The 57671-nt window shown below is 61.6% G+C and carries 29 protein-coding genes (2 of these 29 running past the window's edge); 12 read left to right on the plus strand and 17 right to left on the minus strand.

Annotation, left to right across the window (positions count from 1 at the left end):
* The 6 genes from D882_RS0123395 to D882_RS0123420 all read right to left on the minus strand — a co-directional run.
* Positions 1-1316 carry the 5' end (the start) of a transporter substrate-binding domain-containing protein gene (locus D882_RS0123395; RefSeq protein ID WP_050590232.1) on the minus strand. Its footprint begins 1882 nt before the window's first position, so the window shows 1316 of its 3198 coding nt (coding positions 1-1316); it begins with the start codon at positions 1314-1316; its stop codon lies off the left edge, out of view.
* A 36-nt stretch (positions 1317-1352) separates the two neighbouring features.
* Entirely contained in the window at positions 1353-1973 is a 621-nt protein-coding gene (locus tag D882_RS0123400) for a response regulator transcription factor (protein ID WP_027925485.1), read from the minus strand.
* Between the two features lie 153 nt (positions 1974-2126).
* On the minus strand, positions 2127-2546 hold the full coding sequence (locus D882_RS0123405; RefSeq protein WP_027925486.1) for a chemotaxis protein CheY: 420 nt from the start codon (positions 2544-2546) through the stop codon (positions 2127-2129).
* Between the two features lie 165 nt (positions 2547-2711).
* Complete coding sequence (mgtA, locus tag D882_RS0123410; protein WP_027925487.1) at positions 2712-5414, minus strand: magnesium-translocating P-type ATPase; 2703 nt, start codon at positions 5412-5414, stop codon at positions 2712-2714.
* Between the two features lie 419 nt (positions 5415-5833).
* A complete protein-coding gene (locus tag D882_RS0123415) occupies positions 5834-7171 on the minus strand; it encodes a lysine N(6)-hydroxylase/L-ornithine N(5)-oxygenase family protein (protein WP_027925488.1) in 1338 nt (445 codons plus the stop codon).
* Positions 7172-7304: 133 nt separating this feature from the next.
* Entirely contained in the window at positions 7305-7787 is a 483-nt protein-coding gene (locus D882_RS0123420) for a sigma-70 family RNA polymerase sigma factor (RefSeq protein ID WP_027925489.1), read from the minus strand.
* 301 nt (positions 7788-8088) lie between these two features.
* Between D882_RS0123420 and D882_RS0123425 the strand changes: the two genes are divergently transcribed.
* The 3 genes from D882_RS0123425 to D882_RS0123435 are packed head-to-tail and all read left to right on the plus strand — an operon-like array spanning position 8089 to position 12637.
* Positions 8089-9261, plus strand: a complete 1173-nt coding sequence (locus tag D882_RS0123425) for an efflux RND transporter periplasmic adaptor subunit (RefSeq protein WP_027925490.1) — start codon at positions 8089-8091, stop codon at positions 9259-9261.
* Positions 9262-11235, plus strand: a complete 1974-nt coding sequence (locus tag D882_RS0123430) for a MacB family efflux pump subunit (protein ID WP_027925491.1) — start codon at positions 9262-9264, stop codon at positions 11233-11235.
* A gap of 7 nt (positions 11236-11242) precedes the next feature.
* Complete coding sequence (locus D882_RS0123435; protein ID WP_027925492.1) at positions 11243-12637, plus strand: efflux transporter outer membrane subunit; 1395 nt, start codon at positions 11243-11245, stop codon at positions 12635-12637.
* Positions 12638-12774: 137 nt separating this feature from the next.
* Here the strand turns inward: D882_RS0123435 and D882_RS0123440 are convergent, their stop codons facing one another.
* Complete coding sequence (locus D882_RS0123440; protein ID WP_027925493.1) at positions 12775-14403, minus strand: hypothetical protein; 1629 nt, start codon at positions 14401-14403, stop codon at positions 12775-12777.
* A gap of 246 nt (positions 14404-14649) precedes the next feature.
* Here D882_RS0123440 and pvdM point away from each other — a divergent pair, with 246 nt between their 5' ends.
* The 5 genes from pvdM to D882_RS0123465 all read left to right on the plus strand — a co-directional run bounded on the left by pvdM (position 14650) and on the right by D882_RS0123465 (position 22666).
* Positions 14650-15999 carry a pyoverdine-tailoring dipeptidase-like protein PvdM gene (gene pvdM / locus D882_RS0123445; protein WP_027925494.1) on the plus strand — a complete coding sequence of 450 codons (1350 nt, stop codon included), beginning with the start codon at positions 14650-14652 and terminating at the stop codon, positions 15997-15999.
* A 30-nt stretch (positions 16000-16029) separates the two neighbouring features.
* Positions 16030-17310, plus strand: coding sequence for an aminotransferase class V-fold PLP-dependent enzyme (locus D882_RS0123450; RefSeq protein WP_027925495.1), 1281 nt, complete (start codon positions 16030-16032; stop codon positions 17308-17310).
* Between the two features lie 58 nt (positions 17311-17368).
* Positions 17369-18235: a formylglycine-generating enzyme family protein gene (locus tag D882_RS0123455; RefSeq protein ID WP_027925496.1), complete on the plus strand. Its 867-nt coding sequence runs from the start codon at positions 17369-17371 to the stop codon at positions 18233-18235.
* Between the two features lie 116 nt (positions 18236-18351).
* Positions 18352-20001, plus strand: coding sequence for a cyclic peptide export ABC transporter (locus tag D882_RS0123460; protein WP_027925497.1), 1650 nt, complete (start codon positions 18352-18354; stop codon positions 19999-20001).
* A 187-nt stretch (positions 20002-20188) separates the two neighbouring features.
* Positions 20189-22666 carry a TonB-dependent siderophore receptor gene (locus D882_RS0123465; protein ID WP_027925498.1) on the plus strand — a complete coding sequence of 826 codons (2478 nt, stop codon included), beginning with the start codon at positions 20189-20191 and terminating at the stop codon, positions 22664-22666.
* Between the two features lie 220 nt (positions 22667-22886).
* On the opposite strand, the gene D882_RS0123470 is transcribed toward D882_RS0123465, so the two are convergent.
* From D882_RS0123470 to D882_RS0123490, 5 genes are all read right to left on the minus strand, one after another.
* Complete coding sequence (locus D882_RS0123470) at positions 22887-23843, minus strand: alpha/beta hydrolase (RefSeq protein ID WP_027925499.1); 957 nt, start codon at positions 23841-23843, stop codon at positions 22887-22889.
* A gap of 119 nt (positions 23844-23962) precedes the next feature.
* Positions 23963-35740 (minus strand): non-ribosomal peptide synthase/polyketide synthase, encoded by an 11778-nt coding sequence (locus D882_RS0123475; protein WP_027925500.1) that lies wholly within the window; start codon positions 35738-35740, stop codon positions 23963-23965.
* Positions 35740-46707, minus strand: coding sequence for a non-ribosomal peptide synthetase (locus tag D882_RS0123480; RefSeq protein WP_027925501.1), 10968 nt, complete (start codon positions 46705-46707; stop codon positions 35740-35742). Before D882_RS0123480 ends, D882_RS0123475 begins: the two co-directional genes overlap by 1 nt.
* 246 nt (positions 46708-46953) lie before the next feature.
* Positions 46954-47688: a thioesterase II family protein gene (locus D882_RS0123485; RefSeq protein ID WP_027925502.1), complete on the minus strand. Its 735-nt coding sequence runs from the start codon at positions 47686-47688 to the stop codon at positions 46954-46956.
* Positions 47689-47859: 171 nt separating this feature from the next.
* Positions 47860-49032 carry an MFS transporter gene (locus tag D882_RS0123490; protein WP_027925503.1) on the minus strand — a complete coding sequence of 391 codons (1173 nt, stop codon included), beginning with the start codon at positions 49030-49032 and terminating at the stop codon, positions 47860-47862.
* Positions 49033-49290: 258 nt separating this feature from the next.
* Here D882_RS0123490 and D882_RS0123495 point away from each other — a divergent pair, with 258 nt between their 5' ends.
* Positions 49291-51129: a glycoside hydrolase family 15 protein gene (locus D882_RS0123495; protein ID WP_027925504.1), complete on the plus strand. Its 1839-nt coding sequence runs from the start codon at positions 49291-49293 to the stop codon at positions 51127-51129.
* A gap of 329 nt (positions 51130-51458) precedes the next feature.
* Entirely contained in the window at positions 51459-51848 is a 390-nt protein-coding gene (locus D882_RS0123500) for a hypothetical protein (RefSeq protein WP_027925505.1), read from the plus strand.
* Here the strand turns inward: D882_RS0123500 and D882_RS0123505 are convergent.
* Positions 51824-52819 carry a GlxA family transcriptional regulator gene (locus D882_RS0123505; RefSeq protein WP_027925506.1) on the minus strand — a complete coding sequence of 332 codons (996 nt, stop codon included), beginning with the start codon at positions 52817-52819 and terminating at the stop codon, positions 51824-51826. The genes D882_RS0123500 and D882_RS0123505 overlap by 25 nt on opposite strands.
* Positions 52820-52908: 89 nt before the next feature.
* Here D882_RS0123505 and inhA point away from each other — a divergent pair, with 89 nt between their 5' ends.
* Positions 52909-53586 carry an isonitrile hydratase gene (inhA, locus tag D882_RS0123510; protein WP_027925507.1) on the plus strand — a complete coding sequence of 226 codons (678 nt, stop codon included), beginning with the start codon at positions 52909-52911 and terminating at the stop codon, positions 53584-53586.
* A gap of 290 nt (positions 53587-53876) precedes the next feature.
* Here inhA and D882_RS0123515 read toward each other — a convergent pair whose 3' ends face one another.
* Positions 53877-54365 carry an SRPBCC family protein gene (locus D882_RS0123515; RefSeq protein ID WP_027925508.1) on the minus strand — a complete coding sequence of 163 codons (489 nt, stop codon included), beginning with the start codon at positions 54363-54365 and terminating at the stop codon, positions 53877-53879.
* A gap of 234 nt (positions 54366-54599) precedes the next feature.
* On the opposite strand from D882_RS0123515, the gene D882_RS0123520 reads away from it, so the two are divergent.
* Entirely contained in the window at positions 54600-55001 is a 402-nt protein-coding gene (locus tag D882_RS0123520; RefSeq protein ID WP_027925509.1) for a lysozyme inhibitor LprI family protein, read from the plus strand.
* 120 nt (positions 55002-55121) lie between these two features.
* Here D882_RS0123520 and peaD read toward each other — a convergent pair whose 3' ends face one another.
* The 3 genes in view from peaD to peaB are tightly spaced (at most 24 nt apart) and all read right to left on the minus strand, a layout consistent with a single transcriptional unit that may run on beyond the window.
* Complete coding sequence (peaD, locus tag D882_RS0123525) at positions 55122-56240, minus strand: quinohemoprotein amine dehydrogenase subunit beta (protein ID WP_027925510.1); 1119 nt, start codon at positions 56238-56240, stop codon at positions 55122-55124.
* Between the two features lie 24 nt (positions 56241-56264).
* Positions 56265-56588, minus strand: a complete 324-nt coding sequence (gene qhpC / locus D882_RS0123530; RefSeq protein ID WP_008145336.1) for a quinohemoprotein amine dehydrogenase subunit gamma — start codon at positions 56586-56588, stop codon at positions 56265-56267.
* A 1-nt stretch (position 56589) separates the two neighbouring features.
* Positions 56590-57671, minus strand: partial view of a quinohemoprotein amine dehydrogenase maturation protein gene (gene peaB, locus D882_RS0123535; protein WP_027925511.1) — the 3' portion only. The gene runs 349 nt beyond the window's last position; the window shows 1082 of its 1431 coding nt (coding positions 350-1431); its start codon lies off the right edge, out of view — the gene reads right to left on this strand; it ends in the stop codon at positions 56590-56592.

Genomic DNA, 57671 nt, shown 5'->3' on the forward strand with positions numbered 1-57671 from the left:
TCGGCTTGTCCGTTCATCACTGACTCCAGCCCCTGCGCCGGGTTTTCAACATCCACCATGCGCACCCCAGGCACCCGCGCCTGAATGAAGGCACGCACCGGGTGGCTGTGGTAAATCGCCAGGCGCTTACCGGCCAGTTCGTCCAGTGTCTTGGGGCTATCGGGTGTGATTGCGCTGACGAGCGTGTACGGATTGGTCACATAGGGGCTGGTGAAGTGCAGATCGGCGACACCTTCGGTGGTCGGGATGATGGCGGGTATGACGTCGATCTCGCCCGCCTTGAGTTGCTGGATCTGTTGATCAAGGGATCGCTCCCGTAACACCTTGAAGTTCAAACCGCTGCGCTGGCTGATCAGCGACAGCAATTGCGCGGTCAACCCGCTGAATTGTCCCTCGGCATTGAAAAACGTCAAAGGCGCGAAGTTCTCGACTACCCCGACAGTGACGTGTGGATGACGCTCTAGCCACTGCTGCTCACTGGCGCTCAGATTGACTCGTGACTGTCCCTGCGTGTTGACCCTGCCGGCGCTCCAACGCTGTTCGATGAGCGCACGCTGGTTCATCGGGATCGCCGCCAGGGTCTTGTCGATGATGGCCTTGAGCGGCAGGTTGTCCCGCGACAGGGCAAAGCCGAACGGATTGGCGTCGAGACCGGACGGTCCCATCAACTGAACGTTATTGGGGTAATTATTGTTGATCAGGTAATTGGCGCTGATGAGGTCCCCGAGGTACACGTCATCTTTCCGATACGCCACCGCCCCCAGCGCATCGAGCGCAGACGGGTAGCGATACAGCCTGGCCTCGGGATAAAACATTTCGACCGTCTGCGCCGGCAGATAGTCATCGACCATCGCAATGCGTTTGCCCGCCAGATCCTCGGGCATGCGTTCGTCCAGCCGGGTGGCCAGCATTGGCTGATCTTCAGCATAGGGGCTGGACAGGATCAACCCGGGATCGGCCGCTTCGAAGTTGTTCGAGGTTCCCAGCAGATCAAGCCGGTCGTATTTCAGGGCTTCCATGGCCGCTTCCCGCGTGCCATACCGCTGCACTTCAATCGGGATGTCCAGCAGTTGCGCAATCAGTCGGGCGTAATCGGCGGTGATGCCTTCCAGCTCATCATGATTGCGCGTGATTTCGAAGGGCGGGTAATCCGGCCCACTCACTCCGAGGCGCAGGACCCGTTTGCTGTGCAGCCATTGCCGATCCTTTTCATTCAGATGGACCGCGTAACCCTCCACCGTGGAACGCCCCAGCAGTTGCAAGTACTTCGTCTGCGCAGGCACGGCCGACAGGGCCGCTGGCGCCAGACACAGCATCAATACGCACAACAGGACACGCACGTTCAGGCGCCCTCAGATCAAGTGATTGCGGATGGCAAAGTCGCGCAGGTGCACAGCTGCCTGCACACCAAGCTTTTCGATCAAACGGGTCTTGTAGGTGCTGACTGTCTTGTGGCTCAAGTGCATCGCCTCGGCGATGGCCTTGTTTGCGGTACCCCGAGCCAGGTATTGGAGAATGGTCAGTTCGCGGTTGGAGAGTTTGTCGACCATTTGCTTTTCGCTTTGCTGCAGCGCGTCCATGGAGGCGCTGGGCAGTTGTGCGAAGTAGGTGTACCCGGCCATCAGCGCGTGTATGGCCTTGTGCAACTGACTCAGGTCGTTGGTCTTGGAGACGTACGCCAAAGCACCGGAGCGCATGCAACGCTCTTGAAAAAACAATGGGTCAAGGGACGTGAACACCAACACCACACACGACAAATCGCTGTTTTTGATTCGCTCAAGTACATCCAGCCCGTTACCACCGGGCATCACCAGATCCAGAATCACCAGATCAACAGTGTGCTCACGAAGAATCGCCGACGCGTCACCCACGCTGGCCGCTTCATGAATCCGTTGAAATCCTTCCCGTTCAAGCACCAGTTTGACTGCGGCACGAACCACCGGATGATCGTCCACAATCAGCACTGACTTCATGGAAACTCCCTGTGCAAAAAATCGACGATGACGCCACGGATGCGCGCCGGAAAAGGCCAGAGTGCACGCAGCAACTGCGCGAAAACTCTTACATGGCGGAAGGATGAAAACTACCTGTCAGAAATGACAGTTCCGACGAACGGGCACCTCTATTCAGCCCGTTTTTTGCTGATAGTGCCCGACCAGATCATGACGGGTACTCACCAACGGATCGACACGGGACATCAAGTGCCGGATACACATCAAGTCGGGAAGCAGTACGGTGCTCGTCTGAATTGGCTGTTGCGTGCAAATCGAATTCTGCGCGCGTTCGTCGTTGAAAATCATGGCATGACGAACCTGGGGGTTATCGAGGAAAAACCCCCGCAGGTCCAACGAGCCCTTCGCCAGAGAAGCATTGATGACCACCAGGTCAAACGGCTCGCAACCGTATTCGACCAGCGTCAACAGCTCTTCAAGGTGTTGAACCGGTGCCACCCGGTAGTAACCCAGCTGGTTAAACACGCGCTCAACCTTCATACGGTGGAAGTGTTGCTCGTCGGCAATCAGGATTCGTAATGCTTTATTCATCATTCCGGGGCCTGCAGGGTGACCAAAGTGTGGCGCAAGGCTACGGAAGCTTGGTACCGGTTTATGTAGGACTTTTCCTAAATGCTCGCTCACACTTTCTGATTTTTACGAGGGTTCACGGCTGGATCCGCCCCCCTCGCCTCCGGGATAGCGTCACAACCAGACGATTTACTGCCAGCCAAACCGCCGAATGTAGAACCCTTTCACCGCCTGCGTCAGCGCCATGTACGCCAGCAGAATCACCGGCAGAAACACGAAGTACATCGATGGCAGTGCCTGGAGTTTGAAGTAGTGCGCCAGCGGCCCCATCGGCAGGAAAATGCCGACCGCCATGATGATCCCGGTCATCACCATCAACGGCATCGCGGCGCGGCTTTGCAGGAACGGGATTTTCGGGGTGCGGATCATGTGCACGATCAGCGTCTGGGTCAGCAGTCCGACCACGAACCATCCGGACTGGAACAACGTCTGGTGGTCCGGGGTATTGGCGTCGAACACGTACCACATCAAGGCAAACGTGGTGATGTCGAAGATCGAGCTGATCGGCCCGAAGAACAGCATGAAGCGCCCGACATCCGCCGGTTGCCAGCGCTGTGGTTGCTTGAGCATTTCTGCATCGACGTGATCGAACGGGATGGCGATCTGCGAAATGTCGTAGAGCAGGTTCTGCACCAGCAGGTGCATGGGCAGCATCGGCAGGAACGGGATGAACGCACTGGCCACCAGCACCGAGAACACGTTGCCGAAGTTCGAACTGGCGGTCATTTTGATGTACTTGAGCATGTTGGCGAAGGTGCGGCGCCCTTCCAGTACGCCCTCCTCCAGCACCATCAGGCTTTTTTCCAGCAAGATGATGTCGGCCGCTTCCTTGGCGATGTCGACGGCGCTGTCCACCGAAATACCGATGTCGGCGGTGCGCAGGGCCGGGGCGTCGTTGATGCCGTCCCCCATGAACCCGACCACGTGCCCGTTGCCCTTGAGCAGGCGCACGATGCGCTCCTTGTGCGACGGCGTGAGTTTGGCGAAGACGTTGGTGGTCTCCACCGCCACGGCCAGTTGGGCGTCACTCATGCGCTCAATGTCGTTGCCCATCAGCAGCCCCTGCTGTTCCAGACCGACTTCGCGGCAGATTTTCGCGGTCACCAGCTCGTTGTCACCGGTCAGCACTTTTACCGCCACACCGTGAGCCGCCAGCGCTTTGAGGGCCGGTGCGGTGCTTTCCTTGGGTGGGTCGAGAAACGCCACGTAACCGATCAGCGTCAGCTCCTGTTCATCGGCCAGGCTGTAAGTGTCGCGGCCTTCGATCATTGGCCGCGCAGCCACCGCGACGACTCGCAGGCCTTCGGCGTTGAACGTCGCCGTCACCTGGCGAATCCGCGCCAGCAATTCATCGCTGAGCGCCTCATCAACGACGCCGTGGCGTACCCGCGTGCACACCGCCAGCACTTCCTCCACTGCGCCTTTACAGATCAGCAGATGAGCATGCTCGCGCTCGGCGACCACCACCGACATGCGCCGGCGGGTGAAGTCGAACGGGATCTCGTCGATCTTGCGAAACGCTGTGCCGACCTTGAGCTCACGGTGGATTTCCACGTGTTCGAGCACCGCAACGTCCAGCAGGTTTTTCAGGCCGGTCTGGTAGTAGCTGTTGAGGTACGCCATTTCCAGCACGTCATCGGAGTCATTGCCCCAGACGTCGACGTTGCGCGCGAGGAAGATTTTGTCCTGGGTCAGGGTGCCGGTCTTGTCGGTGCACAGCACGTCCATGGCGCCGAAGTTCTGGATCGCATCCAGACGCTTGACGATGACTTTTTTGCGCGACAGAAATACCGCGCCTTTGGCCAACGTCGAGGTGACGATCATGGGCAGCATTTCCGGGGTCAGGCCCACGGCAATCGACAACGCGAACAGCAGCGCCTGGGTCCAGTCGCCCTTGGTGAAACCGTTGATGAACAACACCAGCGGCGCCATCACGAACATGAAGCGGATCAGCAGCCAGCTGACTTTGTTGACCCCGGTCTGAAACGACGTCGGCGCACGATCAGTGGCACCCACTCGCTGCGCCAGCGCACCGAAATACGTGTCGTTGCCGGTGGTGAGAATCACCGCCATCGCCGTGCCGGACACCACGTTGGTGCCCATGAACAGAATGTTGTCGAGGTCCAGCGGGTTACGGGTGTCGTTATCTTGCTGGCGCGGAAATTTTTCCACCGGCATCGATTCGCCGGTCATCGCCGCCTGACTGACGAACAGGTCCTTGGCGCTGAGCACCCGGCAATCGGCGGGAATCATGTCGCCGGCCGAAAGCACGATCAGGTCGCCCGGCACCAACTGTTTGATCGGCAACTCGATGCGCTGTGCGTCGCGACGCAGGACTGTCGCGGTGTTGCTCACCATCGCCTTCAGCGCGTCGGCGGCCTGGTTGGATTTGGTTTCCTGCCAGAACCGCAGCAATGTCGAGAGCACCACCATGGAGAAAATCACGATGGCGGCTTTCATGTCCTCGGTCAGCCACGAGATGACCGCGAGCAACGTCAGCAGCAGGTTGAACGGGTTTTTGTAGCAGTGCCACAGGTGCGTCCACCACGGCAGCGGTTGTTCATGCTCGACCTCGTTGAGGCCGAAACGCTCGCGCAGGGCGTCGGTTTCCTCCTCGCTCAGGCCATCGGTGTGCGTGCCGAGTCTTTCCAGCAATTGGCCGGTGTCGCTGTTGGCGGCGCCCACCAGGGTTTGCGCCAGCGTCGGCGGTACTTCACGGCTGACCGTGGTGTCGGTGAAGGTTTCCAGCAGCGCAAGACGACGGAAGTGCCGGGCGATGTGGCGGGTGCGCAGGAATCCGGCGAAGAATTCCTTGAGCAGGGTCAGGTTCATGGCGTTGCCCCCAGGGTCAGCCGGGAAACCTTCGAGCAGGCGTGTCGAGTCGCTGCGATGACGACCAGGCAGGCGCCATCACACGAGAGTGTGTCGATGAGAGGACATCGGGTCGTGCCAGGACTGGCTCGACCGGGAGGCCGCTGCTCGCTGTACGGCGAGACAACGGCACAAAAAAGCTGCGCGTTATCTTGCCGAGAAGGTGCCGGTTACTGAAACCGGCCGACTACTGTCACTCGAACAAGTACCCACTGTGGGTCTCCGCTATTGATGAAAACGCGCGAAGCTTACGCCGCGATTTATGCAGAGTAAACGAAGGAACAGTGTGCGGTGGGGGAATCGCGGGGTTCTTCAGGAAGGGTTCAGGATTGCTGCGCAGATCATTCCCACGCTCCGCGTGGGAACGATCGCAGTGAGAGTCAGCTGGCAGTCGCCAGTAGCAAATCCACCACCGACCGGCTGTGCCCGCGGTTTTTGCCATGCTCATACAACGAACCGGCAATCTCGTCCGCCCGAATTGGCAGGATCGACAACAGCGTGTCGCTCAACCCATGGCTCGCCTGGCAGAAGCCCTGCATATAGATGCCGGCCTTGCAGCGCTCGTCAGTGATCAGCTTATAGTTGCGATCCACTTCAAAATCACCCAGGTACTGCTCCAGCGGCGCCAGCAATTTGCGGTGCATCTGCCGCTCGTAACCGGTGGCCAAGACCACGGCGTCGTAGAGACGAACCGTGACTTCACCCGTGGCGTTGTTGCGCACGGCCAACTCGATACCGTGTTCAGTGGCCGTGGCTTTTTCAATCGTGGTCAATGTGCGGAACGCGTGACGGGCAATGCCCGATACTTTCTGGCGATAGAAGATGCCGTAGATGCGTTCGATCAGATCGATGTCCACCACCGAATAATTGGTGTTGTGGTACTCGTTGACCAGACGTTCACGCTCGCTGTGGGCTTGCTGGAACACCAGGTCGGTGAACTCCGGCGAGAACACTTCGTTGACGAACGGGCTGTCATCCGCCGGTTTCAGTGCCGAGCCGCGCAGGATCATGTCGACCTGCACCGAGGGGAAGCTGTCGTTCAGATCGATGAACGCTTCCGCCGCGCTCTGCCCGCCGCCGATGATGGCGATGCTCATAGGCTGGTTGTTCACGCACGGTTGCGTGGCCATTTGCGCCAGGTACTGCGAGTGGTGGAACACGCGTCCGTCATCCTTCAGCGCCTTGAACGCTTGCGGAATGCGCGGCGTACCGCCGGCGCTGACCACCACCGAACGGGTGGTGCGCACGTGCTGCTGACCTTGGGCGTCGCGCGAGATCACCCGCAGCGCTTCGACCTGCTGGCTGTGCACCACCGGTTCGATGGTCAGCACTTCTTCGCCGTAACGGCTCTGCGATTCAAATTGCGCAGCGACCCAGCGCAGGTAGTCGTTGTACTCCATGCGGCACGGATAAAACGTGCCCAGGTTGATGAAGTCCACCAGGCGACCGTGATGCTTGAGGTAGTTGACGAAGGAATACGGGCTGGTCGGATTGCGCAGCGTCACCAGGTCCTTGAGGAACGAGATCTGCAGTTCGCTCTGGGTCACCAGGGTGTTGCCGTGCCAGCGGTAGTCCGCCTGCTTGTCGAGAAACAGAACATCCAGCTCGCCCTGGCGTGGCCCTCGCTCTTGCAAAGCGATGGCCAGCGCGAGGTTCGAAGGGCCGAAACCGACGCCGATCAGGTCGTGAACGATGGGCGATGCAATTGCCTGTGTCATTTCCAGTGTCCTCTGGATGAACCCCTCAACCGATGGGGAGTAAGCCTAAGTGACCTGACCGGCCTTGGGCAGGACAGCAGGTCGTCTGTTGAGTAGGAACGAGGACAGTGAAATAAAATTTAATCAGCGGGGATCAATGGGCGTCCCACTGACGCATCCGCACCCGGCAATGCTTCATCGCATTGACGATATGCTTTTCCACCAAGGCCCGCGAAATGCCCAGCTGTTCGGCGATCTCCGGGTGCGACAGGCCCTCGATCTTGCGCAACAGAAAACTCTCGCGACACAGCCGTGGCAGCTCCGCCAGGGCACGCTGGAGCATTTGCAGGCGCTGGCCGTGATCGAGGCAGTTGTGCGGAGATGGCGTGAAGTAGCGTTCTTCGGTGTCGAGCACGTCCAGCGACTCGACCTGACGCAGGGCATTGCGCCGATGGTCGTCGATCACCAGATTGAGCGCGGTGCGGTACAGAAACGCCCGGGGCTGTTCGATGGGCGTGTCGCTGGAGCGCTCCAGAACCCGCACATACGCGTCATGCACCACATCTTCGGCCACCTGACGGTTGCCTAGCTTGGCGTTCAGGAAACACACCAGCTCGCGATAGTAGTTTTCCAACATGACTCCCGGCCGCACGGGTGCGGTTTCTGTCCTTGAGCCCCCTCGTCGACCGCCGACATAGGCAGTGGCACGATAGTGGCAGTTCGAGATGCGTAATTTATAGTAATTCTCATATAGATTTAAAGTACTGCTTGTCCTTGCCGCACAAATAGTCCTGAGCTACAGGTGTAACCCTATGTGTCCGCACCTAAATTCCCCGCACCATTCCTCGTTTACAGGACAGCTCCCCGTCTCTGTCGGCTGTCGCTGTTAGCTGCGCGCAGGTTGAACGACGGGCCGATACCCATGGCCGGAACCCTGCATGAAACGTCCCCGACACACCCGACGCGCCCTGCTTGCGGCACTTAGTCTGATCCCCGTTATCGCCGTCGCCGCGTGGCAAATCATTCCGCCCGGCCGCGACAGGTTCGCCACCGTGTCCGTCAGCCGCGGCGACATCGAAAGCAGCGTCACCGCGTTGGGCACCCTGCAACCCCGGCGATATGTCGACGTCGGTGCCCAGGCCTCCGGGCAGATCCACAAGATTCATGTGGAGGTCGGCGACGTGGTCAAGGAAGGCCAGTTGCTGGTGGAAATCGATCCGTCCACGCAACAGGCCAAACTCGACGCAGGGCGTTTCTCCATCGAAAACCTCAAGGCTCAGCTCCAGGAGCAACGGGCCCTGCACGAACTCGCGCGGCAGAAATACCAGCGTCAGCAGAACCTCAAGGTCGGTGGCGCCACCCGCGAAGAGGACGTGCAAACCGCGCAAGCTGAACGGCGATCCACACAGGCGCGTATCGACATGTTCCAGGCGCAGATCCGTCAGGCCGAAGCCAGCCTGCGCAGCGATCAGGCCGAACTCGGTTACACGCGAATCTATGCGCCCATGTCCGGAACGATCGTCGCCCTCGACGCCCGGGTCGGCCAGACGCTGAACGCACAGCAACAAACGCCGCTGATTCTGCGCATCGCCAAACTGTCGCCGATGACCGTGTGGGCCGAAGTCTCGGAAGCCGATATCGGCCACGTCAAACCCGGCATGAATGCCTGGTTCACCACCTTAAGCGGTGGCAATCGTCGCTGGAGCAGCACGGTGCGGCAGATTCTGCCCGTACCGCCCAAGCCACTCGACCAGACCAGCCAGGGTGGCGGCAGCCCAGCCAGTTCGAGCAAAAGCGGCAGTGCCCGCGTGGTGTTGTACACCGTGTTGCTCGACGTCGATAACGCCGACAACGCGCTGATGGCCGAGATGACGACGCAGGTGTTTTTCGTGGCCGACCAGGCCAAAAACGTCCTCACCGCGCCCATTGCCGCGTTGCAAAGTGGCGCGGAACCGGACACCCAGACCGCACACGTCGTGGCCAAAAACGGCAGCATCGAGTCGCGTCAAGTGCGCACCGGCATCAGTGATCGCCTGCGCGTGCAAATCCTCGATGGCCTGCGCGAAGGCGATCACCTGCTGATCGGCCCGGCTGACGGGAGTGGCGGCTGAATGCAGACGCCCCTGATCGATCTGCACGAGATTCGCAAAGCCTACGGCGGCGGCGATTCTCCGGAAGTGCATGTGTTGCGCGGCATCGACCTGTCGATTCATGCCGGCGAGTTCGTGGCGATTGTCGGCGCCTCCGGGTCCGGCAAGTCGACACTGATGAACATCCTCGGCTGCCTCGACCGCCCGACGTCGGGCGAATACCGCTTCGCCGGGGAAAACGTCGCCGGGCTCGACAGTGACGAACTGGCCTGGTTGCGCCGTGAAGCCTTCGGTTTTGTGTTTCAGGGGTATCACCTGATCCCCTCCGGCTCGGCCCAGGAAAACGTCGAGATGCCGGCCATCTACGCCGGCTTGCCGGCCGCCGAGCGCCACGTCCGCGCCGCTGCCCTGCTCGACCGTCTCGGTCTGGCCTCGCGCACCGGCAATCGTCCGCATCAACTCTCCGGTGGCCAGCAACAACGGGTGTCTATCGCCCGCGCCTTGATGAACGGCGGTCATATCATCCTTGCCGACGAACCCACCGGCGCCCTCGACAGCCACAGCGGCGCCGAGGTCATGACCCTGCTCGATGAACTGGCGAGCCAGGGTCATGTGGTGATCCTGATCACCCACGACCGCGAAGTCGCGGCTCGGGCCAAGCGCATCATCGAAATCCGCGACGGCCTGATCATCAGCGACAGCGCCCGCGATAACCCTCAAGCCCAGACCTCAGCCAACCCCGGTGCGTTGCAAGCCGTGGACTTGCGCAAGCGTCTGAGCGAAGGTGCCGAAGCCACCGGCGCGTGGAAAGGCGAACTGATTGACGCGGTGCAAGCGGCGTGGCGGGTGATGTGGATCAACCGCTTCCGCACCGCGCTGACGCTGCTCGGGATCATCATCGGCGTGGCCTCGGTGGTGGTGATGCTCGCCGTCGGCGAAGGCAGCAAGCGCCAGGTCATGGCGCAGATGGGCGCCTTCGGTTCGAACATCATTTACCTCAGCGGCTCGGCGCCGAACCCGCGCACCGCGCCGGGCATCGTCACCCTCGATGACGTCGCGGCGGTGGCCAGCCTGCCGCAAGTGATGCGGATCATGCCGGTCAACGGCCAGGAAGCCGGGGTGCGCTTCGGCAACCTCGACCACTTGAGTTACGTCGGCGGCAACGACACCCACTTCCCGGCGATCTTCAACTGGCCGGTGGTCGAAGGCAGCTACTTCACCGAGGCCGATGAGCGAAACGCCGCGGCAGTCGCGGTAATCGGCCACAAGGTACGGAGCAAATTGCTCAAGGACGTGGCCAACCCGATTGGCCAATACATCCTGATCGAAAACGTGCCATTTCAGGTGGTCGGCGTGCTCGCGGAAAAAGGCGCCAGCTCCGGCGACTCCGACAGCGACGACCGCATCGCCATCCCCTACTCCGCCGCCAGCGTGCGGCTGTTCGGCACGCATAATCCGGAATACGTGGCCATCGCCGCCGCAGACGCGCGCAAGGTCAAAGATACCGAGAGAGCCATCGAGCAGTTGATGCTGCGCCTGCACAACGGCAAGAAGGATTTCGAACTGACCAACAACGCGGCGATGATCCAGGCCGAGGCGCACACGCAAAACACCCTGTCGCTGATGCTCGGCTCGATTGCTGCGATTTCCTTGCTGGTGGGCGGCATCGGCGTGATGAACATCATGCTGATGACCGTGCGCGAACGCACACGGGAGATTGGTATCCGCATGGCCACCGGCGCCCGGCAGCGCGACATTCTGCGCCAGTTTCTGACCGAGGCGGTGATGCTCTCGGTGGTCGGCGGGCTGGCCGGGATTGCCCTGGCGCTGATCGTCGGCGGTGTGCTGATTCTCAGTGAAGTCGCTGTCGCGTTTTCCTTGATAGCGGTGCTCGGCGCCTTCGGCTGCGCCCTGGTCACCGGTGTTGTCTTCGGCTTCATGCCGGCCCGCAAAGCTGCCCGACTCGACCCGGTCACGGCCCTTACCAGTGAATGATTTCTCCATGAAGCCGCCATTAAGTCTGTTGACGCTCTGCCTGTTGCTCGGCGCGTGCGGCACACCCGCCCAACGCCCCGACGCCGGTATCGAGCCACCCGTTTCCTGGCAATCGCCGCACACCCAAGACGCCGCGCGCAGCAACCCGCAATGGTGGACGCAGTTCGGCAGCCCGCAGCTGGATCAACTGGTCGAACAGGCGCGGGTCGGCAGTTTCGATCTGGCCGCGGCCATCGCCCGCGTGCGTCAGGCCCAGGCCGAAACGGTGGTGGCCGGCGGTTCGCAACTGCCGGAGGTCAAGGCGGGTTTGAATGCCAACCGCCAGAAACTGCTGCGCGGCAGCGGCTACAGCCAACTGGATGCCGACAGCGACAACAGCGCCGTGGACTACTTCAACGCCAACCTCAGCGCCAGCTACGAAATCGATTTCTGGGGCGGCCAACGTGCGTCCCGCGACAGCGCGCAATTTGCTTTGCAGGCCAGCCAGTTCGATCAGGCAACGGTGGAACTGACGCTGCTCAGCAGTGTTGCCAGCGGCTACGCGCAAACCCTGTCGCTGCGTGAACAGAGCCGCATCGCCGAGTTGAACCTAGCGAATGCGCAAAACGTGTTGAAGCTGGTGCAGACGCGGTTTGACTCAGGCTCGGCGACCGCGCTGGAACTGGCTCAGCAGAAAAGCCTGGTCGCCGCGCAACAACGGCAATTGCCGCTGGTGCAGCAACAGGCGCAGGACGCGTCGATCAGTCTTGCCGCCCTGCTCGGCCGACCGGTTCAGGCGCTGGCATTGGGTCAGGAACACTTTGATCAACTGTCATGGCCGACCATCGGCGCCGGCCTGCCCAGCGAACTGATCAGCCGTCGCCCAGACATTGCCCGTGCCGAGGCGCAACTGGCGGCGGCGCAGGCGGACGTCACCGTGGCCCGCGCCGCGATGTTGCCCACCGTGACGTTGAGCGCCGAAATCGGCTCGGGCGCGGATCGCGCGTCGGACATTCTGCGCAGTCCGTTCTATAACCTCACCGCCGGGTTGCTGGCGCCCGTGTTCAACAACGGACGCTTGGGCGCCGAGCGCGACAAGGCCACGGCCCGCCAGGAGGAACTGCTGGAGACCTATCGCGGCGCGATCATCAACGGTTTCGCCGACGTGGAAAAAGCACTGAACAGCATTCGCGGGCTGGATGAACAGCGGCAATGGCAAGGTGAAGAACTGAAGCAGGCGCGGACCGCATTCGATATTGCGCAACGTCGCTATCAGGCTGGGGCCGAGGGTTTGCTGACGGTACTGGAGACGCAACGCACGCTGTATGCGGCGCAGGATTTGAATGTGCAACTGCGATTGTCGCGGTTGCAGGCGAGTATTGCGCTGTACAAGGCGCTGGGTGGGGGGTGGCAGGTTTTGTGATGTTGAGTGTCAGTGAGTCCGCCATCGCGGGCAAGCCCGGCTCCCACAGATTTTATGTGTGCCGCATGTTTTGGACACGACGCATAACCTGTGGGAGCCGGGCTTGCCCGCGATGAACGATAACGCGGACTAACTGATTAACTGGTAACCGGCTTAGCCTTCAAATGCCGCGCATACCAGGGCCGCTGCGGCACTTTCCTGAACAAGTCCGCGAGCTTCGTCTCATCCTCGCCAAACGTTATCCGCAGCGCCATCTTCATGGTTTCCGGGTCCATCTCTACCGACTTGCCCGCCTGCAACCCCGGCGTTGTATTGCAACCGTGAGTGCTCGGCCCCAGCCACGGGTCATCGACCTCTACCCACCGCCCTGGCGCAAACCACGCCACGCCGCTCACCTCGAGTCGTCTCACCTCCCCCGGATGAAAACGCTCGTGCGCGCGAAACCAGTCTTCCAGTCGATCATCGATCCAGCCATGGAAATGCCAGAACACCGGGTTCACATGGGACGAAAACGGATCGCCGAGAAAGTCGTTTTCCGGCGCAAACCAGCGTGCAGAGAAGTCTGATGGATCCCGGGCGAACGGCACCGGATGGCCGTTGGACGGATCACGCGGCACCGAGGCCCAGCGCATGTGCAGCCAGTCGTGCAGGCCCAATTCAACCTCTGAACCGAACTGACCCAGGGTCAGCTTCGACAGGTAACGCGGGTCGCGGTAGCGCGACTCCCAGACCTGGAAGTTGCTGTGATAGGTCTCGGCGGTCTTGATGTCACTGACCCATTGCGAATAGTCGGCATCGTCGTCGGCCAGCCAGGTCGGCGGCAGCGCGGTGCCGTCGTGGTTGTCGCAGTACTGGGCGAAGCCGATGCGGTCACGGGCCAGTTCCGGTTGCGGTAACGGGAAGTGCTGCCACGACGGCAGGTCCTGCATCGACCGCGCCGTACCGAGCATATGCCGGTGCATGAAGAAAAAATCCACGCCCGACCCGTTGCGATCCTTGCGCGCACCGCGAGCATCGCGCTCCTTGTCTCGCGGACCTGGCTGCCAACCGAGGCCGCGCAAGGCATTGCGCTTGTCTTCGGCCAGGGTGTGCCATTTGTCCCGCGAGGCATGCCAGAGCTGGTGAAACAGCCGATGCTCGGGGGAGATCAGCCAAGCCAACAATGGCGCATTGAGCCCGGTGCGTTCGCGGGCTTCGGGGAAAACCCGTTTGACCGCGACGAAGCGGTTGTCCTGCGCGGTCATCATCAGCGGCCGATCGAGGTTCAATACGCGACCGCTGAGGGTGCCGCTGCCGGCATTGCCGAACCCGGCCCAGACTTCGTCCAGGGTCATGCTGAATTCGTAATCGGAGGTGCCGTTGGCTGCGTCGGCACTGACCAGCCGCCAACTCAATTGCGCCGCGTTGGCATCGGCCAGATCGCCGAGCACCCGGTAGCGCGGTGTTTCGTTTGAACGCAAACGCTCGGCCGTGTCGAGGAACCCGATCAGGCCGCGTCCTTTGTGGCCGACGTCAAGAAACACTTCCAGACCGTCGCGAGGCAACCCTTCGATCCCGGCGTCACGCCCTTCGAAACGAATCTGCCAGACGCCCCGCAGCGTGTCCGCCAGCCGCTGGCCGGCGACATCCGCCACCTCAAATGAGGCTTCGCCGGGGGTGATCGTCGGATCCGGTTTCGTCCATTCGCGATGCCCATAAAAAACCGCAGGCACGGCAGCGCCGGTCAGCACCAGGCCCGCCATGAACCCTCGTCGAGAAATCGTCATTGCCCTACCTGTGTCAGCCATGAAGCAGGCTTTATCCAAGCTAGAACGTTCGCCCCCTCCAAAAATTTAAAAGCATCGCGAGCAAGCTCGGTCCCACTGTGGTTCTGCGGTGTTCACAAAATCCCTGTGGGAGCGAGCTCGCTCGCGATGAGGCCATCAGCCGCCCTAAATTTCCAACGGCATCACTCGTCCATCCCAGATAGCAAAGCCCCCCACACCGGGGCAACGAACCTGACTGAGATGAACATGAAAAAACCACGTTCAAAAAAGGCGCTGTACCTCGGCTTGCCCCTGGCGCTGGCCATCAGCGCCGGTGGCGGCTATGCCGTCTGGGATCACTGGTTCAAGGACAACCCAGGCTACCCGGTCAAGGTGATGCAACAGGCCGATGAACTGCAAACGCGCATCCTCTCCTTCGACAGCCACGTCACCGTGCCGCTGGACTTCGGCACCGCCGGTAATGAAGCCGACAAGGATGGCAGCGGCCAATTCGACCTGGTCAAGACCGGACGCGGACGCCTGTCCGGCGCGGCCCTGACCATCTTCGGCTGGCCGGAAATCTGGAACGGCGCCAACGCCCCGCACCGCCCCACCGCCGGTTTCGTCGACGAAGCCCGGTTCGAGCAGGAAACTCGCTACAAAATCATCAGCGCCATGGTTCGCGATTTCCCCAACCAGGTCGCCATCGCCTACACCCCCGACGATTTCCGGCGCCTGCATGGCGAAGGCAAGTTCGCGGTGTTCATGAGCATGCTCAACGCCTACCCGCTGGGCAACGACCTCAATGCACTGGACACGTGGGCCGCCCGTGGCATGCGCATGTTCGGCTTCAGTTACGTGGGCAACAACGCCTGGGCCGACTCGTCACGACCGCTGCCGTTTTTCAATGATTCGCGCGATGCCCTCGGTGGCCTGTCGAACATCGGCAAACAAGCCGTGCACCGCCTCAACGACCTCGGCGTGATCATCGATGTCTCGCAGATGTCGACCAAGGCCCTGGAGCAAGTCGCGCAACTGAGCCGCACGCCGATGGTCGCCTCGCACTCGGCGCCACGTGCGCTGGTGGACATCCCGCGCAACCTCAGCGACCAGGAAATGCAGCTGATCAAGAACAGCGGCGGCGTGGTGCAGATTGTCGGCTTCCCGACCTACATCCGCCCCTTGAGCCAAACCACCCAGGACAAACTCAACGCCCTGCGCGCCCGCTTCGACCTGCAACCGTTGCAAGGCCTGGAAATGGCGCTGATGCCCGGCGACCCGGTGATCACTGTCTGGTCCGAGCAGCGCTTCGGCGAGTACGCCAGCCAGCTCTACGCGATTGTCGACGAAGAACCGAAAGCCACGCTCAAGGACTACGGCGATGCGATTGATTACGCGGTGAAGAAAATCGGCATCGACCACGTCGGCATCAGCTCCGACTTCAACGACGGCGGCGGCCTGGATGGCTGGAAGGATGTCAGCGAAGCGCGCAACGTCACCGCCGAGCTGATCAGTCGCGGCTACAGCGAGGCCGATATCGCCAAGCTGTGGGGCGGCAATTTCCTGCGGGTCTGGGACCAGGTGCAGAAGGCTTCCCGGCCGATGGCGAACAACTGAATCCCCTTTGCAAAAAAGCGAACCTTGCTGATGACCAACCGTCGTTCATTCCTCAAGCAGGCCGGGATTCTCGCGGCTGGCCTGCCCCTGAGCAGCGCTGTGATGTTGCCGGCACGGGCTGCCACGACGCAGCCGCTGGCCAAGGACAAGTGGGCGCAATTGCGCCAGCTGTTCGATCAGGACCCGGACTATTTGCACTTCGCCAACTTTCTGGTGACATCGCACCCGCGACCGGTGCGTGAGGCCATCGAACGACACCGCGCCAACCTCGACCGCAACCCCGGCCGGGCGATGGACTGGGACCTCGGTGAAACGGAAAAACGCGAACAGGACGTGCGCGTCTGGGCCGGGCGTTACCTCAAGTCCAAGCCTGAGCAGATCGCCCTCACCGGCAGCACCACCGAAGGCTTGTCGCTGATCTACGGTGGCATTCATGTGCGCGCGGATCAAGAAATCCTCACCACCGAGCACGAACATTACGCCACGAACTATGCGCTGGATTACCGCCAGCAAAAGGACGGGGTCAAGGTGCGCAAGCTCAAGCTGTTCGAGAACAGCCACGACGTGTCCGTCGACGAAGTGCTCGGTTCCATCGCCAAAGGCATCCGCCCACACACTCGCGTGCTGGGCATGACCTGGGTGCAATCTGGCAGTGGTGTGAAACTGCCGATTGGCGAGATTGGCAAATTGGTGGAAGAACAGAACCGCAACCGCGACGACAAGGACCGCCTTCTGTATGTGGTCGACGGCGTGCACGGTTTTGGCGTCGAAGACCTCGACTTCCCCGACATGCACTGCGACTTCTTCATCGCCGGTACTCACAAATGGATGTTCGGCCCGCGCGGCACCGGGATCATTTGCGCCCGTTCCGCCGAGCTCAAGGACGTCACGCCGACCATTCCGACGTTCTCCGAAGCCACGACCTTCTCGACGATCATGACCCCCGGCGGCTATCACAGCTTTGAACACCGCTGGGCGCTGGACGAGGCGTTCAAGTTGCATCTGCAGCTGGGCAAGGCCGAGGTGCAGGCGCGGATTCATGCACTCAATACCTATGCGAAAAACCGCTTGCTGGAAAACCCGCAGATCGAACTGGTCACGCCAAAGAGCCCGGACCTGTCGGCCGGTTTCACCTTCTTCCGGATCAAGGACCGCGACTGCGAAAAAGTCGCCGCCTGGTTGATGGAAAACCGCGTGGTCTGCGACTCGGTGGAGCGCGATGTCGGCCCGGTGATCCGGATTGCGCCTGGTTTGCTCAACACCGAAGACCAGATCGACCGTTTCATAACCCTGCTGAACAAAACCGCATGACGCCATGACTCCTACATTGGTCGTGGCGTGACACCCGTTTTTTATATCGAGACGACTCATGAACCGAGATCATTTGACCCTGCCGTTCAAGGCCCTGGCCCTGGCCGCACTTATGATCGGAGGCGCCCAGGCCGCCACCGCATCGCCACCTGGCAAAGTATTCAAGGACTGCCGCGACTGCCCGGAAATGGTGGTACTGCCCGCCGGCACCTTCACCATGGGCACACCGGACGATGAAATCGGCCGCGAACCCGACGAAGGCCCGATGCACGACGTGACCTTCGCCAAGCCGTTCGCCATGAGCCGCTTCCAGGTCACCGCCGGCGAATGGGACAGTTACGTGCGCGAGAGCGGCGTGATCATTGCCAATGGCGATACCCGGCCGGGCCGCGAGTGCGTGGCCAGCAAGCCGCGTTATCCGCAAACACCGCGCCAGCCGGCGGTATGCATGAACTTCGACGACGTTAAAAACTACGTCGCCTGGCTGTCGAAAAAAACCGGGCAGAACTACCACATGGTCAGCGAAGCCCAACGGGAATACGCCGCGCGGGGCGGCACCAAGGGCCCATTCCCCTTCCCGTTCGATGAGGGCAAGGCCTACAGCATCGCCAAACACGCCAACACCTACGGCCCGGCAGACGGTTACAGCTACAGCTCGCCCGTGGGCAGCTACCCGCCGAACACCTTTGGCATGTACGACATGCACGGCAACGTGTACGAATGGGTCGAAGACTGCGAACACCCGGACTACGTCGGTGCCCCCACCGATGGCAGCGCGTGGGTTGAGGCCAACTGCGAAGCCGTGCGCATACGCGGTAATGACTGGGGTGAAGCGCCAGTGTTCTCGCGCTCGGGCAACCGCAATAGCCAGTACCCGCAAGAGCGCGGGGACTGGATCGGCTTTCGCGTGGTGCGTGACCTCTAAGAGCCACTGAAATCCCCTGTAGGAGTGTGGCGGCCATCAGTCGGTGGTCGCTAAATTAAGCCTTCGATCAGACGTTCTACTGGGTATCTGCCTTTCCACCCAAGGAACCGTCCTCCATGACCCAGCCTCCCCGTGGCGCCATCGGCGAATTGTTCGCCCTGTTGAAACCCTTTCGGCTGATCGTCGCCGCGTCCATTTTCCTGGGCATGGTCGGCGGCTTGAGCGTCACGATCTTGCTGGCGACCATCAACAACGCCCTGCATTCGGACACCGGCCTGACTCAGGGCGTGGTCGCGCTGTTCGCCGGCCTGTGCCTGCTGGCGCTGCTGAGTTCGATCTGCTCCGACATCGGCACCAACTACGTTGGCCAGCACATCATCGCCAAGCTGCGTAAACAGCTGGGCGAAAAGGTCCTGTCGGCGCCCATCGAGCAGATCGAGCGCTACCGCAGCCACCGGCTGATCCCGGTGCTGACCCACGACGTCGACACCATCAGCGACTTCGCTTTCGCCTTCGCCCCGCTGGCGATTTCGGTGACCGTGACCCTCGGCTGCATGGGTTACCTGGCGATCCTGTCGTGGCCGATGTTCCTGATCATGGTCGCCGCCATCCTGATCGGCACGGCGATTCAGGCCTATGCCCAGAGCAAAGGCGTGCAGGGTTTCATGGCTGCCCGCGACGCTGAAGATGAACTGCAAAAGCACTACAACGCGATTGCCGAAGGCGCCAAGGAACTGCGCATCCATCGCCCGCGCCGCCAGCGCATGTTCGTCTCGGGCATCAAGGCCACCGCCGAGTTCATCTGCAACACCCAGGTGCGTTCGATCAACACCTTCGTGATCGCCAAGACCTTTGGCTCGATGCTGTTTTTCGTGGTGATCGGCCTGGCGCTGGCACTGCAAACCTTCTGGCCGAGCGCCGATAAAACCGTGATGAGCGGTTTCGTGCTGGTGTTGCTGTACATGAAAGGCCCGCTGGAACACTTGATCAGCACCCTGCCGATTGTCAGCCGGGCGCAGATTGCTTTTCGCCGTATCGCCGAGTTGTCCGAGCAGTTTTCCACCCCGGAACCGCATCTGCTGCTGAGTGATCAGGGCCAGGTCAAACGAGCCGTGCACGAACTGAAGCTGGCCGATGTGCGTTTCGCTTTCCCGGCCGTTGAAGGGGCGGCGCCGTTCCAGCTCGGGCCGGTCAACCTGACGATCAAGCAAGGCGACATCACCTTTATCGTCGGCGAGAACGGTTGCGGCAAGACCACATTGATCAAGTTGCTGCTGGGTCTGTACACGCCGCAGCAGGGTGAAATCAGCGTCAACGGCGAGGCCATCGACGCGCAGAATCGCGATGACTATCGCCAGTTGTTCACCACGATTTTCGCCGACTACTACCTGTTCGATGACGTGGTCCAGGGCGATACGCACATCCCCGAAGACGCCAACCAATACCTGCAAAGGCTGGAGATCGCGCACAAGGTCAGCGTCAAGGACGGCAACTTCACCACCACCGACCTCTCCACCGGCCAGCGCAAACGCCTGGCGCTGGTCAATGCGTGGCTGGAGGAACGTCCAGTGTTGGTGTTCGATGAATGGGCGGCGGATCAGGACCCGACCTTCCGCCGAATCTTCTACACCGAGCTGCTGCCGGACCTCAAACGCCTGGGCAAGACCATCATCGTGATTTCCCACGATGACCGCTATTTCGATGTCGCCGATCAACTGGTGCGCATGGATAGCGGCCGGGTGGTCACCGAACTCGCCCCTGCCTGAAAGCCCCCTAGAGACCACCCCTGCTGCTACAGACCGCATCGGAGCATGACGGGCGTTTTCGCCCAGTTTCATCTTTCTGACATTTATTTCTCAGGTTTCTTTCCGGTTTTACGTCCACGCCCCGTCTTAATAATCATTCTTATTAACAATAACTTTGCACCACACTTTTCAGGAGCTCAGGTAAGTAATGCGACCTCAACCACGCCGCACACCTCTCGCGCTGGCCGTACAGCGCCCGACTTTGCATCGCACCCTGTTTACAAGCGTATTGCTGACCGCCACCTTGCTGGGGAGCTCGATGGCCAATGCTGCACCTGTAAAAGTGAATATTGCCGTCCAGCCGCTTTCCAATGCGCTGACCGAACTGGGCATGCAGACCAATCTGCAGATCCTCTACAGCCCGGATCAGGTGGCCGGCATCAAGTCCCGTGCGGTGTCCGGTTCGCTGGAACCGTCTGATGCCCTGAAGGCATTGCTGCAAGGCTCCGGCATTTCGTTCCAGATCAACGGCAACACCGTGACCCTGATGTCCGGTGGCGGTTCGGGCCTGCAACTGGGCGCGACCACCATTTCCGGCCAGGCCCTGGGCCTGACCACGGAAGACACCGGCTCGTACACCACCGGCGCCACCGCCTCCGCGACCGGGCTGCCGCTGAGCATTCGTGAAACCCCGCAATCGGTCACCGTGGTGACGCGTCAACAGATGGACGATCGCGGTGTACAGAGTGTGTCTGACGCCTTGCGCAACACCCCCGGCGTCACGATGCAGAAGTACGACAGTGACCGCACCGAGTTTTCCGCCCGTGGCTTTGCCATCACCAACTTCCAGTACGACGGCGTCAACATTCCCTACGACGGCGTGTACGGTGAAAACCCGAACAACGGCGACGACGCGGCCAGCCTCGACCGCATCGAAGTCGTCAAAGGCGCTACCGGCCTGATGACCGGCGCGGGCGACCCGTCGGCCACCGTCAACCTGATCCGCAAGAAACCGACCAAGGAATTCAAGGCCTCGGTCAGCGCCACCGCCGGCTCCTGGGACAATTACCGCACCGAGGGCGACATCTCCGGTTCACTGACCGATACCGGCAACGTACGGGGTCGCTTCGTCGGCGCCTACCAGGACAAAGACTCGTACATCGACCACTACAGCCAGAAAAAAGACCTCTTCTACGGCATCATCGAAGCCGATCTGACGGACGACACCTTGCTGACGTTTGGCATCGACAAGTCCAGTGTCACTCCACGCGGCAGCACCTGGACCGGTAACGCACCGTACTTCACCGACGGCAGCCGTACCGACTTCTCGCGCAGCTTCAACCCGGGTGCCGACTGGAGCCGCCGCGATTTCGACAGCACGACTTACTTCGCGTCGCTTGAACAAGCGCTGGCCAATGGCTGGAAATTCAAGGCCAGCTTCGACCAGAAAACCACCGATCACGACACCCAACTGGCCTCGGCCAGCGGTGGCTCCGCAGACCCTGTCACGGGCGAAGGCAACTTCCTGTACTGGGGTCGCTGGGAAGGTCATCGCGTGCAGAACTCCGGTGACGTGAACATCTCCGGCCCGTTCTCGCTGGGTGGTCGCGAGCATGAACTGGTCGCCGGTTTCATGGCGGCCCACTCGCGCCAGACCGGTGCGACCTACGACACCAGCGCGTTTGAACTGGTGCCGGGCAGCATCTTCGACTGGAACGGTCACCTGCCGAAACAGGAGTTCCCGAAAAACGGCAAGTACGAACGCACCCAAAGCCAGAACGGTATCTACATGGCCACGCGCCTGCGTCCGACCGACGACCTGTCGTTCATCCTCGGCGGCCGTTTGAGCACCTTCAAGTACAACGAAGACTACTCGTACTATCCGGGGGCAACCCTGACCGACACCCATGCCAGCTACAAGGAACATGGCGTTGTCACGCCGTACGCCGGTGTGGTCTATGACCTGAACGATACGTACTCGGTGTATGCCAGCTACACCAAGATCTACCAGCCACAAATCTACCTGGACGCAAGCGGTTCGACCCTCGACCCGGTTGAAGGCGACAGCTACGAGACGGGGCTGAAAGCGGCTTACTTCGAAGGCAAGCTGAACGCCACCTTTGCCTTGTTCCAGATCAATCAGGACAACGTTGCCCAGTATGTCACCACCGACGTCGGCACCGGTCGAGACGTCTATGAAGCCATCTCCGGCGCCACCACCAAAGGTGTCGAAATGGAACTGGCCGGCGAACTGGCCGAGGGCTGGAACCTGTCGGCCGGCTACACCTACGCCCGCACCCGCGACAAGGATGAGCAACGTATCTACGGGTTCCCGCTGGCCTCCAGCAAACCGGAACACGTCGTGCGCACCTTCACCACCTACCGCCTGCCGGGCGCGCTGGATCAGTTCACCGTCGGTGGTGGCATCAGCTGGCAAAGCGCGTTCTACGGCCAGAGCTACAGCCCGAACGTGGGTAATGGCGAAGGTGGCAACACCCTGCTCAAGCAAGGCGGCTACACCCTCGTCGACCTGATGACCCGCTACCAGTACGACGAGCACCTGAGCTTCACCGCCAATGCCAACAACGTCTTCGACAAGAAGTACATGTCTGGCCTGGGTAACTTCGGTACGACGTTCTACGGCGAGCCGCGCAACCTGCAGATCACGGCGAAGTATGATTTCTGAGGGGTGAGCTGAAATGAAAAATGCCCGTGTCGTGAGATGCGGGTATTTTTTTGGCCATGATTTATGGTGAGTCTGATGACGCTATCGCGAGCAAGCTCGCTCCCACAGTGGACCGGTGTGAACACAGATTATTTGTCCACTGAAGATCCCTGTGGGAGCGAGCTTGCTCGCGATGGCGATAGTCGCTTCACCAAAAAACCATCAAGCCCGACACAAAATATCAAACCCGGGAGCGCACCCACCCCGCCACTTCCGCATGAATCCCCTCAACCTCCCCCAACAACCCCGCCATGCGCATAAAGTCATGGGTCATCCCAGGCTGTTCCAGCAACGTCACCTCATTCCCCGCCGCACGCAACAGGTCGGCATAGGCCAGCCCTTCATCATGCAGCGGATCATGCCCGGCCAAGTACACCAGCGCCGGTGCCACGCCGGATAAATCCGCCGCCAGCAACGGCGAGCAGCGCCAGTCCGAAAGGTCCTGCGGCGTGCGCCCGTAATGCGCGTAGAACCAATCGAGTGTTGGCGTTTCCAGCAGATAACCCTCAGCGAAATCCCGATGCGAGGCACGCTGGGTCGTCGCCTCCGTCACCGGGTACAGCAACACCTGCGCCTTGGGTTTCAACGCCAGCTCCTCAGGCTCACGCACCGCCATGATCGCCAACACCGTGGCCAATGTCGCGCCCACGCTGTCACCGACCAATGCCACCCGATGGGCATCCAGCCCTCGTGCCGCGCCTTCACGCACCAGCCAGTTGCCAGCGTCGCAGGCATCCTGCACGGGCGTCGGGAAACGCCATTCCGGTGCCAGTCGATAATCCACGGTCAGCAACGCAAAACCGCCCTGGGAGGCCAGGCGTCGGCACAACGCATCATGGGAATCGAGACTGCCGACCACATAGCCGCCGCCATGGAAATACAACACCACCGGTTGCATGCCCTCGACCGTTTGCCCGTCGCGATACAAGCGCGCCGACAGGCTATGACCGTCGCGGGCAGGAATGGTGAAATTTTCACAGACCACGGTTTCCAGCGGCACGTCGAGAAACGCCGACGACGCTTCAAAATCGATCCGCGCCTGTTGTGCTGACAGCTCATGCATCGCGCGGCTTTTGCCGGTCATCCGGCTGAACTCGGCGAGTTCGAGAAATGCTTCAAGTTCTGGCAATACGGCCATGGAATGAGTCCTTTAAACAGAGAGATCAATAATCGAATCTGGACATGTAGGAGCATGGCTTGCCCGCGATAGCGCCCTTGAGATCGCCATCGCGGGCACGCCTTGCGCCTACAGAAACGTCATGCAATGACCCTGCGACGCTCCAACAGGTCTTCCAACTCATCCAGCAACCCGTCGCTACGCAGCAGTTCGTAATGTCCGCCGGCCAACAGGCGATCCACACCATGGCTGCCGACCTGCGCCTCGAACACTCGACGCTCCTCCTCGCGCTCGGCCACCCACCAGCGGTGCGCCGCTGCTTGAATCACCGGCAGTTGCCGATGCGCCAGCGCCAGTTGCTTGAGGCGTGAACCTGTCGCGAAGATCTGCGTGAGTTCCCCTGCGCCCAACGTGGCTTGTTCGTTGGAGCCGTGCATGACCGCCTCGATCACGGCGCTGGAACCTTCACGCTCGTTCAAGTCAGCGGCTTTCAACGCGATCAATGCCTGTGCCTCATCGGCCGGCAACCCCAGCACAAACTTCAGGAAGTCCCCCAGGTCCTCGCGCCAGTCCCCCGCTTCTGCCGTGCCCGCCACGTAACTGTCGATCAGCCCGGCAAACGCAACCGTTTCACCCCGGGATTCCAGTTCGTGAGCGACCAATTGCGTCAACGCACCGCCCAACGACCAGCCCAACACGTAATACGGCCCCTTGGCCTGCTGACCGCGAATCCGCTGCGCATAGGCTTGCGCCATGGCCAGCAGCGACTCGTCCTGCCACTGCGGATCAAGCAGCATGCGGCATTGCACGCCGTACACCGTGCGCCGTCCTTCCAGGCGTCGCGCCAGCGGTTCGTAGTCGAACACCGTGCCGAAACCGGCGTGCAGGCAGAACAACGCCGGCACGTTGGGGATCCGTGCATTCAACGCCAGCAACGGGTCCGGTGCGGTCGCCGGTTCAGCCAACTGATAGTCGCTGAGCTCAGCGATGCACGGTTTCTGCATCAGATCCCGCAGCTTCAATTCAAAGCCCAATTGCGGCTGACTGCGCACCCGCGAAATCACTTTGAGCACCTGCAACGAATCGCCGCCGAGTTCGAAGAAGTTGTCGTCGATGCCCACTTGCGGCACGCCAAGCACCTCTTGCCAGATCGCGGTCAGCGCCGTTTCCAGCGGGTTGCGCGGCGCGCGATAGCCGCCAAGCGCCCATTCCGGCGCAGGCAGTGCGCGACGATCAAGCTTGCCGTTGGCCGACAGCGGGAAGCACTCCAGGACCATGATCCGCGCCGGCACCATGTAATCCGGCAGTTGCGCTTGCAGTTCGGCCTTCAAGCGACGATCCAGACCGACTGCGCCGGCCGCCACCACATAACCGACCAATTGCTTGCCGGTCGGTGTGTCGTGAACCACCACGGCGGCATCCTGCACGCCCGCGCACTCACGCAGGCGCGCTTCGATCTCGCCCGGTTCGATACGGAAACCACGGATCTTCACTTGCTGGTCGAGCCGTCCCAGGTAGTCGATCAACCCGCATTCGCGCTGGCGCACCAGGTCGCCGGTGCGGTACATGCGGCCACCGGCCTCGAACGGATCGGGGATGAAACGCTCGGCGCTCATGCCCGGACGCTGGTGATACCCCCGCGCCAGGCATTCGCCGCCCAGGTACAGCTCGCCGCTGACGCCGACCGGCAACGGATTGAGGTCGGCATCAAGCACGTACACACCACGCCCGGCCACGCCTCGACCAATCGGCGCATACGCCGCGTCGCAGGTTTCGCTGGTCTCGGCACGCCACAACAGCGGCGTGACCACGGTTTCGGTCGGGCCATAGCCATTGACCAGACGCTGCGGACGCAAGGCGCGTTTGACCTGTTCGAAACTGGCGTCCGGCACCGCGTCACCGCCAAAGCAATACACCTCGACCGCTGGTGGATTGCCCAGACGCTCGGCGACTTCGGCCATCTGTTGCAGGTACGCCGGCGGGAAGCAGGCGACGGTGACGGCATGACGATGCAACACTTCCAGGGTCTGTTCCGGGGTCCACACAGTGTCCTCGCGGATCACCAGACTGCCGCCGGCCAACAACACACTCAGCCAACGCTCCTGAGCGCCGTCGAAGGCGAACGACATGAAGTGCAGTTCACGGCTGCGCGGTGCCAGTTCGTAGAGTTCGATAATGTCGCGGCAATGCCGGGCAATCGGCCCGCGTTCCACGGCCACGCCTTTGGGTTGGCCGGTGGAGCCGGAGGTGTAGATCAGGTACGCCAGATGCCCCGGCAACGAATTGGAAAGCGGGCACGCCGCGTTGTCGACGACGCGCAACTGATCGAACGGCAGGCGTGGTGGGCTATCCGCCAACGGCAGCCGTTCGCCCAGATCGCTGTCGCAGAGCAACAGACTCGCGGCCGAATCGCTCAACATATAAGCCAGTCGCTCGGCCGGGTACGCCAGGTCCAAAGGCAGGTAAGCCGCCCCCGCTTTAAGCACCGCGAGGAACGCAATGATGGTGCGTTCGGAACGCGGCAACGCTACCGCCACCAGACTTTCCGCGCCAATGCCCCGGTCGATCAGCTGCTGCGCCAGCCTATTGGCTTGCGCCTCAAGCTGCGCATAGCTGACGTGCCGATCCTCACAGATCAAGGCGATTTTCTGTGGCAGCGTCTGTACATGCTGATTGAACGCGAGCAACACATCGGCGCTGTCGGTCGACGCTTGCGGCAGGCTGATACGCGATTCAGGCAGGCCAATGGTGCCGAGCAGACACGTCGCATCCACCGGCAACGCACGCAGCAACCCTTCAAGCTGCGCACGAATCCGCTCTACTTCCACGTCACTGAAGCGGTCCCGCAGGAACAGGTATTCGACTTCCAGGCCTTCTTCGTTGGCACTGACCATCAAGTCCATCGGGAAGTTGGTCACGCCACCGCTGCCGACCTCGGCAAAACGTAGCTCACCTTCCTCGCCCCCGCGCAGCGCGCGGTCCACCGGATGGTTTTCGAACACGATGATGCTGTCGAACAAACCCTGGCCACCCTGCCCGGCCCAACGCTGAATGTCCGACAACGGCGTGTGTTCGTAGTCGCGGACCATCAGGTTGTAGTCCTGCAATTCGCGCAACCACTCGCCCAACGGCTGTTGCGGATCAAGCGTCTGGATCACCGGCAAGGTGTTGATGAACAGGCCGAGCATGTCCTGCGCCCCGGCCAATCCGGTCGGACGCCCCGCCACCGTGGCGCCGAACGCGACGCTGCGCTGGCCGCTGTGGCGTTGCAACAGCAACAACCACGCACCTTGCACCAGGGTGTTCAGCGTCACGCGTTGACGCTTGGCAAAGGTGTGCAGTTTGCGCGTCGCCTCGCTGTCGAGGTTGCTGTACATCACGCCGTGCCCGGAGCCAGCGGCACCCGAGGCCTTGGCCAGAATGGTCGGTTCTTCGAGCAATGCCAGGCGCTCGCGCCAGAAGCCTTCGGCCTGCGCTCCGTCCTGACGCTGCAGCCAGGCGATGTAATCGGCGTAGCGACCGTTCAGGCTCGGCAAGGTGTCGTTGTGGTACAGGCGCAGCATGTCGCCCAACAGACGCGAGGCGCTCCAGCCGTCCAGCAGCAAGTGGTGGTAAATCCAGATCATCTGGTAACGGTCATCACCGAGGCGCACCAGGATGAAGCGCATCAGCGGCGGGCAGCTCAGGTCGAAGCCCTTGGCCTGTTCCGCGGCGGCCAGTTCCTGCAACGCATGCTCGGTGTCGCTGCGCTCACGCCAGTCGAGTTCTTCGATGGGCAACTCGACGTCGGCGAACACCGCTTGCAGCGGATCGGCCAAGCCGTCGCGCCAGCGGAACGCCGCCCGCAGCACTTCGTGACGCTCCACCAGAATCTGCCACGCCGCGCGGAAACGCGGCACCTGCAAACCGTCCACCGCCACGCTCAACTGGTTGACGTAAGGGTTGAGTTCCGGTGAATCGAGACAATGGAACAACATGCCTTGCTGCATCGGCGACAACGGATACAGGTCTTGCAGACCTTCACGGGCGGCAACGTCGATGTGCGGCACCAGCGCAAACGCCGGGACTGTCGGCACGTCAACCAACGCCGCTTCACGGCTGCTGGCCACCACGGCCAACGCACGAATCGTCTGTTGTTCGAACAGTTGCTTCGGACTGAACACCAACCCGCGCTGCCCGGCACGGCTCACCGCTTGCAGCGAGATGATCGAATCCCCGCCCAGTTCAAAGAAGTTCTCGGTGACGCCCACCGACTCCAGCCCCAGCAGTTCCTGCCAGATCTCCACCAGCAGCGCTTCGGCCGGCGACGCGGCGGCGACGTGATCGTGCTGCTGCCGAGTGGCCTCAGGCGCCGGCAGTCCTTGGCGATCAAGCTTGCCGTTCGGCGTCAGTGGCAACGCCGCCAGGCACATCAAATGCGCCGGCAGCATGTGTGCCGGCAAGCGGCTGCGCAGATGAGCCGTCAACGCTTCACGCAGGTCCTGCTCATCGGCGAGCGGATCACGCGGCACCACATAACCGACCAATTGGCGACTGACCGGGCCGTCGCGGTCGATCACAAAGGCTTCACGCACGCCTTTATGTTCAAGCAGGCAGGCTTCGATTTCGCCGAGTTCGATACGGAACCCGCGAATCTTCACTTGCTGGTCGATCCGGCCCAGGTACTCAACGACGCCATCGGCACGGAACCGCGCAAGGTCACCACTGCGGTACAAACGCGCACCCGGCACGAACGGATCCGGCACAAAACGTTCAGCCGTCAAATCGGGACGCTGATGGTAACCCCGGGCGACACCCTCGCCGCCCAGGTACAACTCGCCCGCGACGCCGACCGGCAGCGGCTGCAAACCGCCGTCCAGAATATAGGCGCTGCGATTGCCCACCGGCCGGCCTATCGGCATGAATGCCGAGTCGAATTCGGTATCCGGGTACGCCAGCCAGATCAGCGGCGTGATCACCGTTTCGGTCGGGCCGTAACCGTTGATCAGCCGTTTGGGTTGCAGCACCTGTTGCACTTCATCGAAGGCATGTTTGGCCATGCCTTCACCGCACGGGGTGTAGGAACGGATCGGCAGGTCACGCCCCGCTTCGCCCATGAAATCGGCGATCTGCGCCAGGTAACTCGGGGTGAAACAGGCGATGGTGATGCCGTGTTTTTCGATCTCGGCGCAGGTGCGCTCGACACTCCACAACTCATCGTCACGGGGCATCACCGCCGAACCGAACACCAGCGGCGTCAGCCAGCGCTCGTGGGCGCCGTCGAAGCTGATCGAGGCGAATTGCAGCTCGCGGTCGTCCGGGGTCATGCCGTACAACTCGCCAATCGACAGGCAATGCATGGCCAACGGACCGTGGGCCACGCTGACGCCTTTTGGCCGCCCGGTGGAGCCCGAGGTGTAGATCAGGTAGGCGAGGTTGTCGCCACAGGTCAGGTTGACCGGGTTGGTGTCAGCCATCGATTCCAGCGGTTCGCGGTCGACTTCCAGCACTGGCAGACCTGGCGGCAACGGCAGTTTTTCCCGCAGCCACGACTGGCTGATCAGCAGCGCAATGCCGCTGTCTTCCATCAGATAACGCAGACGTTCGGCCGGGTACGCCGGGTCCAGCGGCACGTAAGCACCGCCGGCCTTGAGGATCGCCAGCAGGCCGATGATCATTTCCGGCGAACGCTGCATCGCCAGGCCGACCCGCACTTCCGGGCCGATGCCCAGTGCGCGCAAGCGATAGGCCAGTTGATTGGCGCGACGGTTGAGCTGGTCGAAGCTCAGTTCCAGGTCGTTGAAGATCAACGCGGTGGCGTTCGGGCGGATAACCGCTTGGGCTTCGATCAATTGATGCACGCACAGCGGGTTTGCCGTGGCGGTGAACGCAGGGTTCCACTCGACCAATTGTTGCGCGCGTTCCGGCGCGGTCAGCAGCGCCAGTTCACTCAATGCGGCCTGAGGCGCGGCGACCATCGCTGACAGCAGCGCGGCCAAATGCTCGCTCATGCGGACAATCGCTTCGGCGCTGAAGTGAGCGCACTGATAGCTCCAGTTCAGGCTGAGCTGGCGTTCAGCAGTCGCCGCCAGGGTCAGCGGGAAGTTGGTGCGTTCATGGTTCTGCGGGACCGAGAAGCTCAACCCGGCCGGTGCGCCCCGTTGCAGCGCTTCGGCCACCGGGAAGTTTTCGAACACCAGCAGGCTGTCGAACAGCGGCTCGCCGGCCCGCCCGGCCCAGCGCTGAATGTCGCCCAAGGCGGTGAATTCATGCTCACGCAATTGGAGGTTCTGCGCCTGCAAGCGAGTCAACCAGTGGCCGACACTTTCAAGCGCATCTGGCGTGCTGATCACCGGCAAGGTGTTGATGAACAGCCCGAGCTGGCTTTCGGCCCCTGGCAAATCGACCGGCCGCCCCGCCACGGTCGCGCCAAACGCCACGCTACGCTGGCCACTGTAGCGTTGCAACAGCAGCGCCCACGCGCCTTGCACCAAAGTGTTGAGCGTAACTTTCTGCTGACGGGCGAACTCGCTGAAGCGTTGGCTGGTGCCAACATCGAACGTCTGGCGATGGTCGCCAAACCCTGCCGTCGACAGGTGTTTACCGCCGCCATGGGCCAGGCTCTGCGCCAACAGCGTCGGGTTGTCGAGGTTGGTCAGTTGCTCGCGCCAGAACAGTTCATCGGCCTGCGCGTCCTGACGTTGCAGCCAGCCGATGTAATCGGCGAAACGCCCGGTGGGCGCCTGCACCGCTTGCCCGGCATACCGCTGCAGGACTTCACTGAGTAACAGCGAATTGCTCCAGCCATCCAGCAACAGGTGATGGTGGGTGTAGATCAGTTGTTGGCGATCATCGTCGAGTCGCACCAACGTCAAGCGCATCAACGGCGCCCGGGTCGGGTCGAGTTGCAAGCGTTCGTTGTCAATCAATTGAATCAACGCTTCGGCCTGATCGCCACGACGACGCCAGTCGAGGCAGGTCATCGGCAAGTGCAGATGACGATGGACCAACTGCACCGGCGCTTCGAAACTCTCCGGGAAGTGGAAACTGCTGCGCAGGATCGGATGGGTGTCGAGCACCGCTTGCCATGCACGGCCCAGTCGTTCGGCGTCGAGGCCACGGACTTCGACGCTGAGCTGGTTCACGTAGGCGCCAGACTCCCCCTCATACAGGCTGTGGAACAACAAACCGGCCTGCATCGGCGACAGCGGATACACGTCCTCAATCTGCGCCGGCGGCACCGGCAGATCATCGAGTTGCGCCTGGGTCAGCCGCGCCAGCGGGAAGTCCGCCGGGGTCACGCCGCCCGCGCCATCGCTCAGGCAATGGGCGATCAGCGCCAGCAGTTCGATACGGAAATCTGCCGCCAGGGCTTCGATTTCGCGCCGGTCGAAGCATTCGCGGCTGAAGGTCCAGTCGAGCTTCAGTTCGCCGCCATAGACCTGACCGTCCACCGACAGCCAGTTCGGCAACGGTGCCTCGGCCGATTGCGCGGCACCGCTGGATTCGCGGGCCGGGGTGAACAACGCGTCCTCGGCAAAGCTCTGGTCGAACTGGCCGAGGTAGTTGAACGTCACCCGCGCCTGCGGCAACGCGGCCAGTGCCGCTTGGGTCGACGCATCGCCCATGTAGCGCAACAGGCCGTAGCCCATGCCTTTGCCGGGGATTTCGCGCAGTTGCTGCTTGATCGCCTTGATCGAACCCGCCAGGTCGGCGGTCGGCGTCAGGCGCACCGGGAACAGGCTGGAGAACCAGCCGACGGTGCGGGTCAGGTCGATGTCGTCGAACAGTTCTTCGCGGCCATGGCCTTCGAGCTGAATCAGTGCCGATTGGTCGCCGGTCCAGCGGCTGAGGGTGCGGGCCAGTGCGGTCAGCAGCAGGTCGTTGACTTGCGTGCGGTAGATCGCCGGCGCCTGTTGCAGCAATTGGCGGGTTTGTTCACGGTCCAGACCGATGCTGACACCCTGGCGCAGATGCCCGGCCTGACTGGCGTGGGCATTGGCAGCCGGCAACCAATCATTCGCCACGCTCAGCTGCGCCTGCCACCAACTCAGTTCATCAGTGGCTGCTTCGGAGCGTGCATAGGCGTCGAGTTTCTCGGCCCACGCCTGGAAAGCGCTGGTCTTCGGCGGCAGCGCTTGCTCAAGGTAGGCCGCCTGCAAATCTTCCAGCAACACCCGCCAGGACACACCGTCCACCGCCAAGTGGTGAATCACCAAGAGCAAACGCTGGGAGCCATCGGCTTGCGCAATCAACGCCACGCGCAGCAAGGGACCGTCTTGCAAACTGAGGCTGCGTTGCGCTTCATCGCACACCGATTCCAGCGAGGCATCACTGGCCACGCGAGCGGTCCAGAGCATGTCGATCACGTCCGCGCTGTCGGCCCCGACATAACGCGCCGACCATTGGCCTTCGACCTGACTGAAGCGTAAACGCAGGGCATCGTGCTGCTTGAGCAGGCGTTGCAGCGCGGCTTGCAGGCGCGGCAGTTCGAGGGTTTCGCGCGGCGTCAGCAACACGGCCTGGTTCCAGTGCGCGCGTTGCGGGATGGGTTCGGCGAAGAACCAGCGCTGGATCGGCGTGAGTATTTGCACACCGTCCACTGGCCCTTGTTGCGCCAGCGGCGCGGCGTGCTCTTTGACCACCGCGGCCAGCGCTTGCAAGGTCTGCTGCTGGAACAAGTCGCGGGGTTGCAGGCTCAGGCCTGCACGACGCGCACGGCTGACCACTTGAATCGAGATGATCGAATCACCGCCCAATTCAAAGAAGTTGTCCTGACGCCCGACCTGCTCCACGCCCAACACGTCCTGCCAGATCTGCGCCAGCACTTGCTCGTGTTCGCTGCGCGGTGCTTCGAAAGCGCGTTGGCTGATGTGCGCGGTGGGCGCGGGCAGGCGTTTGCGGTCGAGCTTGCCGTTGGGACTCAAGGGCATTTGTTCGATCAGCACGGTCTGCGCCGGCACCATGTAATCCGGCAGGCTCGCGAGCAGATGGCTTTTCAGGGTTTCGCGCCACGCGCCTTGTTGATCGGCAGTGGCCTCCAGCAGTGCGCGATCCTGCGGCACGAGATACGCGACCAATTGCTTGCCGCTCGGACCGTCGAGGGCCAGTACCACGGCTTCCTGCACGTCGGCATGTTCTTGCAGGCGCGCTTCGATTTCGCCCAGTTCGATGCGCAAACCGCGAATCTTCACTTGGTGGTCGATGCGCCCGCAGTAATCGATGGCGCCGTCGGTGCGATATCGCGCCAGGTCACCGGTACGGTACAGGCGCTCGCCGCTGCCGAACGGATCGACCACGAAACGCTCAGCGGTCAACGCGCCGCGACGGTGATAACCACGCGCCAGGCCGACACCACCGAGGTACAACTCGCCCACCGCGCCCAGTGGCAATGGTTGCAGTTCACTGTCGAGGATGCAGGCGCGCAGGTTGGCAATCGGGCGCCCAATCGGCACGCTGTCGCGGCCTTCTTCCACGCAGGTCCAGTGGGTCACGTCGATGGCCGCTTCGGTCGGGCCATAGAGGTTGTAGAGGTTGGCGTGCGGCAGACTTCGTAGCGTCTGGCGTTGCAGCTCCATTGGCAGCGCTTCGCCGCTGCAAATGATCCGTGTCAGCGAGGTGCAGGCCAACGATTCGTCAGCGCCGATGAACGCGGAAAGCATCGACGGCACGAAGTGCAGCGTGGTGATGGCTTGCTCGACGATCAACGCAGCGAGGCGTTGTGGATCGCGATGCTCACCCGGCGCGGCGATGACCAGCGTGGCGCCTTTCGTCAAAGGCCAGAAAAACTCCCACACCGACACGTCGAAACTGAACGGTGTTTTTTGCAGAACGCGGTCGGTCGGCAGCAGGTTGTAGGCGTCTTGCATCCACTCCAGACGGTTATGCAGCGCCACATGGCGGTTGCCCGCACCTTTGGGTTTGCCGGTGGAACCGGAGGTGTAGATCACGTAGGCGAGGTTTTCGCCGACGGCCCGGCTCTTTAAATCAGAAGCAGGCAAATCAGTGCCGGGCAGATCGTTCAGCCAATCAGCCTCGGGGCGCAGGCACAAGGTCCGCAGGGTATCGGGCGTCGGCAATTGCGCCAGCAGATGTTCCTGGGTCAGCAACAACGATATACCGCTGTCTTCGATCATGTAGCTCAGGCGATCCCGCGGGTATTCCGGGTCCAGCGGCACATACGCGCCACCGGCCTTGAGAATCGCCAGCAGGCCGACCACCATTTCAAACGAACGCTCGCAGGCAATCCCGACGATCACTTCCGGGCCGACACCCTGGGCGCGCAGGTGATGGGCCAAGCGGTTAGCGCGCAGGTTCAGTTCGGCGTAACTCAGGGTCAGGCCCTGGAACACCAGCGCCGTCGCCGCGCCGTTTTCAGCCACACGCTCTTCGAAATGGCGCTGTACGCAGACATCGCCCGGATAAGCCTGAGCGGTGTCATTGAGTTCATCGAGAATGCGCAGACGCTCGTCGGCGTCCAGCAGTGGCAACTCGGCGAGCGGGCATTGCGGGTTCGCCAGCACGCCGGCCAACAGGTTGCGCCAGTGGCGGGCCAGATGCTCGATGCGCTCGGCGTCGAACAGATCGGTGGCATACGTCAGGCTGGCGAACAGCTTGTCGCCCTCCTCCTGCGTGTCCAGTTGCAGGTCGAATTGCGTGGTATGCGCCGTGGCGTTCAGCGCTTCGACCCGCAGGCCGGCGAGCAAGCCGCTGACCGCTGCCGGTTTGGCTTGCTGGTGGTTGAACATCACCTGGAACAGCGGGCTGTGGCTGAGGCTGCGTTCACCTTGCAGCGCCTGCACCAGACGTTCGAACGGCAAGTCCTGATAATCCTGGGCGTCCAGCGACGCGGTGCGGGTCTGGTCGAGCAATTGGCTGAACGGCAGGCGACCGTCCAGTTCGGCGCGCATCACCTGGGTGTTGACGAAGAAGCCGATCAGGCCACGGGTTTGCGCACGGTTACGATTGGCAATCGGCACGCCGATGCGCACGTCGGACTGGCCGCTGTAGCGATAGAGCAAGGCCTGAAAACTTGCCAGCAACAGCATGAACGGGGTAACGCCGCGCTGTTTGGCCAGGCTCATCAGGCCGCTGGCCAGGTTTGCATCGAGGGCGAAATCCAGACGTGCACCGCGCTGGCTCGGTTGTGCCGGGCGTGGGCGATCAGTCGGCAACTCCAGCAGCGGTTGTTCGCTGCCCAACGTGTCACGCCACCAGTTGAGCTGACGTTCCAACTCCCCCGCTTCCATCCAGCGACGCTGCCACACGGCGTAGTCGGAATACTGGATCGGCAGCGGTTCCAGCGCTGCGTTTTGCCCTTGGCAATGCGCGGCGTAGAGACGGGAGAACTCCTCCACCAACACGCCCATCGACCAGCCATCGGTGACAATGTGGTGCAGGGTCAACAGCAGCACATGGTCTTCGGCATCCAGTTGCAACAGGCTGACCCGCAACAGCGGCCCGTGTTGCAGATCGAATGGGCGAGCGATGTCCTGTTCGACGCTTTTCATCGCGAGATCGAGGCGATGTTCCTGAGGTTCGTCGCGCAGATCGATGTGTTCGATCGCCAGCGATGTGAACTCGGCCAGCGTCTGAACGACTTGACCGTCATCCTCGATAAAACGGCTGCGCAGGCTTTGATGCCGCTCCAACAACACATCAAAACTCTGCTGCAACGCTGCGACATTCAGCGGCCCGTGCAAGCGCAACGCCGCCGGGATGTTGTACGCAGCGCTCTGCGGGTCAAGCTGCCAGAGAAACCATTGGCGCTGCTGCGCGTATGACAGTTCAAAGCTCGTTTGCGGCTCGGCAGCCGGCGGAATCGGCAATTGGCCGAAGCTCACGCCCTGCTCTTGCATGCGGCTCAGAAACTCGCGGCGCTTGTCGGCGGGCAGGCCGGCGAAACGGCTGGCGATACGCTGGGCAGTGGTGTGTTCCATCAGTTGATCTCCATCTCGTCGAGAAGCGACTCAAGCGCATCAAGACGTGCATCGTTGTCAGCCGGGGCGTGTTGCCCGGCCATGGCGGCATAAGCCTGCAGGTCGGTGGATTCGAACAGCGCGCGCAGCGGCAGCTCGATGCCCAGTTCCAGTTCCACACGGGCACTGGCCTGGGCGGCGAGCAACGAATGCCCGCCCAGTTCAAAGAAGTGGTCGCGCCGGCCGATCTGCGCCACGCCCAGCACCTCAGCCCAGATCGCCGACAGTTGCTGTTCGAGGACACCTTCGGGGGCTTCGAACGGACGTTGCCAGTCCTCGGCATCCGGCGCGGGCAAGGCCTTGCGATCGAGCTTGCCGTTGCCGGTCAGTGGCAAGGCGTCGAGCAACAACCAATGGCTCGGCACCATGTAATCCGGCAGATCGACCTTGAGCGCGGAGCGCAGGGTGTCGCGCCAGGCAATCGGGTCATGCGGGGTGTGCTCGGCCACCACGTAGGCGCACAACTGCGCTCCGCCGTCGCCGTTTTGGACGTTTAATACCGCTTGGCGCACGCCCGGTTGGGCCAGCAGCGCGGCTTCGATTTCGCCGAGTTCGATGCGAAAACCGCGAATCTTCACTTGCTGGTCGATGCGGCCAAGGTAGTCAATGCTGCCATCGACACGCTGGCGCGCCAGGTCACCGCTGCGATAGAGGCGTTGGGAAGCGTCAAACGGGCTCGGCACAAAACGCTCGGCGGTCAGGCCGAAACGCCCGTGATAACCGCGCGCCAGGCCGGCGCCCGAGATATACAACTCGCCTGCAACGCCCACCGGTACTGGCTGTAACTGACTGTCGAGCAAGTACCACCGCAGGTCGCGGATCGGCAGGCCAATCGGGCTTTGCGCCTTGCCGTGCAGGTCGGCCAGACGAATCGCACGGTAGGTCACGTGCACCGTGGTTTCGGTGATGCCGTACATGTTGACCAAGGTGGGTTGCTGGTCGCCAAAGCGTTCGAACCAGGGTCCCAGGCTCGCGACGTCGAGGGCCTCACCGCCGAAAATCACCTGCCGCAGGGCCATGCTGCGCGGGCTGGAGCAGGCAATCGGCATCAGTTGGCGGAACGCGCTCGGGGTCTGGTTCAGCACCGTCACACCTTCATCGCAGAGCAAACGGTGAAACGCTTGCGGCTCGCGGCTGATGTCATGCGGCACGATCACCAGGCGTCCGCCGGTGCACAGCGAGCCAAACAGCTCCCACACCGAAAAGTCGAAGGCGTAGGAATGGAACAGCGTCCAGACATCGTTCGGGCCGAAGTTGAACTCGGCGGCGGTGGCGCTCAGCAGGCGCCCGACGTTGGCATGGCTGAGCAATGCGCCTTTGGGCCGCCCGGTAGAACCGGAGGTGTAGATCACGTACGCGAGGTTGTCAGGGGCCGCCAGCGACGGCAGGTTGTCGTCGCTGAAGGTGTCCAGCTCCAGCGATTCCAGGACCAGCACCTGCACGCCCTCGCAAGAGGGCAAACCGTCGATCAAATGCTGTTGGGTCAGCAGCAGCGTGAGGCCGCTGTCTTCGATCATGTAGCTCAGGCGCTCGGCCGGGTAGTGCGGATCGAGCGGCACGTAGGCACCGCCGGCCTTGAGAATCGCCAGCAAGCCGACCACCAGCGGCATCGCCCGCTCGGTGGCAATGCCGACCCGCACTTCCGGCCCGACACCCTGCTCCCGCAGCATACGCGCCAGTCGATTGGCCCGGGCGTTGAGCGCGGCGTAGGTCAGTTGCTTGCCTTCGCAGACCAGTGCAATGGCGTTCGGCTGTTGCGCGGCTTGAGCTTCGAACATCCGGTGCAAGGTTGGCGACAAGGGTTGCGCCTCGAACGCCGGGTTCCAGTACTGGATCAACGCGTCGGATTGCGGTGCATGCAGCAGGGGTAATTCGGCGACGCGTTGCTGTGGATCATTGACCACCGCGCGCAGCAGAATCAGCCACTGCTCGGCGAGGCGCTGCATCGACGCCTCGTCGTACAGATCCGTGGCGTAAGTCAGGCTGGCATCGAGCGCTTCGTTCTGCTCCTGGGTGTCGAGTACCAAATCAAACTGGGTGGTCTGCTGCTGCCAGTGCAAACGCTCGACCTGCAAACCGGCCATGCTGCGCTCGACGCTCGCGCCCAACTGCTGCTGATGGTTGTAGAGCACCTGGAACAACGGGCTGTGATTGAGGCTGCGGTCCGGTTGCAAGGCATCGACCAATTGCTCGAACGGCACGTCCTGATGGGCTTGCGCATCCAGGGCAACCTGCTTGACCTGTTGCAGCAACGCACTGAACGGCTGCTGCCCATCGAACTGTGTACGCAGCACCTGGGTGTTGATGAAAAAGCCGATCAGGCCTTCGGTTTCAATACGCGAACGTCCGGCGCTTGGCACGCCGACGCTGATGCTCGACTGCCCGCTCTGTCGATGCAGCAAGGTCTGGAAACTCGCCAGCAACAGCATGAACAAGGTCACTTGCTGCTCTTGGGCACGCTGGCGCAAACCGGCCAGCAACTCGCGATCAACGTTCAGCATCAGGCTGGCGCCACGCTCAGAGCGACGGGCCGGACGGGTCAGCTCACTCGGCAACTCCAGCGGAGTCTGGCTGCCGGCCAGTTGTCCGCTCCACCATGCCAGTTGCCGTGCGCCCTCGCCGGCTTCCAGCCAGTCGCGTTGCCAACGGGCGTAGTCGCTGTAGTTCACCGGCAGGCTGGCCAGATCGGCACCATGGCCGTCGACGGCCGCCTGATACAGCGCGCGGAACTCATCGACCATGACCTGCATCGACCAGCCATCGGCAGCAATGTGGTGCACGGTGAGTACCAGCACGTGTTCGTCGGCGTTCACTTGCAGCAGCAAGACGCGCCACAGCGGGCCGTTTCGCAGGTCGAACGGCCGGGCGATTTCTTCCGTCACCGCGCTGTCCACCGACAGCTGATCGAGCGTGCGCAGTTCCAGTTGCAGCGCCAGCGTCTCATGCAGCACCGGACGCGCCTGCTGGCCATTCTGATCGAAGGTGGTGCGCAGGGTTTGGTGACGGGCCTGCAATTGCGCGAACGCTTCGCGCAACGCAGTGAGGTTGAGCGAGCCCTTGAGGCGCAATGCAGCGGGAATGTTGTAGGCCGGGCTTTGCGGATCCAGCTGCCAGAGAATCCATTGGCGTTGCTGGGCGTACGACAGCATCGGCGGTTGATCGACTGGCGCAGATTGCAGGACCGGCTGACCACTGATGTTCGCCAGCGCCGCACGCTCGGCAAATTCCGCCAGAGTCGCGGCCGAGAACAGGCTGCTCACCGACAATTCGAGGTGCAGTTGCTGGCGCACCCGCGATATCACTTGAAGCACCAGCAACGAGTGACCGCCCAGTTCGAAAAAGTTGTCGTTGCGCCCTACTCGCTCGACCTGCAACACGTCCTGCCAGATAAGCGCCAGCTGCGTTTCCAGCCCTCGGGCCGGGGCCACGAAGTCACGTTGTACGTCGCTGACTTCAACGCGGGGCAAAGCCCTTCGGTCGAGTTTTCCGTTGGTGTTGAGCGGCAACCTGGCCAGCAGGATCAGGTGGCTTGGCACCATGTATTCCGGCAACGACTGACGCAGAACCGCCTTGAGACCTTCCAGATAGTCAGTTTCAGAAACCACCGCATCGTTGGCCACAACATATGCCACCAACTGCACGCCGTCCTGAGCGATGACCGCCGCTTCACGCACGTCCTCGCGAGCTTGCAGGCAGGCTTCGATCTCGCCCATTTCAATGCGGAAACCGCGGATCTTTACTTGATGATCGATACGGCCGACGTATTCCAGATTCCCGTCAGCGTTGTAGCGCGCCAGGTCGCCGCTGCGGTACAGCCGCGCGCCCGGCTCACGGGCAAACGGGTCCGGCAGGAAACGTTCGGCGGTCAGCGCCGGGCGATCGAAGTAGCTTTGCGCAAGGCAGGCCGCTGCGCCGATGCACAGCTCGCCGACACCACCGTTGGGCAACAACTGAGCGGACGCATCCAGCACGTACAACGCACGACCGGCGATGGCGCGACCAATCGGAATGCCGAACGCATCGCTGGCATCCTCGAGACGGCATTCATGCACGCTGGACACCACGGTCGCCTCGGTCGGGCCGTAGGTGTTGAGCAGTCGCACGTGGCTCAATCCAGCTTGATGCCACAAGCGCAAACCTTCGACCGACATCGCTTCACCGCCGACATGCACCTGACGCAAATCGCCGAGATTGCTTATGTCGCCACTAGCACATTCGCGGGCGAGCAAATACCAATAGGCCGCTGGCAAGTCCGCCACGGTCACGCCTTGCTGGACGATTTCAGCCGCCAGTCGCCCGGCATCCCACAGCGCATCGCCACGCATGATCAACGCCGCGCCGACGCACAACGCCGGGAAGCATTGTTCGACGAAGCCGTCGAAACTGAAGGTCGCGAACTGCAACACGCGGTCCGCCGCCGACAGCACCGAATAGTCGGCGGCGCTTTGGCAGAACTCGCGTAATGCAGCGTGGGCGATGGCCACTCCTTTGGGTTGGCCGGTGGAGCCGGAGGTGTAGATGACGTAGGCCAGATCTTCGGCAACCGCATGGTTTTGCGGATCGTGTTCAGGGAAACCGACGTTGTCGTCGAGGCTGAGACGGCGCACGCCTTGACCACTTTCCAGCAGGCCGGATTCGCACAGCAGCACATCGAGGCGGCTGTCGTCGATCATGTAGGCCAGGCGTTCGGCCGGGTAGCTTGGGTCCAGCGGCACGTACGCCGCGCCGCTTTTCAGCACCGCCAGCAGGCTGACGATCAGTTGCGGCCCACGGTGCAGCGCCAGCCCGACACGCTTGCCGGGACCGGCACCGTTTTCAATCAGGCGATGGGCCAGGCGGTTGGCCTGGGTGTTCAGCTGGGCGTAGCTCAAGGATTGACCGTCAACCTGCAATGCCAGTGCATTCGGCGTATTGGCAGCCTGAGCGGCGATGTGTTCATGGACCAACAGGGTGGTGGATAACTGAACCGGGGCCGGCTGGCTGAGCGCAAGCAGCGCATTTTTGCCCTCGACATCGAGCAATTCCAGCGCGCCCAAAGCCGCGTCCGGCAGCGCCATCAACTGCATCAGCAGATGCTGCAGGTTGGCCGACAACTCAGCGATTTGCGCCGCACTGAACCGCGCCGCGTCGTAGCTGAAATCCAGGCTCAAACCCTCGCCCAGTTCGATGCCGAGGGTCAGTGGATAGTGCGTGCGCTCGTGGTTGTGCAGGTTGCCGAACGACAACCCGGCCGGTGCGCCCTGCTTCAGCGCTTCGGCGACCGGGAAATTTTCGAACACCAGCAGGCTGTCGAACAGCGCCGAACCCTGCTGCCCTGCCCAGCCCTGAATGTGGTAAAGCGGCACATGCTCGAACTCGCGCATGGCCAGGTTCAGCCCTTGCAGTTCGCCCAGCCATTGGCTGACGGTTTGCGCAGGCTTCATCGCGCAGACCAGTGGAAGCGTGTTGATGAACAACCCGAGCTGTTCTTCGATCCCCGGCAGCGGCGCCGAACGACCCGCGACGGTGGCCCCGAAGACCACGCAATCCTGACCGGTGTAGCGGTGCAGCAACAGGCTCCACGCCGCTTGCAGCACGGTGTTGAGGGTGACTTTCTGTTGCCGGGCGAAGTCGGCCAGACGCTGGGTGGCGCGGTGGTCGAAGGCCACTCGATAGGCTTCGCTGCCCTCGGCACCCACGGGCGGGCGCAAGGCTTCGGCGAGCAAGGTGGGCGCTTGCAGCGGCGCCAGCACGGCTTTCCAGAACTGCTCGCCAGCGACGGCGGATTGCTGCTGTAACCAGCCCAGATAATCGCGGTATTGCCCGGTCGGTGCCGACAGCGATTGCCCGCTGGCGTAATGCTGGATCACTTCGGCCAGTAACTGCGCGTTGCTCCAGCCGTCCATCAAAATGTGGTGGCTGGTGTAGATCAGGTGCCAGGCGTCAGTGTCGGTATGGACCAGCTTCAAGCGGAACAGCGGCGCGCGCCCCAATTCGAAACCGTGGGCGCGCTCGGCATCGGCCAGCGCCTCGGTGTCGGTCGCTTCCAGCACCTCGAGCGGCAATGCAACCTGACGGACGATCGCCTGATGCGCGGTGTCGAGTCCTTGCCAGTGGAAGCTGCTGCGCAGGATATCGTGGCGTTGCAGTGCGGTCTGCCAGGCACAGGCAAAGCGCTGCGGATCGAGGCCTTGAATGTCCAGGCGCAACTGACTGATGTACGCGCCGACGTGCGGTTCGTAGAGGGTGTGGAACAGCATGCCCTGTTGCATCGGCGACAGTGGATACAGGTCCTCAAGAGTTGCCACCGGCAATGCGTCGAGTTGCGTCTGGCTGAGGCGCGCCAGCGGGAAGTCGGACGGCGTGGCTTGCGGCACTTCAACGGCGCAGCAGTGATCGATCAGCGCTTTGAGTTCCTGCGCGTAGTCGTCCGCCAGACGCTGGATAGTCGCGGTGTCGAACATCTCGCGGCTGAAGCCCCAACTCAATGACAATTCGCCGCCGTAAACCTGGCCTTCAACTGTCAGCCAGTTGCCCAGCGGCGCCGACGGATCCTGCGCCACGCCGTTAGCTTCGGTGGCCGGCACGAACATTGCGCCGTCGTCGAACTGACGGTCGAATTGCCCCAGATAGTTGAAGGTAATGCGCGGTTGCGGCAACGCGGCAAGTTCGGCGCTCAACACCGAGCCGCCGAGATAACGCAATGCGCCATAGCCGAGTCCCTTGTCCGGCACGCCGCGCAGGTGTTCCTTGATGGTTTTGATCGAGGCGCCGAGATCGCTCGACGGCACCAGATTGACCGGGAACAGACTGGTGAACCAGCCCACGGTGCGGGTCAGGTCGATGTCGTCGAACAGGTCTTCGCGGCCATGCCCTTCCAGTTGAATCAGCGCGCTGCCCTGCCCGCTCCAGCGACAAACCGCGCGCGCCAGTGCAGTCAGCAGCAGGTCGTTGACCTGGGTGCGATAGGCCGCCGGGGCGTGTTGCAGCAGTTTTCGGGTGTGTTCGGTATCGAGTTTGAGCTCGATTTTGTGCTCGAAACGGTTCTCCAGCGCGCCGTTCGGGCGGTCGCAGGGCAGACTATTCGCTGCTCTCTTCAGTTGGGTCAGCCAATAATCGAGGTTGTTTTCAAACGCTGGAAGATGATCTTGCAGACGGGCAACCCAGCGCTGATAGCCGCTGGTTTTAACCAACGACACCTTGTTGCCGCTGTAGAACTGCTGAAGATCTTCCAGCAGCACGCGCCAGGAGACACCGTCCACCGCCAGGTGATGAATCACCAACAGCAGGCGTTGTGTACCGTCAGCCATCGCCACCAGCAGCGCACGCATCAGCGGGCCATTTTGCAGATTGAGACTGCGTTGGGCTTCGTCGCACAGGGCGTTAAGTTCGTCGTCGGAGTGCGCCTGACGCTGCCACAGCACCGACTCCGTGGTCGGCGCGGCGTAGGTTTGCTGCCAGCCGTCAGCGGTCTGCTCGTAGCGCAGGCGCAAGCTGTCGTGGTGGGTCAGCAATTGCTCAAGGGCACGGTCCAGCGCCTCGGCGTTCAACACCTCGCGCGGCACTAGAAGCAGCGACTGGTTCCAGTGCTGACGCTCGGGGATTGCCTGTTCGAAGAACCACTGTTGCACCGGCGCCAACGCCAGCGCGCCGATTGCCGGGCCCTGGTCGATCAACACCTGTTCGCCGCTGCGGGCCGCTTGGGCGAGACTGCGAATGGTCTGGTGCTGGAACAGGTCCCTGGGGCTCAACACGATCCCGGCTTGGCGCGCGCGACTGACCACTTGCATCGACACGATGGAGTCGCCGCCCAGTTCGAAGAAGTTATCCTCCAGACCGACGTTATCGACAGCCAACACGTCCTGCCAGATCGCGGCGAGGGATTTTTCCAGTGCGCTGCGTGGCGCGACGTGTTCGCGTTGTTGTTGTGAACCCTCAACCGCCGGCAAGGCTTTGCGGTCGAGTTTGCCGTTGGGGGTCAGCGGCAAGTGATCGAGGAACAGCAGGAACGCCGGGACCATGTAATCCGGCAGATGCTGGCGCAGTGCGGCTTTCAAGGTTTCACGCTGAGTCGCTTGAGCGTCGGTGTCGCCCAGCAACACGGGATCGTTCGGCACGATGTAGGCCACCAATTGCTGGCCGTTGACCCCGTCCTGCGCCAGCACCGCCAGTTCGCGCACGGCGTCCTGCTGCAACAGCCGCGCTTCGATTTCACCGAGCTCGATGCGAAAGCCCCGAACCTTGACCTGATGGTCGATGCGCCCGACGTATTGCAACGTGGCGTCGGCCTGATAGCGGGTCAGGTCGCCAGTGCGGTACAGGCGCTCGCCATTGCGGGCGAACGGGTTTGGCACATATTTTTCGGCGGTCATGCCCGGCCGCGCGAGGTAACCACGGGTGATCCCCGCACCGCTCAGGTAAAGCTCGGCAGAGACACCTTGCGGCACCGGTTGCAGCTCGGCATCCAGCAAATAGCTGGCGGTGTGTTTGAGCGGGCGACCGATGTTCGCGTGGCCACCGGCCTCGCGTCGGGTCCAGGTCGAATACGTGGTGTCTTCCGACGGGCCATACAGGTCGTAGACGTGTTCGACGGTCGGTTGCTGATACAGCGCGTCCACCAGACTCTGCTTCAGCGGTTCCCCGGCGAGGTTGATGATGCGCACACACGGCGGAATCTGCCCGTCGCGCTGCAATGCATTGATCGCCGACGGTACGGTGTTGATCAGGCGTACTTGATCCCGCGCCAGCAATTGCGGCAATTCCAGGGCATTGCGGGCGATGATTATCGAGCCACCGTTGGCCAGGGTCACGAATAGCTCCCACACCGACAGGTCGAAGCACACCGAGGTCGAGGCCAGCACGCCCTGGATGTCTTCGCGGCTGTAGACCGATGCCGACCAGTCGATCAGCGCCAGCACATTGCGATGGGCGATGGCCACGCCTTTGGGGTTGCCAGTGGAGCCGGAGGTGTAGATCACGTAGGCGAGGTTGTCCGGTGTGACGCCGGTTTCGGGGGCGTTTTCCGGGTACTCGGTCCACGTTTTGTCGCCCAGCAGCAACACTTGCATATCGGCTGTCACGGTCAATGTCGTGGCGACCGATTGCTCCGTCAGCAACACCAAGGCGCGGCTGTCTTCGAGCATGTAGGCGACGCGTTCGGCCGGGTAGTCCGGGTCCAGCGGCACGTAGGCGCCGCCGGCCTTGAGTACCGCCAGCAACGCCACCAGCAGTTTTTCCGAACGCTGCATCGCTACGCCGACGCGGACTTCCGGGCCGACACCCAGTTCGATCAGTTTGTGCGCCAGGCGATTGGCCTGGATGTCGAGTTCTGCGTACGTCAGCTGCCGGGTGCCGAAGGTCACCGCCAATGCATTCGGACTGGCCGCGGCTTGCTGGCTGATCCGTTCATGAATGCACAGGTCTTGCGGGTAGTATGCGTCGGCGCGATTCCAGTCATGCACGATGCGCCGGTATTCCGCGCTTTCCAGCAGCGGCAAATCGCTGATGCGCTGCGTCGGATCGCTGACCATGCCTTGCAGCAGACGGGTCCAGTGCCGCGCCATGCGCGTGATGGTGTCGGCGTCGAACAAGTCGTTGGCGTAGGTCAACGCCGCATGCAACTTGCCACCTTTTTCGTAGGTGTCGAGGGTCATGTCGAACTGCGTGGTGCGCCCTTCCCACTCGATCACGCCCAGCGCCAGGCCGGACGCCGTGCTGACAGAGGCAATGTCCGCGACCTGTGGCTGGTGGTTGTACATCACCTGGAACAGCGGCGTATGGCTGAGGCTGCGTTCCAGTTTCAGCGCCTCGACCAGACGCTCGAACGGCAAATCCTGATGGGCCTGGGCACCGAGGGCAGTTTCCTTGATGGCGCGCAGCAAGTCGTCGACGCGGGTCTGGCCGTCGAGTTGCGTGCGCAATACTTGGGTGTTGACGAAGAACCCGATCAGGCCTTCGATCTCGGCGCGATTGCGGTTGGCAATCGGCACGCCGACGCGGATATCGGTCTGCCCGGTGTAACGATGCAACAGCGCGTTGAAGGCGCCGAGCAACAGCATGAACAAGGTAATGTTGTGTTTCTGCGCAGTGGCGCGCAGTTGTTCCGCCAGTTGTGCGTCAACGGCAAATTCGTAGCGAGTGCCGCGATAGCTGGGCATTGCCGGGCGCGGGTGGTCGGTGGGCAGTTCCAGCACCGGGTGTTCATTGCCCAACTGTGTTTGCCAGTAATCGAGTTGGCGCGCCTGCTCGCCCGCTTCCAGCCAGCGGCGTTGCCACAGGGCGTAGTCGCTGTACTGGATCGGCAATGGCGCGAGTTGTGGTTGTGTACCCGCGTCGAACGCGTCGTAGCAGCGGATGAATTCGTCGATCAGCACGTTCATCGACCAGCCGTCAGACACGATGTGGTGCAGAGTCAGCAGCAGCACGTGTTCCAGATCGGCGAGTTTGAGCAAAGTGACGCGCAGCAACGGGCCGACTGACAGATCGAACGGCTGCACCGATTGCTGTTCGGCGGCTCGCGCAACGGCGAGTTCGCGCTCCGTGGCCGGGAGCGCGCTGAAATCCACATGATTGATGACCAGCGGCGCGCTGGCCGGTACTTGCAGCAAGCGGTCGTCGGTCTGGCGCTGGAACACCGTGCGCAGGGTTTCGTGACGTTCAACGAGGCTGGCGAACGCTTGCTCCAGCGCGGGCAGGTTAAGCCGCCCGGTCAGGCGCACCGCGCCCGGCAGGTTGTACGCGCCGCTGTGCGGGTCCAGTTGCCAGAGAAACCACATGCGTTGCTGTGCGTATGACAACACTTGGCGATCCTCGGCCTCGATGTCAGCCGGGATGGGAAACCGGGCGAAATCAACGCCCTCCTTGTGCAAGGCCGCAAGGAACATCTGGCGCTTTTCCAGGGGCAACCCGATAAACCGGCGAGCGAGTTTCAAGGAGTCTTCAGCATTCATTTCTAAGCATCCGGATCAGTGGCAGGAAGCACAAAGGCACGTCGTCCCTATAAAACGAATGCACACCGGAAAAATTAACGAATGAGAATAAGTATCAGGAAGGAGACAGAACGCGGAGTGTCGGGTTGGCGAAAGTCCAATGCAGGAGTGAGCTTGCTCGCGATAGCGGTCTGTCAGTCAGTCACATCCCTGTTGAATGTACCGACGCCATCGCGAGCAGGCTCACTCCTACAGGGGTTGGTTGTGTCAGGCGCTGGCGGCCATGGCATGCCGGCGATGGTGGATCTCGAGCTGATCCTTGATCACCCGCAGCACCTTGGCCTCGTGCTCATGGATGAAGAAGTGACCACCGCCAAGCATGTCCACGGAAAAACTGCCGTGGGTTTCCTTGCTCCAGCCGATCAGCTGTTCCGTGGTCGCGCGATCAGCCTTGCCGCCGAGCACGTGCACCGGGCAGTTGAGCAAGGGGCGCTGCTGTGGTTCGAAGCGTCCGCACAGCAGGAAGTCCGCGCGCAGGACCGGCAGCGTCAGGCTCATCAGTTCTTCGTTGGCCAACACTTCTTCGCGGGTGCCATTGAGCGTACGCAATTGCTCGATCAGCTCGGCATCGGTTTTCGGCTCGGCAAAACCGCGATCGTAGTCCGCACGCATCGTCGGCGCAGCGGTGCCTGAAGCGAACAGCGCCACCGGCTCCGGACCGCCCAGCGAGCGCAACGCATGGGCCATTTCACAGGCGAGCAAGGCACCCAGACTATGGCCGAAAATCGCGTAAGGGGTTTTCAGCGTGGCGATGTGTTCTTGCGCGAGTTGCAGCGCCAGGCGCCGCATGTCGGTGTGCAACGGCTCGCCGAACCGTGCGCCACGGCCGGGCAGTTCCACCGGTTGCAGTGTGAGCCACTCCGGCAGTTTGCGCCGCCAGCGGCTGTAAACCATGGCGCTCGCGCCTGAATAGGGCAGGCACAGCAATGTCAGCTGGGTCACCGGGCTCACCTCGAAAAGTTGTCTATCAAGAGAACGGATGAGCGCCGCGGAGAATTAGTCGTACACATCCCCTTGTAGGAGTGAGCCTGCTCGCGATAGCGGTATGTCAGTCAATTCAGATGGTGACGGTTACACCGCTATCGCGAGCAGGCTCACGCCTACAGGGGGACTTTATTTCAAGTGGCGGAAGCTTTGGACAGCGGAAATGAGGACCACCAGGCCGGCAGCTATCGCCACCCAAAACCCGCTGCGCGCGCCGAACGCATCCACCAGCCACCCCGAACTCGCCGCACCAATCGCCACGCCAATACTCAACCCGGTCACCAGCCAGGTCAGGCCTTCCGTCAGCTTGGCCGGTGGCACGATGCGCTCCACCAGGGCCATGGCGACGATCAAGGTCGGCGCAAAAAACAGCCCGGCCACAAACACCGCCAACGACAACCCGAGAATGTTGCTCGCCAGCAACAACGGCAGCGTCGTCAACGCTGTCGCCACCCCGCCGTACAGGAACAATCGCGGCAACGGCACCTTCGAACGCAAGGCCCCGAACGCCAGCCCGGCCATGCATGAACCAATCGCATACACCGACAACACAATGCTCGCCGCCGCCGGTTGGCCCTGCTGCTGGGCGAACGCCACGCTGACCACATCGACCACGCCAACAATGGTGCCCATGGCGACCATCAACAACATCAGCAACTGAATCTCGACGGAACGAATGATCGAGCCTTGATGGTGTTCTTCATGGGGATGAATGGCCGGCTCAGTGTCGCGTTGCAGGACGAATGCCGTGACACCAATCGCCAGCATCAACAACGCCGCGAGCGGCCCGGCCTCGGGGAACGCCACCACGCACAAGCCCACCGACACTGGCGGCCCGACGATAAAGCAGACCTCGTCCAGCACCGACTCCAGGGCATAGGCGGTTTGCAGTTCGGGCTGGCCGCGATAGACCTCGGTCCAGCGTGCCCGCACCATCGCCGACATGCTGGGCATGCAACCGGCCAACGCGGCGAACACGAACAACGTCCAGTGCGGCGCCTGTAAACGGGTGCACAGCAACACCAGCAACAACGCCCCGCCGCCGATCAGCGCCGAAATCGGCAAGATCCGGCGTTGGCCATAGCGGTCGACCAATCGTGAGACCTGCGGCGCGCAAAAAGCTGTGGCCAAGGCAAAGGTTGCCGCCACGGCACCGGCCAGTCCGTAACCACCCTGCAGTTGCGAGAGCATGGTGATCAGGCCGATGCCGGTCATGGAAATCGGCATGCGCGCGATCATGCCGGCCAGCACGAAGGCTCGGCTGCCGGGGGCTTTGAACAGATCGCGGTAAGGGTTGGCCATGGGATGCGGGTCTCGACAAGGGACTGCAAATTGCCATAAGGCTGATTGAGGGGAAAGCGCCCAATTGTTGGTGGAATGTGAAGGCCCCTTCGCGAGCAGGCTCGCTCCCACATTGGATGTGTCTACGACGCAAAACCCTGTGGGAGCGAGCCTGCTCGCGAAGGGGTCAGAACAATCACCACATCATTCCAGCAAATGAACTCCTGCCCCCAAAAACCAGTCAGCTAGGTAGGCCCTCACCGCAAGGCGCTAACCGTCATGCCGATTTCTCTCCAGCCGCTACTTCACGAACGACAAAGCGCCATCGACGCCCACGGCATCATCGGCGACATGCGCAGCGCCGCACTGGTCAACGACAAGGGCAGCGTGGACTTTTTCTGCTGGCCGGAATTCGACAGCCCGTCGATTTTCTGCTCGCTGCTCGATACGCCCCAGGCGGGTATCTTCCAGTTGTCGCCGGACTTGCCCGACGCCCGCCGCGAGCAGATTTACCTGCCGGACACCAACGTGCTGCAAACCCGTTGGCTGAGTGATCGCGCGGTGGTCGAAATCACCGACCTGCTGCCTATCGGTGACACCGAGGACGATCTGCCGCTGTTGATGCGCAGGGTTCGGGTGGTCAGCGGTGAGGCGACGTTTCACATGCGCTGCGCCGTGCGTCATGACTACGCTCGCGCCAGGACGCGCGCGCGGATGGATAAAAAAGACGTGACGTTCGAGGCCGCCGATCAACCGTCCATGCGCCTGTCTTCGGATCAGGGGTTGCAGGTTGATGGTGATGCAGCGGTGGCCGAATTCACCCTGAAGCAAGATGAGAGTGCACAGTTCCTGCTCGGTGGACTCGACGATCCGCGCTTCAAGGAGGGTGCCGCCGACCTGTGCCTGCAACGCACCCTGAAGTTCTGGCGCGACTGGATTGGCCAGTCCAACTATCGCGGCCGCTGGCGGGAAATGGTCAACCGCTCGGCCCTCGCCCTGAAGCTGCTGACATCACGCAAACACGGCGCGATTCTCGCCGCCGCCACCTTCGGCCTGCCGGAAACTCCGGGCGGCGAGCGCAATTGGGATTATCGCTACACCTGGATCCGCGACGCATCGTTTACCGTCTACGCGTTCATGCGCCTGGGGTTCGTCCAGGAAGCCAACGACTACATGCGCTGGCTGCGCGGGCGGGTCAGCGACTGTCATGGCCAGTCGAAGAAGCTCAACATTCTCTATGCCATGGACGGTCGACAGGAACTGCCGGAGGTCGAACTGACGCACCTGTCCGGACATGGCGGCGCGACACCAGTGCGCATCGGCAACGGTGCCTGCGATCAGATCCAGCTCGACATCTTCGGCGAGTTGATGGACGCGATCTACCTGGTCAACAAATATGGCGAGGCGATCTCCCATGAAGGCTGGAAACATACCGTGGAAGTGGTCGATCAGGTGTGCGAAACCTGGCAGCAGGCAGACGTCGGTATCTGGGAAATGCGTGGCGAGCAGCATCACTTCCTGCACTCGCGACTGATGTGCTGGGTCGCACTGGACCGCGCCATTCGCCTGGCCTCGAAACGCTCACTGCCCGCCCCGTTCGCCCGTTGGGACCAGATGCGCCAGGCTATCTACGCTGACATCTGGGGAAACTTCTGGAACGAAGAACGCGGACATTTCGTCCAGTACATCGGCGGCACCGCCCTCGACGGCTCGATGTTGCTGATGCCGCTGGTACGCTTCGTCAGCGCCAAGGACCCGCGCTGGCTCGCCACCCTCCAAGCCATCGAAAAAAACCTGGTGCGCGACGGCATGGTCTATCGCTATCGCAACGACGACACCCGCATCGACGGCCTCGACGGCACCGAAGGCGCGTTCGCCGCGTGCTCATTCTGGTACGTCGAATGCCTGGCGCGGGCCGGTCAGGTGGAAAAAGCCCATCTGGAGTTTGAACAGTTGCTGAGGTATGCCAACCCGCTCGACCTGTATGCCGAAGAGCTGGACAATCATGCGCGGCATCTGGGGAATACGCCGCAAGCACTGACACATCTGGCGTTGATCAGTGCGGCGAGTTTTCTGGATCGGAAATTGAGTGGGGAGAAGAGTTTTTGGCAGCCTTGAGACTGAGGCGTAGCCATCAGCCACAACATCACTAGCCGACAAAGTCCGTCAGAAATTTCCCGTTTTGCGCTGCCGCTTGTAGGAACGAAGCTCACTCACACCAGGCTTAAACACACTCCCAGAACCTACCAACCCAACGTTGGCGAGCATTTGTGGGCTTTCAGGCCAAACCTCCTACAAAAATTGAACAAACATTCCCCTTTCACCCCGGCACCTCCCATTCCTACAGCCTGAAATACCTTGTTGCCAGTCGTTACATCCCCCCCTAACATCCAGCAACAACGGGTACAGCGGAGCTGTCCAACAAAACCCGAATTCAAGGAACCTGAATGAGCCAGCGTATCCACCGCAGCATCGACTCTCCCCTTCGCTCCGGCCTGAACCGCGACGAACTGTGGGAAGGCCCGGACAAAGGCCTGATCAAATGCTGGGAAATCGGCCGTCAACGCGCCGCCCGTTTCCCCAACCTCGCCCAACGCAGCCTTGCCGGAGAGCTACCGGTTCTGGGCTGGAAGGGGGGTGTCAGTCGCAGCCTGAAAAAACTCGAAAAGTACGGATCTCTCAAATACCTGGCGCAGTGGCAGGGTTTGCGCGGGGAGGATCTGGATGTTGATTTGGCTGAAGAGCGGGCGTTGGAATGCTCCCGGACCGGGATGGTGGTGACGTTTACGCCGGATCGGTCAAAGTATTTTAATCAGGTGGCGGAAGTGGAAGCCTGATAGAGAGCGGGCCCACTGACCGAAAACCGCTCGCGATACGCCTGTGGTGTCACGCCCATGGCCCTTAGAAAACTGCGCCGAAGCGTTTCTTCGCTGCCAAATCCGCATTGCACCGCCACCCGCTTGATCGGTACACCGGTGTCGCTGAGCAACCGTCGCGCCGTTTCGACCCGGATTAATTCAATGGCGCGCGCCGGAGTTTGCCCGGTGTCGGCGCGGTAGTGGCGGACAAAACTGCGTTCGCTCATGCCCGCCTGCAACGCCAGGGTGGGAATGCCGAGGTCCTTGGTCAGGTTTTCACTGATCCAGACGTGAAGTTCGTCGAACCGGTCGCCTTCTTTCTGTAAGGACAAGGTCACGCTGAACTGTGACTGCCCGCCCGGACGCTTGAGGAACACCACCAGTTGCTGGGCGACTTCCAGCGCCATGTTGCGGCCGAGGTCCTCTTCGACCATGGCCAGGGCGAGGTCGATGCCAGCCGTGACCCCGGCCGAGGTCCAGACCGGGCCGTCGTTGATGAAGATCGGATTGGGCTCGACGTGGAGGCGCGGATGCTTCTGCGCCAACTGCTCGCAACGCGTCCAGTGCGTGACCACTCGCCGGCCATCCAGCCAGCCGCTGGCAGCCAGCAAAAACGCCCCGGTGCACACGGATGAAACCCGCCGGCAAGCTGCCGCATGTTCGCGCACCCAGGCCACCAGCGCCGGGTCTTCCGCCGCCGCGTAAACGCCCCAGCCACCGGCAATCACCAGCGTGTCGCTTTCGCCCTCGGGCAACGGCTCGGCCAATAGCCCCAAGCCCGCCGACGATATTACCGCCCCGCCGCCGCTGGCAATCACTGTCGGCGCATAGGGCGGCGGCAATCCTTTCTGGCGAGCCATGTCGTTGGCCGAGGCGAAAACCTGCAAGGGCCCGGTGACGTCGAGCAGTTGCACATTGGCAAACGCGAGTACGTGAATGATTTTCGGCATGTTGGCGTAATTCGTGGGGTGATTGGCGGATACGCCAAATCCTACGAGCCTACAGTGAAGACGTCCACCCACTTCAGGAGAAATACGCCATGACGTTGCAGATCGGTTTTCTGTTGTTTCCCCAGGTTCAGCAACTGGACCTGACCGGCCCTTACGATGTGTTGGCCTCACTGCCGGACGTGAAGGTGCATTTGATCTGGAAGGACCTGGTGCCGATTACCGCGAGCACTGGCCTGGTGCTGAAACCGACCGTGACGTTCGACGATTGCCCGGCGCTGGATGTGATCTGCGTTCCCGGCGGCGGTGGCGTCGGGCCGTTGATGGAAGATGAAGAAACGCTGGCGTTCATCAAGGCGCAAGCCGCCACCGCGCGGTATGTCACGTCGGTCTGCACCGGTGCGCTGGTGCTCGGCGCCGCAGGGTTGCTCAAGGGCAAGCGGGCGACGACGCATTGGGCCTATCACGAACTGCTCAAGCCACTGGGCGCGATCCCGGTGAAGGACCGGGTGGTGCGCGACGGCAATCTGCTGACCGGTGGCGGGATTACCGCAGGGATCGACTTTGCCCTGACCCTGGCGGCGGAACTGTTCGACAAGGACACCGCGCAGCTGGTGCAGTTGCAGTTGGAATATGCCCCGGCACCGCCGTTCCAGTCGGGCAGCCCTGAAGCGGCACCATCGAGTGTTCTGGCTGAAGCGCAACGCCGGGCAGCCGCCTCGCTTGAGCTGCGCACGCAAATCACCGAACGGGCAGCGGCCAGGCTCTAAGCGCTGCCGGACTTTTCGACAGGCAAAAAAAAACCCGCCGAAGCGGGTTTTTCCCAAGACCATTGTCGACTCCCTGTCGGTAGCCAATCCTTGCTGATGGTCGATCATCCGTGATCCTGAAGCGCTTCCTGTGCTTCAGTTGATGGAGTTAGATTACGTGTCGGATCCAATCTGCGATAGACGACATAGCTACCATCGCGTGTAAGACATTCGCTATACCCACCCTTCCGAAAACCCTTAGACGCCTCAGGTTTAATGGCTGGAGGCCTCGAATTCAGGGGGCTGTAGCTTTAACCACCTTCACGCTCGTGGGCTTTGGCGCTTTTGGTCAGAAACTGTTCGATGTTGTTCATCTGCTCATCCCAGCCGCGGCTGTCCTTACGGAACGCCTTGAGCCTTCGCGCTTGGGGAACATGATCGAAACCGGATTCGGTGACCTTCAACAAGGTGCCTTCATCCATGTCTTCAAGCTCGAATTTCACCAAAGTAGTGGGTTCCTGGGAATAGTCGACATCCGGTTCAACTGCATACGGGTGCCAACGAAACGAAAACACCCGCTCGGGCTCGACCCGCTCCACCAGCACATTCCACAGCAAGTGCTCATACCCGGGATAGGTGATCTGCCCCTGGGTCCACTCACCGGCGACGAAACGCTTGCCGTCCAGCGCAACGCCAAACCACTGCCCAAACGCTTCGGCATTGGCCAGCACACGCCAGACGTGCGAACGCTTCGCCTTGAGCAGGATTTTCCTTTCGATGCGATCTGATGCTGGGTTCATAAGTCACCTCCTGTACTGAACAGTAGGTCAGTAACAACCACAAGACCAACCCTAAAATTGGACCAATCGCTTGTCGCGATCAACCATGCTCGGGATATTCGGCCATTTTTGTGCGCATAAGTTCGGGTTTGCGGGCGAGACGGTTGCGGACAGCAAGGCGTGTTCTGTCGGCGCAGGTTCATAGTGATTCGCTAAACTGCCTCGCAATTTCCTCTGCCACAGCGAGTTTCCGCCATGTACTCACGCTTTTTCCTGGCACTGGCGCCAGTGTTGTTCACTTCGATGGCGTTCGCCGTGGATTGCGACAACGCCACCGACCAGGCCACGATGAACCAATGCGCCGCGCAGCAGAATGCGGCGGCCGACAAGGAGTTGAATGCGCTGTATCAGCAAATCACCACGCGTCTGAAAGCTGAGCCCGAGCGCAAGAAGTTGTTGGTGGGCGCGCAACGGGCGTGGGTTGCGTTTCGGGATGCCGAGTGCAAGTTTTCGGCTTCGGGGGTGGAAGGGGGCAGTGTGTATCCGTTGATCTATAGCAGTTGCACCACCGACTTGACCAAGGCGCGGGTTCAGACGTTCAGGAATTATCTTAAGTGTCAGGAGGGGGATGTGGGGTGTCCGGTTCCGGGGGGTTGATTTGGCAGTATTTTTGAGGGCCTCATCGCGAGCAGGCTCACTCCTACAGGGGATCTGTGTTGCACCGCAGATCCCCTGTAGGAGTGAGTGCTCGCGATGGCGGCCGGTCAGGCGCCGCTATTACCGGACAAATATCTGCGCCGTGGTGATCGCCATATCCCCACCCGGCATTTTGATGCTGCCAATCTGCTTCAAGCTGTCGGCATCAAAAATCGCCACGTCGTTAAACGTCCCGGCCAGGTAGATCTTGCTGCCGTCCTTGTTGAAGGAAATGCAGTAGTAGGAATGATCCAGCGTCGCCGACTGAAGCATTTTCTTTTCCTTGATGTCGTACTTGGCCAAGCGGTTGAGCACCCCGAACATCAGGTTCGGGTCCTTCGGCGAGCGCATGCCGCTGAAGTAGATTTCCGTCAGGGGACCGAAGTCGGTGGTTTCGGTCTTGCCGGTTTTCAGGTCAATGCTGAACAGCCCGTAGAGGTATTCAGCGGTCAACGGGTCCTGCTTCTTGTCCTTGAATTTCGCGGTGGTATAGAGCAGCGAGAAATCATGGCGATACGTCTGCTGGTTCCATACGTAGAGCACGTCCGGCGCGCTGTAGTTCGGGCGTTTCCAGTGACGACTGGGAATCAGCACGTCGAACTTGCCGGTGTTCACATTGACCTTGTAGACGTCCGCCCCGGCCACGTACAGCGTGCCGTCGTCGCCGCTTTGCATGATGGTCAGTTGCCGCGGCGCCGGGAAACTGCGCACCGGTTTGGCGTCCATGCCGGCGTCAGTCTTGTACACATCGAGCCGCGGCTGCTGCACTTCGTAGCGGTCATTGAGCATCAATGTCGGGTTGGCAATGGCAAACAGTTCCTTGCCGTCGTGGCTGAGGGTGAAGGCGAACATCGACTTCGCTTTCTCCCCCGGTTTCTGGGTGATGCTGGCGTGGAACACCTGCTTGCAATTGTCCAGCTCGACGCCGTAGACATCGGCGTAGTGGTTGTTCAACACATAGGCGGTCTTGCGGTCCGGCGACAGTTGCACGGTGCCGGGGCCAAAGGCGTCGGGCATCTTGCAGGTCTTGAACAGCGTGTCGGTGGCCAGGTCGATCACGTTCAGGTTGTTCGGGTAGTTGGTGGTCAACATGTACTCGTGACCGTCTTGCAGTGCTGCATTTTCATCGGCCAGAACGTTGAGCGAACACGTGCTCAGGACGGCGAATGCGGCCAGGCCGCAGGCTTTGATGCTGTGCATGCTGGAATCCTTCTTCTTATCTGATCACTTGTCTTTGGGGAAGACAGTGCCGAGGTTGCGCCAGTTTTCGTTGGACGCCTGGGCATCCTTGTTCCAGTCCGGATAGGTGCTCATCATGTCGGGCACCTGGGCCGGCCACCAGCACGGGTCGGAACAGCCATACAAGTCGGCTTCCATCGGCTGGCACAGCGACGACACCCCGCCAAACGCATCGATCTCCCAACCCGGGTCGGTGGTCGAGGCGCAGCCCGCCACAGAGCTCATGGCCACCACTTCTTCGATGCGGTTTTCGGCCGCAGCCTCGTCCAGTTTCAGCGCTTTGTTATTGATTGCCTTGAGATGTTTCATATCAGTGAGCCTTGCGCGGAGTGATGTAGCTGCTGATAAACGCAGGGTTATGGGCCATGATCCGGGTGTAGACCTCGATGCCGAAGTCGACCCAGTCACGCATCAGTTCGCAGTAGTGATAGGTCGGGTGGGTCGGGTCGCCGTACCGGGCGTAGCTTTCGTGGTAGCAGCCGCCGGAGCACAGGTTGCGGATCTGGCAGTCCTCGCAACCGGTGTTGGTGCGGTCGAGGCGTTGGGACAGGAAGTCGTTCAACTCCACCTGTTTGACGCCGCTGTGCACGTTGCCGAAGGTCGGCAGTGACGAACCGGTAAAGCGATGACACAGGTTCAGTTCGCCTTTGTGATCCACCGCCAGCATCTTCAGGCCCGCGCCGCACGGCAGGGCTTTTTTGTGGCCTTCGTGGATGTCGGTGATCAATTGGTGCAGGTTGGAAAAACCGATGTTGCGGTGTTCCAGCGCCGCTTCCAGGTAACGCCGACCCAGCCTCTTCATGCTGGCGAAAACTTCGATCAACTCGTCGCTGGACAGGTTGAAGGTGCTGATGTCGCCAGAGGTCACCGGGGCAAACCCGACTTCGGCAAAACCCAGTTCATTGAACAGGTGATCCCAGATGGTTTCGACGTCGGTGACGCCGGTGGTCAACGTGACCCGCGCGCCCACCGGACGGCTGTTGTAGCGCGACAACAGCATCTCCGCCTTGCGCCGTACCACGTCATACGTGCCCTGCCCGCCCACGGTGATACGGTTGCGGTCGTGCACGGTTTTAGGCCCGTCGATGCTCACCGACAGCCCGAAACGGTGGGCATTGAGGTAGTCCACGGTTTCTTCAGTGAGCAGCGTGGCGTTGGTGGTCATGACGAACTCGACGAACTTGCCGGCCTCGCGGAAACGCTTCTCGCAATAGTCGACCATGTACTCGATCAGTTTGCGGTTGCTCAACGGCTCGCCACCGAAGAACACCACGGTGAAACGCTCTTCATCCGGGGATTCGCGCAGCAGCATTTCCACCGACGCGACCGCCGTTTCGACGTCCATTTTCTTGCCCGCCGACGGCTTGTCGAGGTCTTCCTTGTAGCAGTAGG

This window comes from Pseudomonas sp. URMO17WK12:I12 (assembly GCF_000514395.1).
GTDB classification, from domain to species: Bacteria; Pseudomonadota; Gammaproteobacteria; order Pseudomonadales; family Pseudomonadaceae; genus Aquipseudomonas; species Aquipseudomonas mucoides.

Excerpts from the sequence above, each read along its gene's own strand:
- D882_RS0123400 (WP_027925485.1), bottom strand. The coding sequence starts at position 1,973 with ATGAAGTCAGTGCTGATTGTGGACGATCATCCGGTGGTTCGTGCCGCA.
- D882_RS0123405 (WP_027925486.1), bottom strand. The coding sequence starts at position 2,546 with ATGATGAATAAAGCATTACGAATCCTGATTGCCGACGAGCAACACTTC.
- mgtA (WP_027925487.1), bottom strand. The coding sequence starts at position 5,414 with ATGAACCTGACCCTGCTCAAGGAATTCTTCGCCGGATTCCTGCGCACC.
- D882_RS0123415 (WP_027925488.1), bottom strand. The coding sequence starts at position 7,171 with ATGACACAGGCAATTGCATCGCCCATCGTTCACGACCTGATCGGCGTC.
- D882_RS0123420 (WP_027925489.1), bottom strand. The coding sequence starts at position 7,787 with ATGTTGGAAAACTACTATCGCGAGCTGGTGTGTTTCCTGAACGCCAAG.
- D882_RS0123425 (WP_027925490.1), top strand. The coding sequence starts at position 8,089 with ATGAAACGTCCCCGACACACCCGACGCGCCCTGCTTGCGGCACTTAGT.
- D882_RS0123430 (WP_027925491.1), top strand. The coding sequence starts at position 9,262 with ATGCAGACGCCCCTGATCGATCTGCACGAGATTCGCAAAGCCTACGGC.
- D882_RS0123435 (WP_027925492.1), top strand. The coding sequence starts at position 11,243 with ATGAAGCCGCCATTAAGTCTGTTGACGCTCTGCCTGTTGCTCGGCGCG.
- D882_RS0123440 (WP_027925493.1), bottom strand. The coding sequence starts at position 14,403 with ATGACGATTTCTCGACGAGGGTTCATGGCGGGCCTGGTGCTGACCGGC.
- pvdM (WP_027925494.1), top strand. The coding sequence starts at position 14,650 with ATGAAAAAACCACGTTCAAAAAAGGCGCTGTACCTCGGCTTGCCCCTG.
- D882_RS0123450 (WP_027925495.1), top strand. The coding sequence starts at position 16,030 with ATGACCAACCGTCGTTCATTCCTCAAGCAGGCCGGGATTCTCGCGGCT.
- D882_RS0123455 (WP_027925496.1), top strand. The coding sequence starts at position 17,369 with ATGAACCGAGATCATTTGACCCTGCCGTTCAAGGCCCTGGCCCTGGCC.
- D882_RS0123460 (WP_027925497.1), top strand. The coding sequence starts at position 18,352 with ATGACCCAGCCTCCCCGTGGCGCCATCGGCGAATTGTTCGCCCTGTTG.
- D882_RS0123465 (WP_027925498.1), top strand. The coding sequence starts at position 20,189 with ATGCGACCTCAACCACGCCGCACACCTCTCGCGCTGGCCGTACAGCGC.
- D882_RS0123470 (WP_027925499.1), bottom strand. The coding sequence starts at position 23,843 with ATGGCCGTATTGCCAGAACTTGAAGCATTTCTCGAACTCGCCGAGTTC.
- D882_RS0123475 (WP_027925500.1), bottom strand. The coding sequence starts at position 35,740 with ATGGAACACACCACTGCCCAGCGTATCGCCAGCCGTTTCGCCGGCCTG.
- D882_RS0123480 (WP_027925501.1), bottom strand. The coding sequence starts at position 46,707 with ATGAATGCTGAAGACTCCTTGAAACTCGCTCGCCGGTTTATCGGGTTG.
- D882_RS0123490 (WP_027925503.1), bottom strand. The coding sequence starts at position 49,032 with ATGGCCAACCCTTACCGCGATCTGTTCAAAGCCCCCGGCAGCCGAGCC.
- D882_RS0123495 (WP_027925504.1), top strand. The coding sequence starts at position 49,291 with ATGCCGATTTCTCTCCAGCCGCTACTTCACGAACGACAAAGCGCCATC.
- D882_RS0123500 (WP_027925505.1), top strand. The coding sequence starts at position 51,459 with ATGAGCCAGCGTATCCACCGCAGCATCGACTCTCCCCTTCGCTCCGGC.
- D882_RS0123505 (WP_027925506.1), bottom strand. The coding sequence starts at position 52,819 with ATGCCGAAAATCATTCACGTACTCGCGTTTGCCAATGTGCAACTGCTC.
- inhA (WP_027925507.1), top strand. The coding sequence starts at position 52,909 with ATGACGTTGCAGATCGGTTTTCTGTTGTTTCCCCAGGTTCAGCAACTG.
- D882_RS0123515 (WP_027925508.1), bottom strand. The coding sequence starts at position 54,365 with ATGAACCCAGCATCAGATCGCATCGAAAGGAAAATCCTGCTCAAGGCG.
- D882_RS0123520 (WP_027925509.1), top strand. The coding sequence starts at position 54,600 with ATGTACTCACGCTTTTTCCTGGCACTGGCGCCAGTGTTGTTCACTTCG.
- peaD (WP_027925510.1), bottom strand. The coding sequence starts at position 56,240 with ATGCACAGCATCAAAGCCTGCGGCCTGGCCGCATTCGCCGTCCTGAGC.
- qhpC (WP_008145336.1), bottom strand. The coding sequence starts at position 56,588 with ATGAAACATCTCAAGGCAATCAATAACAAAGCGCTGAAACTGGACGAG.